The sequence below is a fragment of the Isoptericola sp. NPDC057559 genome (genome assembly GCF_042801555.1).
Taxonomy (GTDB): domain Bacteria; phylum Actinomycetota; class Actinomycetes; order Actinomycetales; family Cellulomonadaceae; genus Isoptericola.
Genome location: NZ_JBHVFQ010000029.1, coordinates 1 through 43,650 on the forward strand (window position 1 = coordinate 1; position 43,650 = coordinate 43,650).

Consider the following 43,650-nt stretch of genomic DNA (forward strand, 5'->3'; position numbering starts at 1 on the left):
CCGTGGTGCTCGCCGCGCTCGAGGCCGCGCCGGGGGCCGAGGAGGTCGTCCTGTTCGTCGGCGGCTCCGCCACGACCGACGGCGGCGCCGGGCTGCTGACGGCGCTCGGCGCGGGCCTGACCGACGCGCACGGCGCCGCGGTCGCGCCGGGCGGCGGCGGCCTGCGGGCGCTGGACCACGTCGACCTGTCGGGCCTCGACCCCCGCGCCCGGGCGCTGCGGTGGCGCATCGCGTGCGACGTGGACAACCCGCTGCTCGGACCTCGCGGCGCGGCCGCCGTCTTCGGCCCCCAGAAGGGCGCGACGGACGCCGACGTGGCCGCGCTGGAGGAGGGGCTCGCGCACCTGGCCGATGCCCTCGCCGCGGCCACCGGCCACGACGCGCGCGACCTGCCGGGTGCCGGCGCGTCCGGCGGGCTGCCCGTGGGGCTGTCGGCCGCGCTCGGGGCGGAGCTGGTGCCCGGCGGCGAGCTGGTCGCCGACGCCGTCGGGCTCGCGGAGGCGCTGGAGGGCGCCGACCTGGTGCTGACGGGCGAGGGGCGCCTCGACGAGCAGTCGCTGCACGGCAAGGTCGTCGACACGGTGGTGCGGCTCGTCGCGGGGCGGGCCGCCGTCGTCGTGGTCGCGGGCGGCGTGGAGCTCACGCCCGCGCAGGTCGCGGACGCCGGGATCGCGGCGGCGTTCTCCCTCGCGCCGGGGCCGCGCACGCTCGCCGAGCTGTCGCGGGACGCCGTGGTGGAGCTGGAGCGCACCGCCGCGCACGCGTGCCGGCTGTTCGCCGCGGGGCGCGCGGCCCGCTGACCGGTCCCCGAGGGAGCGGTCAGCGACCCCCGGCGCGCCGGCGCAGGGCGTCCGCCCAGTCGCGGTGGTAGCGCGCCACGACCGTGTCCGTGCCCGGCGCCCACCAGACCGCCACCGGGTCGCCGTCGCGGGGCGGCTCGCTCTCGTCGTCGGACGGGCGCAGGAGGTGGGAGAACGGCTGGTCGTCCGTGCCGTCGTCGGTCGGGTAGGCGACCACGCCGCTGACCAGCAGGCCCGAGCTGGTGCGTCGCTCGCGCACCATGACCGTCCCGGTGACGGACCGCGCCCCGGCCGCGAAGGCCTCCGCGGACCGCGCCTCGGTGCCCTGGCGCTGGTCGTCGCGGTAGCGCACCAGCGCGGCGACGGCGGTGACCATGAGGCCGGCGAGCATGCCCATGAACAGCCAGAGCTCGAGCGTCCCGGACGGGTTCTCGACGGTGCGCCGCACCACGTAGAGGGCGACGCTCACCACCAGCGCGGGGGCCCAGAGCCAACGGCGCAGCCACCCGGGCCGCGGGGGAGCGGGGAACTCGTCGAGCGGCGCGTCGACGTCCTCGGCCCGGTCCACCTGCTGCCAGACGACGCTCACGACTGCAGGCTCCAGCGCCACGCGTCGGCGTTGTGACGGCCCCACCGGCCGCCGAAGTTCTTGGCCGTGACCCCGGCGCCGTTGCCGCGCACCGTGCGGGCGCGGTTGGTCCACTCCTCGACGGGCGCCTCGTCGTCGGGCAGCCCGGTCGCGGACGCCACCGCGGCGAGACCGGCCACCAGGGCGGCGACCTCGATGTCGTCGGGGCGGCCGCGGACCACGCGCACCTCGCCGGTCACCGCGGGCCCTCCTCGTCGTCCTCGTCGTCGGTGAGCTCGTCGTCGACGTCGTCGTCGCCGAACTCCACGGCGGCGCCGCGCGACGTCGCCCACTCCGCGACCTCGTAGCCGCCGTCGAAGAGGCGCTGCGCGACGTCGCCGCCGGCCTCGTCGAGCAGCTCCACCACGCCGTCGAGGGTGACGGCGCCGCCCGGCGCGGGGTCGGCGACCACGAAGCCGAGGTAGAAGACCTCGGCCGGCACGGCGCCCTCGGGGGCGTCGTGCGAGTGCTCGTCGTCCTCGTCCTCGTCCGCCTCCCACACCGAGCTGGTGAGGTCGGGGTGCATGCCGAGCCCGTCGTGCAGGGCGTCGAAGACGCCGGCGTTGAGCTGGCCCACCTGGTTCTCCAGCGCGAGCACGCGCGGGTCCTCGTCGGCCTCGGCCGCGCCGAACTCGGCGCGCACGCCGACCGCGGTCTGCACGTACTCGTGCAGGGCGGCCGCCAGCGCGTCGACCGCGCGGTGCATCGGTTCGGGGTCCACCGACCCCAGCGGGGCCGGTCCGTGCGTGGCGTCCTCGTGGCTCATCGGACGATTGTCCCCCAGCAGGTCGGTCGGGTCACAGCGGGATGTTGCCGTGCTTCTTGGGCGGCAGGCTGGCGCGCTTGGTGCGCAGGGCCCGCAGCGCGCGCACCACCTGCACGCGCGTCTCCGAGGGGCGGATGACGGCGTCCACGTAGCCGCGCTCGGCCGCGTCCCACGGGTTGACGATCGCGTCCTCGTACTCGGCGACCAGCCGCGCGCGCTCCGCCTCGACGTCGCCGCCGGTCTCCGCGACCTCCTTGAGCGCCGAGCGCTGCAGGATGTTCACCGCGCCGGAGGCGCCCATCACGGCGACCTGGGCCGTGGGCCAGGCGAGGTTGACGTCGGCGCCGAGCTGCTTGGAGCCCATGACGATGTACGCGCCGCCGTACGCCTTGCGCGTGATGACGGTGACCAGCGGCACGGTGGCCTCGGCGTAGGCGTAGATGAGCTTGGCGCCGCGGCGGATGATGCCCTGGTGCTCCTGGCCGACGCCGGGCAGGAAGCCGGGCACGTCCACGAAGGTCAGCACGGGGAGGTTGAACGCGTCGCAGGTGCGTACGAACCGCGCGGCCTTCTCGGCCGCGTCGATGTCGAGCGTGCCCGCCATGGCCAGCGGCTGGTTGGCGACGATGCCCACCGACTGGCCCTCGACGTGGCCGAAGCCGATCAGCACGTTCTGCGCGAACAGCGGCTGCACCTCGAGGAACGAGTCGGGGTCGAGGACGGCCTCCACGACGGCGCGCATGTCGTAGGGCTGGTTGTCGCTGTCCGGGACGATCGTGTCGAGCGCCTCGTCCTCGGGCGTGACCTCGAGCACCGTCTCGTCCTCGGGCGGGAACGCGGGGGCGTCGCCGAGGTTGTTCTGCGGCAGGTAGCCCACGAGGTGGCGCGCGTAGTCGATCGCGTCGTCCTCGTCCGCGCCGAGGTAGTGCGCCACGCCCGACGTCGCGTTGTGCGTGCGGCCGCCGCCGAGGGTCTCGAAGTCGACGTCCTCGCCGGTCACCGTGCGGATCACGTCGGGGCCGGTGATGAACATGTTCGAGGTGCCGTCGGCCATGACGATGAAGTCCGTCAGGGCGGGGGAGTAGACGGCGCCGCCTGCGCTGGGGCCGAGGATGAGGGAGATCTGCGGGACGACGCCTGACGCCGCGACGTTGCGCCGGAACATCTCGGCGAACTGCGTCAGCGCGGCCACGCCCTCCTGGATGCGCGCGCCGCCGCCGTCGGAGATGCCGATGATCGGCACGCCCGTGCGCAGCGCGAGGTCCTGCACCTTGGCGATCTTCTGGCCGTGCACCTCGCCGAGCGACCCGCCGAAGACGGTGAAGTCCTGGCTGAAGACGCACACCTGGCGGCCGTCGATCGTGCCGTGACCGGTCACGACGCCGTCGCCGGCGACGCGCCGCTTGTCGAGGCCGAAGTTGCGGCTGCGGTGCATGGCCAGGGCGTCCAGCTCGACGAAGCTGCCCTCGTCGAGCAGCGCCTCGATGCGCTCGCGGGCGGTCTTCTTGCCGCGGGGGTGCTGCCGCGCCTTCGCCTTGTCCTCGGCGTCGGCGACGGCCTCGGCCCGGCGGCGCTCCAGGTCGGCGAGCTTGGCGGCGGTGCCGGGGCGGGGGGCGGCCTGCTCCTGGGCGGCGGTGGCGTCGTTCACCCGACCGACCCTAGTTGGTGGGTTGCCACGCATCGATGCGCGACAGGCTGCGCCCGGCCGCCAATCTTTGGAGGGACCCCACAAAGGGCCTGCGGCGGGGGGATGCGGCACGATCGGAGCGTGAGCCACGACCGCCGCCGCGCCCCCCTCGACGTCCCCGCCCTGCGCCGCGCCCTGCTCGCGCCGGCCGGGCCGCTCGCCCGCCTCGACGTGGTCGAGGTGTCCGCCTCGACCAACACCGAGCTGGTCGGTGCGGTGCGCGCCGCGCCGGGCGGGTGGCCCGCCCCCGCGGCCCTGGTGGCGGAGCACCAGGCGGCCGGCCGCGGCCGCGCCGGCCGGTCCTGGGAGACCCCGCCGCGCGCCGCCCTCACCGTCTCGGTGCTGCTGCGCCCGCGGCTCGCGGCGTCCGGCCTGGGCTGGCTGCCCCTGCTGGCGGGCCTCGCCGTCGCGCGCGCCGTCGACGCCGCCGGGGTGGAGGGCGCCGCGCTCAAGTGGCCCAACGACGTGCTGCTGCCCGCCGCCGACGTCGCCCCCGGCCTGGGCCGGTACCGCAAGGTGGCCGGGGTCCTCGCCGAGGTGGTGCCGGGCGTGCCGGACGCGCCCGGGCCCGCCGTCGTCGTGGGCGTGGGGCTGAACGTGGACCAGGCGGCCACCGAGCTGCCCGTCCCGACCGCGACGTCGCTCGCCCTCGCCGGGGCCGAGGCGGACCGCGGCGTCCTGCTCGACACGCTGGTGCGCGAGCTCGCCGGGCTCACGGCGGAGCTGGAGGCCGCCGGCGGTGACGCCGCGGCCGCCGGGCTGGCGGCGCGGTACGCGGCGGCGTCGGCCACGCTCGGCACGGCGGTGCGTGCGGAGCTCGCCGGCGGACGCGACGTCGTGGAGGGCGAGGCCGTGCGGGTCGCCGCCGACGGCGCCCTCGTCCTCGCGACGGCGGAGGGGGAGCGGACGGTGACGGCCGGCGACGTGCACCACCTGCGGGCCCAGCCGGGGCACAGGTGACGCTGACTACAGTGGGGGCGTGACGAGCGACACCACCACGGGACCCGACCGGCCGATCGACGACGAGGCGAGGCCGTCCGGGGACACGGCGGCCCGGCTGGACGAGGAGATCCTCGGCGGCCCGCGCCGCTACACCCTGTCGGACCTCGTGGAGGGCACCGGCCACTCGCAGGAGTTCATCGAGAACTACTGGCGCTGGCTCGGGCTGCCGGTCACGCACCCCGCCGAGGTCGGCTTCACCGACGCGGACATGGAGGCGCTGCGCGAGATCGGCGAGCTCGTGGACTCCGAGCGGCTCGACGAGCAGGCGCAGATGACCCTGATCCGCTCGCTGGGGCACACCACCGACCGGCTCGCCCTGTGGCAGGTGGAGGCGTTCGTCGAGCACCTGAGCCGCCGCGACGGCCTGGACGACGTGAGCGCGCGGCTCGCCGCCCTCGACCGCGTGCCCGACCTGGCGGACCGGCTCTCCCGGCAGCTGGAGCACGCGTGGCGCCGCCAGCTCGCGGCGCTCACCGGGCGCCTGGCCACGGAGTTCGGCGGCGCCCGCGGCACGCACGCCTCGCACGCCGACGAGCTGCCGCTGCCGCGCGCCGTGGGCTTCGCGGACATCGTGTCGTTCACCAAGCGGACCGCGGGCCTGGGGTCGCAGGAGCTGTCGGAGTTCGTGCAGCTCTTCGAGTCGCGGGCGCGCGACGTCATCACCGAGGCCGGCGGCCGCGTCGTGAAGACCATCGGCGACGCCGTGCTGTTCGTGGCCGACGACGTGACGACGGGCGCCGAGGTGGCCCTGGGCCTGGCGGCCCCGCACGCCACGGAGGCGGAGATCCCGGTGCGGGTCGGGTTCGTCTGGGGGCGGGTGCTGTCACGGTTCGGCGACGTGTTCGGCTCCGACGTCAACCTCGCCTCGCGCATCACCGAGCTCGCGGAGCCCGCCACCGTGCTCGTGGACCCGCACACGGCGTCCCTGCTCGCGTCCTCGTCCCGCTACGCGCTGACGGCGCAGCCCGCGCAGGAGGTGCAGGGCATCGGCGAGATCACCCCGGTGCGCCTGCAGCGCGCGTACACCGGGGCCTGAGCCCGCCGACCCCCGAGGTCAGGACGCGTCGCTGCGCACCACGCGCAGGGTGCGGTCGCCGGTGGCGAGGTCGTCGAGGGCCCGCTCGGACGCCGGGTCGGCAGGGAGCCACACCTCGATGCGCAGCTGGTCGCCGCCGCCGGGGACGAGGACCTGCGGCTCCACGCGCAGCGGCCCGGCCGTCGGGTGCGCGAGGCGCAGGACGCCGTCCCGGCCGCGGTCCGCGACGGGGCGCGCCCAGCGCTCGGTGAAGGCCGCGCCGGCCAGGACCGTCAGGGCGTCCACCAGCTCGCCGAGGGCGGGGTCGGACGGGACCGACCCGCGCTGCAGGTCGGCGACCACCCGGTCGGCGACGGCGTCCCAGTCGGGGAACACCTCGCGGGCCCGGGGGTCGGTGAGGACGGCGTGGGCCACGGTCGGCGCCCCGGGGTCGAGGAGTCCGGCGGGGGCGAGGAGCGCCCGGTAGGCCGGGGTGCACCCCAGCACGGTGCCGAAGCGGTCGAGGAGCGCGGCCGGCGCCGGGGCGAGCCGGTCGAGCACCGCGCGGGTGCCCGCCGGGACCACCTCGGCCGGGGGCCCGGCGAGGCAGACGCCGGCGCCCTGCGCGTCCTTGGAGGCGAGCAGCAGCACGCGCCGCTCGTCGTTCCCCAGACGCAGCGCGTCGGCGAGCGCGCCCACCACGGCCGGCGAGGGGCGCCGGTCGCGACCCTGCTCCAGCCGGGTCAGGTACTCGACGCTCACCCCCGCGAGCACCGCCAGCTCCGCGCGCCGCAGCCCGGGGGTGCGGCGGCGCCCGCCCGGCGGCATGCCCACGTCCCCGGGCCGCACGGCCTCGCGGTACGCGCGCAGCAGGGCGCCGAGGTCGCGGTCGATCCGGTCGCCGTCGGTCATGCGGTCAGCCTAGGTGCGCCTCGTCGCCGCAGGGTGGCCCTGCCGGGGCCAGCCTCGCGGCGGCCTCCCCGGTGCGGGCGGGGGCGCCGAGGGTGGTGGGGCGTGGGGGCCCCGCCCGGGGCCCCCGGGCCCCCAACCGGGGGGAAACGCAAAGACCGGGGGGGGGAGCGGGGCCCCCCGCCGCCGCCGGGGGCCCCGCGGGGGCCCCCCCGGGGGGGGCCCCCCGGGGGGGGGGGGGGGGCGCGGGGGGGGGGGGCCGGGCGGCCCCGGGCGGGGCCCCCACGTCCCACCTTCGGAGGAGAACGTCATGGACCTGGGTCTGCAGGGGCGCACCGTCGTCGTCACGGGGGCGTCCGGCGGGATCGGGCGGCACGTCGCCGCCCAGTTCGGCGCCGAGGGCGCCGAGGTCGTCGTCACGTACCGCGAGTCGAAGGACGACGCGGCGCGCGTGGCCGAGGAGATCGCCGGGCGGACCCTGGTGGTCCGCTACGACCAGACCGAGGAGGGCGCGGCCGAGGGGCTGCGCGACGCCGTCCTCGCGTGGTCCGGCCGGATCGACGTGCTGGTCAACGCCGCGGTGACGTGGACGCCGCCGAGCGCCGACGGCCCGCTGGGCTTCGAGGCCGTGCCGGACGCCGCGTGGCTGGAGGTGGTGCGGACCAACGTCGAGGGGGCGGTGCGCCTGACCCGCGCCGTCGCGCCGGCGATGCGCGCGCAGGGGTGGGGCCGGCTCGTCCACCTCTCGTCGACGCTGGTCACCGACGGCGAGGCCGGCACCGAGTACTACGCGACGGCGAAGTCGGCGCTGCACGGGTTCAGCCGTACCGTCGCCTTCGCGCTGGGCGCGGACGGCGACATCCTGTCCAACGTCGTGGTGCCCGCGCTGACCCGCACGGTGCGGAACACCGTGATGACCGACGCGTTCGGCCCCGCGTACGTCGCCCGGTCGGCCCTGGGTCGCCTGCTCGAGGCGCGCGAGGTGGCGAACGCCGTCGTCTACCTGGGGTCCGGCGCGAACACGGGCATCACGGGCCAGGCCGTCGCGGTGACGGGCGGGGCCTGACGGCCCACCCTCAGGCCCCGCCCGCGGTGACCACGTCCGGGTCCCGCGGGTCGGGGTCGGCCTCGATGAGCGACGGCCGGTTGTTCTGCACCGACCCGACGGCGTCGCCCACCGGCCGGGTGGCCATCGCGACCTGCGGGCCGGTGACGAGCCCCATCGCCTGCTCCGCACCGACGGCCGGGTCGAGCCACGCGTCCCACGCGCCGCGGGGGAGGATCACCGGCATGCGGTCGTGGATCCGCTCGAGGTCGGGCGACGCCGCCGTCGTCACGACCGTCGCCGACACGAGCCAGCGGTCCGGGTCGTCGTCGGCCTTCGACCGGTCGCGCCAGAACTCGTAGAGCCCGGCGAGCGCGGCGAGGCCGCCGTCGTCGGGGTGGATCCAGTAGGGCTGCTTGGGCACCTTCGCCTTCGACCCGGCCCTGGCGGGGGCGTCGGGCGGGAGCTCGAGCCTGCGCCACTCGTAGTAGCCGTCGGCGGGGAGCAGGCAGCGGCGCACGGCCAGCGGCTTCGCGAACGCGGGCTTGTCGAGAAGGGTCTCGGAGCGGGCGTTGATCATGCGCGCGCCCACCGACGGGTCCTTCGCCCACGAGGGGACGAGGCCCCAGCGCGCGAGCTGCAGCGTGCGCGTGATCTCGCCGGTGCTGCCGCCCTCGAGGCGGCGGGGGCGCTCGACGACGATCCGCACGGGGTCGGTCGGCGCCACGTTCCACGACGGCGGGAGGAGGCGGGCGTCCTCCGCGATCTCGGCGAGCGCGAGGTCGTCGGAGAGGTCCTGGGCGTCGCGGAAGGACGCGTAGCGGCCGCACATGGGTCCATCGTGACGCATCCCACCGACAGTCAGGAGGGCGGGCGCCGACAATGGCCTGGGCACGGTCGTATCGTTTCGATAGGATGGCGACCATGCCCGACGACTCCGCGAGACTTCCGCGCGCCCGCTCTCCGTTCCGTTGGGTCCTCATGCTCGGCGCCCTCGCGGCGCTGCCGGCGTTCACCGTCGACATGTACCTGCCGTCGCTGCCGCAGGTGGCGGCCGACCTCGGTTCCTCCGCCTCCTTCGCGCAGCTGTCGGTGTCCGTCATGCTCATCGGCGGCGCGCTCGGCCAGCTCACCATCGGCCCCCTGTCGGACCGGTACGGGCGCCGCGCGCCGCTCATGTGGGGCCTCGCGCTGCACGTCGTGACGTCGCTGCTGTGCGCCGTCGCCCCGAACATGACCGTCCTCGTGGGCCTGCGCCTCATGCAGGGCTTCTTCAACGCCGCCTGCGGCGTCGCGGCCATGGCCGTCGTGCGCGACCGGTTCGTCGGGGCCGAGGCCGCGCGCATCCTGTCCCGCCTCATGCTCGTCATCGGCGTCGCGCCGATGCTCGCGCCGACCTTCGGCTCCGCCATCGCGTCCGCGGCCGGCTGGCGCTGGGTCTTCGGGGCGCTCGCGCTCGCGGGCGTCGCGATGGCGGTCGTCGTGTGGCGGTTCATGCCGGAGACGCTGCCCGCCGTGCGACGCCAGACCGGCGGCACGCGCAGCGTGTTCGCGGGCTACCGCACCCTGGTCCGGGACAAGCAGTTCATGGCGCTCGCGGTCATCCCCGGGCTCGGGCAGGCGGTGCTCATGAGCTACGTGGTGGGCTCGCCGTTCATCTTCCAGGAGGGCTACGGCCTGACCCACGGGCAGTTCTCCCTGCTGTTCGCCGTCAACGGGCTCGGCCTGGTGCTGTCCGCGCAGGTGAACGCCTCCCTGGTGCGGCGCGTCGCGCCGATCCGGCTGCTGCGGGCGGCGCTGGCGATCCAGGGCGTCGTCGGCGTCGGCCTGCTCGTGGTCGCGCTGACCGGCGCGGGCGGCCTCGTCGGCCTGCTCGCCATGCTGTGGCTGGTGCTCGCCTTCCAGGGGCTGATCCCCGCCAACGCGTCGGCGATCGCCCTGTCGCGCCACGGCGAGCGCGCGGGCACGGCCGCCGCCGTCATCGGCGCGGTGCAGTCCGGCATCGCCGGTCTGGTCTCGCCGCTGGTCGGCGTGCTGGGCGGCGACGCGGTGGCCATGTCCTGGGTCATGCTCGCGGCGCTGGCCTGCGCGCTGGCGGTCCTCGCCTTCGCGACGCCCGCCTACCGCAAGGACGGCTGGGTCAAGCTGGCCTGACCGGCCGCCGACACGCCGAACAGGCGGTGGTGCACCTTCTGGGCGTTCAGGAGGTGCACCACCGCCTGTTCGGCATCCGGCCGGGGGCGCTACGCGAAGGCGAACAGCGGCCCGAACGCCACCACGACCAGTGCCGCCCATACGGCGTAGACGGGCAGGAAGCGCGTCTGCCAGCGGGTCAGCGCGCCGAACGGCTGCCGCTCGCGGACGAACCCGAGCAGCAGCCAGCCCGAGCGGCCCAGGTGCACCAGCAGCAGCAGGTTCAGCCCGAGCGCGGCCGCCTTGTTGGGGCTGACGCCGAACTCGGCGATGCGGGTGAGCATCGCGGTGAGGGCGACGGCGTCGACGGCGAGGGCCGCGACGACGAGGGCGAGCTGCAGCCCGTCGAACCACCCGGCGCGCGCGAGCGAGTCGCGCGCCGACACCGAGTAGAGCAGCAGGCACAGCACGAGCACGAGGATCGCGTCCATGAGGATGAGGAGCTCGCGGTCGGCGTCGGCGAGGTCGCCCGCCGTGAGCAGCACGACGAGCGTCACCAGCAGCATCACGAGGGTCAGCGGAGTGAAGACGCGGGTGAGCACGGGCGCGATGTTCTCCACCACGTCCTGCTTGGCCTCCACCAGCCACGCGCCCACCACGACGGCGCCGGGCACGGCGAACGGCAGGACCCAGTCCTGCATCACGGGCTCGAGGTCGACGCCCACCAGGTTGAGCGTCGCGGCCGTGAGGCCGAGCAGCACCCCGCCGCCGATCGCGAGCAGCGTCACGTACACGACCAGCTCGCCGGTGAAGCGGGCGAAGTCCATCCGCGGCTCCTCGGCCCGCCACCGGCCGCCCACGTAGGTGACGCCGACGAGCGCCCACAGCACGACCGGCGCGTGGACCGCCGCCAGCAGCACCGTGGAGCCGCCGAGGTCGTAGGGGTAGGCGTTGAGCACGAAGGCCAGGACGGCGTACGGCACCAGCAGGGCGAGCAGCACGCGCCAGGACACGCGGCGCTTCCATGCGAAGTACGCGGCCAGGAACGGCGCGGTGAGCAGCGGCAGGTTGCGCAGCACCGCGGTGTCCTCGTGGATCGCGGCGAGCCCGACCTTCGCGGCGACGCCGGCGCCGACGGCGAGCGCGAGCACGACGGCGAGCTCGCGCCACGTCGGGCCGGACGCGTCGTGCTCGGGCGTCTCGGGGACCAGCACGAGCTGCTTCCAGAGCCGCTCGGAGTGCTCGCGGGCGAACTCGCGCGAGACGGCGTCCAGGTTGCCCATGCGGCGCACGGCGACGAGGAACGCCTCGTCGTCGTCGAGCCCGGTGGCGGTGAGGTCGGTGACCTGTCCCCGCAGGTGGTCCTCCATCTCGTCGACGTCGGCGGCGGAGATGGCGCGGCGCCTCTGCACGTACGCGCGCCACTGGTCGATCTGCGCCTCCAGGCGCTCGTGCGGCCCGGCCATCAGGCCCACCCGTCGGCGAGCGCCGGGCCGGCGGCGGGTGCCTGGGCGGCCCGCCACACGTGCTGCAGCACGTCGGCGACGACGGACCACTGCTGCTGCCGCTCGGCGAGCGCCTCGTGGCCGGCGGGGGTGATCGCGTAGTGCTTGCGGCGCCGGCCGGCCTCGGACGTGCCCCAGGAGGCGACGACCAGCCCGAGCCGCTCCAGCCGGTGCAGCAGGGGGTAGAGCATCCCGTCGGTCCACTGCATGCGGCCGCCCGAGAGCTCGGTGACGCGCTTGAGGATCGCGTACCCGTACGACTCGCCCTCCGCGAGGATGCCCAGCACGAGCGGGGTGGCGGACGCGGCCACCAGGTCCTTGTCGAAGCGCACGGCGCCTCCCGATATCTAGAACTACTAGGTATTCGAAACCTAGCAGATCTAGGGGTGGCCGGACACGGCGCCGCCGGATGGTCCTCGGTGCCCCGGGCCACGGGATCGTCATCCAGCGGACGTCCAGGGTTCATCCGGGGTTGGGCGTGACGTCGAGGGGCGTCGGTGTCATCGGTCCATGACTCGCTCATTGATGCACGCCCGCATGCTCCGCGTGGCCGCAGCGGGGACCGCCGCCGTCGTCGCGCTCACGGCCGCGGGGTCCGCAGCCGTCGCCGGCGGCCACCCCGGCGGCGCCGACGACGACGGTCACGGCCGACCCGGTTCCGTCACCACCCACCTGGTGCCCACCCTCGAAGGGCGGGCCACGCTCTCCGCCGACCACCTGGCGGACGGCCCGGCGTCGGGCGCCGCGGCGTCGTCGGGCAACGGCCGGCAGGGTCCGTGGGACGGCCAGGTGGTGCCCGGCTTCTCGGCCATGGTCGACAACGGTGACGGCACGTTCTGGGCCCAGCCGGACAACGGCTTCGGCGCGAAGGGCAACTCCGCCGACTTCCTCCTGCGCAGCTACCTCGTGAAGCCCGACTGGGACACGGGTCGGTCGGGCGCGAAGGGCGGGTCGGGCACGATCGAGGTGCTCGACCACCTCTCCTACAACGACGCGAACCACCTCCTGGACTTCGACATCGTCAACGGCGGCACGAAGGAGCGGCTGCTGACCGGCGCGGACCTCGACATCGAGTCCGTGGCGCGCGCCGACGACGGCACCCTGTGGGTGGGCGAGGAGTTCGGGCCGTTCCTGCTGCACTTCGACGCCGACGGGACGCTGCTGTCGAAGCCGTTCCCGCTGCCGGGCGGGCTGAGGTCCCCGCAGAACCCGTACCTGGCCGCCGGCGAGACGCCCACCGTGCGCGCCAGCCGCGGCTTCGAGGCGATGGCGCGCTCCGGCCGCTACCTGTACCCGGTGCTCGAGGGCGCGCTGACCACGGACCCCGACCAGCGCCGCCGCGTGATCCACGAGTTCGACACCCGCCGCGGGCAGTACACGGGCCGCACCTGGGCCTACCAGGCCGACCAGGAGGCCAACGTCGTCGGCGACGCGTTCACCGTCGGCAAGGACCGGTTCTGGGTGGTCGAGCGCGACGACTTCGAGGGGCCGGCGTCGGTGACCAAGCGCGTCTACGAGATCGACCTCTCGCGCACCGAGCCCGACGGCGCCGGCGGCCGCTACGTGCGCAAGGAGCTCGTGCTGGACGCACTGCGGGTGGAGAACCCGCGCGGGATCGACGCGGGCGAGGGCTACGGCCTCGGCGAGACGTACGCCCTGCCCGTGCAGTCCTTCGAGACGGTGCTGCGCCTGCGCGACGGTCGCATCCTCATCGCCAACGACAACAACTACCCGGGCAACGCCGCCCGCAACCCGGGCACGCCCGACGACACCGAGATGGTCGTCATCGACCTGAAGAAGACGCGCACCCGGGACGACGGCGTGACCGTCATCGGGCACCGCGGCGCGTCCGGCGACCGGCCGGAGCACACCCTCGCCTCCTACGAGCAGGCGATCCTGCAGTGCGCGGACGTCATCGAGCCCGACGTCGTGCCCACGAAGGACGGCGTGCTCGTCGCCCGCCACGAGAACGAGATCGGCGGCACGACCGACGTCGCGAAGCACCCCGAGTTCGCCGACCGCCGCACCACCAGGACGGTGGACGGCACGCAGGTGACGGGCTGGTTCACCGAGGACTTCACCCTCGCGGAGCTGCGCACCCTGCGTGCCGTCGAGCGGCTGCCCCGGGTGCGCCCGGGCAACACGGCGTTCGACGGGCTGTACCAGGTGCCCACCCTCGACGAGGTGCTCGATCTCGCGCGGCACTCTCGGACCTGCGACGGCGCGCCGGTCGGCGTGGCCCCGGAGACCAAGCACCCGACCTACTTCGACTCCGTCGGGCTCTCGCTGGAGACGCCGCTCGTGGCCCAGCTGCGCGCGAACGGGCTCGACTCGAGCCGCGCGCCGGTGGTCGTGCAGTCGTTCGAGACGGGGAACCTGCGCGAGCTGGACCGGCGCACCGACGTGCGGCTCGCCCTCAACGTCTCGGCGAGCGGCGCCCCGTACGACCTGGTCGCCGCCGGCGACCCGCGCACGTACGCCGACCTGGTGACGCCGGCCGGGCTGCGCGGCGTCGCCCGGTACGCCGACATCGTGAGCCTGGAGAAGAACGTCGTCGTGCCGCGCACCGCGGCCGGCACGCTCGGGCGGCCCACCTCCGTGGTGCGGGACGCGCACCGCGCCGGGCTCGAGGCGTACTCGTGGACGTTCCGCGCCGAGAACCAGTTCCTGCCCGCCGAGCTCCGCTCCTCGGCGGACCCGAACGCGCACGGCGACCTGGCCGGCGAGCTCGACACGTTCCTGGACACCGGCCTGGACGGCGTCTTCTCCGACCAGCCCGGGCTCGCCGTCGCCGCGGTCGCGGCGCGGCGCTGACGCCCTGGACGACCGGCTCGCGGACGCGCGCGGGGCAGCGGGTGAAACCGCTGTCCCTCGCGCGTCCGTGCTGCTCAGGCCATAGGATCGCGCTGTGCGGACACTGCCGCGGCACGCGACCTCCCTCGCCTCGCACCGTGTCGTCCGCTCGATCGCCCTCGTCGTCACCGCGGTGGTGGCGTTCGGGTCGGCGACGGCGGTCGCGACGTTCCTCGACCTGCGCTCGCAGATCGGCGTGTCCGACGTCGACGGCCTCCTCGCCGAGAACGACCGCCCGCCCGCGGTCGCGACCGAGCAGGACCCCAGCGACCCGTTCGCCGGCAAGGACCTCAACATCCTGGTGATGGGCACCGACTTCCGTGACGAGGCGAACGCGAAGATCGCGGGCGCGGGGGACGAGTTCCACTCCGACACCACGCTGCTCGTGCACATCTCCGGCGACCGCAGCCGCATCGAGGCCGTCTCGATCCCGCGCGACTCGCTCGTCGACATCCCGTCGTGCAAGCTGCCCGGCGGCGGCCAGACCGCGCCGCACGCGAACGCCATGTTCAACACCGCCTTCGCCCTCGGGGGCGGCCCGGGCAAGGACGTCACCGGCGCGGCGGCCTGCAGCATCCACACGGTCGAGAAGCTCACCGGCGTGCGCATCGAGGACCACGTGGTGGTGCAGATGACCGGCGTGATCGGCGTCGTCGACGCCATCGGGGGCGTCACCATGTGCCTGCCCGAGCCGGTCAAGGGCCAGCGGGTCGACCTCGACCTGAAGGCCGGCCGCCAGACGCTCGACGGCCACACCGCGATCAACTTCCTGCGCGCCCGCAAGGGCGAGGGCATGGGGCTCGAGGTCGGCAGCGACCTCAAGCGGATCGAGCGGCAGCAGGCCTTCTTCGACGCGACGATGCGGCAGATCCTGTCGCAGAACGTCATCACCGACTCGCCCCGCCTCTACCGCATGGTGCGGGAGATCCTCGGCTCCATCTCGACCGACCCCGACCTCGCCAGCCCGACGGCGCTCGCCGGCCTCGCGTGGAGCATCCGCGACATCGACCCCGCACGGATCGTGTTCACGTCCGTGCCGGTCGTCGACTCGGTGAGCCAGCCCGGCCGCGTCGAGTGGACGTCGGGGGCCGACGAGATCTGGGCCCGCCTGCGCGCCGACGAGGCCCCGCCCGGCCTCCCGGCCAAGAAGAAGGGCACCTCGGCGTCGTCCGCCGGGACGGGGAAGGCGCGCACGGCGTCGCCGGACGGGTCGACGCCCGACGCCACCCCGGTCGACGACGACGTCGCCTCGCCCGGCGAGGGCGGGAAGGACGGACAGGGCGGCAAGGGGTCGTCCACGGGCCCGTCGTCCACGCCGTCGCCCAGCCCCTCGCTGCTGCCCGGCGTCTGCGCCTGACGGCGTCCGGCGTCCCGGGGGCTCAGTGCTGGGGGCTCAGTGCTGGGGGAGCGCCCGGCGGGCCTCGGCGCGCAGGGCGCCGGTCACGCGGTCGAGCACCTCCGAGCGCAGCTTCCACTGCTGCAGGTAGACCGGCACCTCGACGACGGCGTCGTCGGCGAGGGCGCGGACCTCGCCCCGCTCGAGGGCGTCGCCGAGCACGGCGAACCGCGCGTCCGGGCCGGGCAGCGGCCCCCACATGCCCCAGCCGAGGCCGCGGCGGACGGCGTCGAGGAACTCCGCCGTGCTCGGTACGTGGTGGCGTGGGGGGTCGGGCACCGGCGCGCCGGCCGCGGCGGCGCGGTCGCGCAGCCAGACGTCCTGCAGGTCGTCGGCACGGTCGAAGACGACCATCGGGGCGCGGTCGAGGGCCTCGGGGGTGGGGCCGTCGGGGAACCAACGCTCGACGACGGAGGGCGTGGCGACCGGGCGGTATCGCGTGATACCGAGCAGCGTGGAGCTGCAGCCCTGCACCGGCTCGCGCTGGGAGGTGACGGCCGCCATGACGACGCCCGCGGGCAGCAGGTCCACCGTGCGGTCCTGGTCCTCGCGGTAGAGGTCGAAGCAGACCCCCTCCACGCCCGCGAGGGCGGGCAGCACCCACGTGGCCAGCGAGTCGGCGTTCACGGCGAGGGGCACGGTGACGGGTCGCGGGGCGTCGGCGGGGGTGGTGCCGCCGGAGCCGCCGGAGCCGCCGGCGTCCGTGGCGCCGGGGCCCAGGGCGTGGTTCGCCTCCGCGCCCAGGAGCTCCACCTGACGGGCCAGGCGCAGCAGGGTGCGGCCGGGCTCGGTCGGGGCGACCGGGCGGGTGCGGCGCACCAGCACGGATCCTGCGGCGTTCTCCAGCGCGCGCACGCGCTGGCTGACCGCCGACGGCGTCACGTGCAGCGTGCGGGCGGCGCCCTCGAACGAGCCCTCCGTGACGACGGCTGCCAGGGCCTCGAGCTGGCGGGTGTCCCAACGCATGCCCCCACCGTAGATGAAGGAACGCTTGATCAGATGAAGAAACCGTAGCTGGACTTCATCACACCGGCTGCCTAGCGTCGTGCCGTGCTCACCGTCCTCGCCGGCCTCGGCCTCGGCCTGTCCCTCATCGTCGCCATCGGGGCGCAGAACGCCTTCGTGCTGCGCCAGGGCGTGCGCCGCGAGCACGTCGGCCTCGTCGTCGCCGTCTGCGCCGCCTCCGACGTCGTGCTCTACGCCGCGGGGACCGCCGGGCTCGGCGCGCTGGTCGTCAGCCACCCCGCCGTCGTCGAGGTGGCGCGGTGGGCGGGCGCCGTCGTGGTCCTCGGGTACGGGGCGCTCGCCGCGCGGCGGGCGTGGCGGGGAGACGAGCCGGGTCTGGCGGCCGCGTCGGACGGCGCCGTCGCGGACGCGGGCCGACGCGCGCGCCCGGTGCTGCTCACGGCGCTCGCGCTCACCTGGCTCAACCCGCACGTCTACCTCGACACGGTGGTGCTCCAGGGGTCGCTCGCCGCGTCGTACGGCGGCGCGCGCTGGGCCTTCACCGCCGGAGCCGTCGTCGCGAGCGTGCTGTGGTTCGTCGGCCTCGGCTACGGGGCGCGGCTGCTCGCCCCGGTGCTCGCGCGGCCCGGCGCGTGGCGCGTCGTCGACGGCGTCGTGGCCGCGATCATGCTGGTCGTCGCCGTGAGCCTGGTGCTCCCCGCGCTCGCGACCTAGCGCCCGTCACTTCGGCAGTCCGTCGATCTGTTCGGCACGGACTCGTGCCGAACGGATCGAGGGGGTGCCTAACAGATCGACGGTGCGTGGCGAGGTCAGCGCGCGAGGCGGTGCAGGCGGTCGACGGCGTCGCGCAGCACGTCCTCGCGCTTGACGAACGTGAACCGCACGCGTGACGCGAGCGCGTCGGCCGTCGTCGAGCCCGGCCGGCAGAAGGCCGACACCGGCACGCCGACCACGCCCGCGAGGTCGGGCAGGCGGCGGCACAGCTCGTGGCCGTCCGGCAGGCCGTACCGCTCGAGCAGCCGCGTGCCGTCCGCGACCACGAAGTACGTGCCCTGCGGGACGACGACGTCGAGGCCGGCCGCGGTCAGCCCCTCGCACAGCAGGTCCCGGCGGGCGGCGAGCGAGGACGCGAGCGCGCGGGGCGCGTCCTCGTCCGCGAGCGCCCGCGCGATGGCGGGCTGGAACGGAGCCCCCGAGGTGTAGGTGAGGAACTGCTTCACCGTGCGCACGGCGGTGACGAGCTCCGCGGGGCCGTGCACCCAGCCGACCTTCCACCCGGTGAGGCTGAACGTCTTGCCGCTGGAGGAGACGGTGAGGGTGCGCCCCGCCATGCCGGGCAGCGTGGCGATCGGCACGTGCACCGCGTCGTCGAAGGTGAGGTGCTCGTAGACCTCGTCGGTGAGCACGACGGCGTCGACCTCGCGCGCGACGGCGGCGACCTGCTCCAGCTCGGCGCGCGTCAGCACGGTGCCGGTGGGGTTGTGCGGGGTGTTGAGCACGATGAGGCGCGTGCGCGGGCCCGCCGCGGCGCGCAGGGCGGCGGCGTCGAGCCGGAAGTCGTCGGGGGTCAGGGGCACCGGGACGTGCGTCGCGCCGGCCAGCGCGATGCCGGCGGCGTGCGAGTCGTAGAACGGCTCGAGCGTGATCACCTCGTCGCCCGGGCCCGCGAGCGCGAGGATCGACGCCGCCAGCGCCTCCGTGGCGCCGGTGGTGACGAGCACCTCGGCGTCAGGGTCGACGTCGAGGCCGTAGCGGCGGCGCTGGTGCTCGGCGATCGCGTTCCGCAGCTCGGGCACGCCGTCGCCGGGGGAGTACTGGTTGCGGCCCGCGTCGATCGCGTCCTTGGCGGCCTCCCGGATGAACGCCGGGCCGTCGACGTCGGGGAACCCCTGCCCCAGGTTGATCGCGCCCGTGCGGGCGGCGAGCGCCGTCATCTCCGCGAAGATCGTCTGCGCGACGGCGCCGTCGGCGCCGATCAGCCCGGTCGCGCGGGCGACGTCGGTCCAGCGGCCGGGCGGGGGAGAGGTCGGCATGGGCCGACCCTAGCCCCGCGCCCGGCGGTGCCCGGTCCGCGGGTGCTCAGCATCTGAGACGCGCGACGCCGGGCTCCCGTCCCCAGATCGGGACGTCGGGCCTGGTCACGCCGTTCACCGGCGCCCGTCGACGCGCTCCCGACCGCCGTCGTCCACAGGCGCCGCACAGGCAGTTGCCCGGGTCCCCTACCCTGGAGCCGCTTTCGCCGCCGACGAGGGAACGACGAGAGGGAGATCAGTGTCGATCGACACCCTGGAGCCGACCGGCGCCGCTGCGATCCTCGAGCACGAGGTCCGCGAGCTCGTCCGGCGGCGCGCGCTCGACCCGGTCCGTGACCGGGCCGGGCTGGAGCGGCTCGTCGCGGAGGCCGCGGCCGACTACTCCGACCGTGCCACCCGCGGCGTCGTGCCCCCGCTGGCCGATCCGCAGGGCACCGCGCGCGCCGTCGTCGACGCCCTCGGCGGGCTCGGGCCGCTGCAGCGGTACCTCGACGACCCCGAGGTCGAGGAGATCTGGGTCAACGAGCCGGCCAAGGTGTTCGTCGCCCGGCGCGGCGTGCCGGAGCTGACGACCACGATCCTCACCGCCGTGCAGGTGCGCGACCTCGTGGAGCGGATGCTCAAGGCCTCCGGCCGCCGGCTCGACCTCAGCAGCCCGTTCGTGGACGCGTCTCTGCCGGGCGGGGAGCGACTTCACGTCGTGATCCCCGACGTCACCCGGAGCCACATGGCCGTGAACATCCGCAAGCACTTGGTGCGCGCGGACCACCTCGACCACCTGGTGCGGCTGGGCTCGCTCACGCCGCACGCCGCCGCCTTCCTCGACGCGGCCGTGCGGGCCGGGCTGAACGTCCTGGTGTCCGGCGCGACGCAGGCGGGCAAGACCACCATGCTCAACGCGCTCGCCGGGTCGATCCCGTCGGGGCAGCGGGTGATCTCGTGCGAGGAGGTCTTCGAGGTGCGGTTCGCCGCGCGCGACCACGTCGCGATGCAGTGCCGCCAGCCCAGTCTCGAGGGCACCGGCGAGATCCCGCTGCGGCGTCTCGTGAAGGAGGCGCTGCGGATGCGGCCCGACCGCATCGTCATCGGCGAGGTGCGCGAGGCGGAGAGCTTCGACATGCTCGTGGCGCTCAACGCCGGGATCCCCGGGATGTGCACCGTGCACGCGAACTCGGCCCGCGAGGCCGTCACCAAGATGTGCACGCTGCCCCTGCTGGCCGGGGAGAACGTCTCGGACCGCTTCGTGGTGCCGACCGTGGCGGCGGCGATCGACCTGGTGGTGCACCTCGACGTCGCCGCCGACGGCGCGCGGCAGGTGCGCGAGGTCGTGGCCGTCACGGGCCGGGTCGAGGGCGACCGCGTCGAGACGGCCGGGATCTTCCACCGGCGGCCGGCCGACCAGGGCGGCGACCTCGTGCGGGGCGACGGGTTCCCGCCCGGCGAGGAGCGGTTCGCGCGCGCCGGCGTGGACGTGCGGTCGTTGCTCGCGGGGGGCCGCTGATGGGGGTCGTCGTCGGGCTGCTGCTCGGCGCCGGCCTGGTGTGCGTGTGGTTGTCGTGGTGGGAGCCGGCCGAGCGGTCGCGGCGCCGGGGAGGCCGGTCCGCGGCCGTGCAGGACCTGCTGGTCCAGGCGGGGGCGCCGTCGGTGACACCGGCGGCGCTGTGGTGGCTCAGCGCGACGGCCGGCGTCGTCGTGCTGCTCGCGGGGCTGGCGCTCACCCGTTCGCCGGCGATCGCCGCGTGCTTCGCGCTGATGGCCGCGGTCGCGCCGGAGTCGCTCGTCCGGGCGCGCGCCCGGCGGCGTCGCCGGGACCTGCGCGAGGTGTGGCCCGAGGTCGTCGACCACCTCGCCTCCGGCGTCCGGGCCGGCCTGTCGCTGCCCGAGGCCGTGGCGCAGCTCGGGGAGCGTGGCCCGGCCGAGCTGCGCGAGGCGTTCGCGCGGTTCGCGGCCGACTATCGCGCCACCGGCCGCTTCGGCGAGTGCCTGGACCTGCTCAAGGCGCGGCTCGCCGACCCTGTCGCCGACCGCATCATCGAGGCACTGCGGCTCACGCGCGAGGTCGGCGGCTCGGACCTCGGGCGCCTGCTGCGGACGCTGTCGTCGTTCCTGCGCGAGGACGCCCGCACGCGCGGAGAGCTGGAGGCGCGGCAGTCCTGGACGGTCAACGGCGCGCGCCTCGCCGCCGCGGGCCCGTGGGTCGTGCTGGCGTTCCTCGCCTCGCGGCCGGAGACGGCGGAGGCGTACAACTCGGCGGCCGGCGTGGCGGTGCTGGCCGCGGGCGCCGCGACCTCGGTCGTGGCGTACTGGCTGATGCGCCGTATCGGGCGGCTGCCCGAGGAAGGGCGGGTGCTGAGGTGATCGACCGATGGTTCTCCCTCGTGGGCGCGTCCGTGGGCCTGCTCGGTGGGCTCGGCGTCCTGCTCGTCGTCGCCCGGCTCCGCGCCCGCCGCGTGACGCTCGACGAGCGCCTCGCCCCGGCGCTCCGCCCCCGCGACGCCACGTCCGGACTCCTGCGCGAGCAGCCCGCGCACACGCCGTTCCCGGCCCTGGAGCGGCTCCTGGCCCCGTGGGTCGCGGACGCCGCGCACTGGTTCGAGCGGCTCGGGTCCACGCGCGCGGACGTGCGCCGCCGCCTCGACCGCGCGGGCTGGTCGGAGAGCGTCGAGGCGTTCCGCGCCCGGCAGGTCGTCTCGGCCGCGCTCGGGCTGGCGGCCGGTCTCGTCCTCGCGCTGCTGCTCGCCGCGGCCCGCGGCTCGTCCCCGGTGCCGCTCGCGGCCCTGGTGCTGCTGTGCGGGGCGGTCGGCTTCGTCCTGTGCGACCAGTGGCTCAGCCGCGCCGTCCGGCGCCGCGAGGAGCGGATGCTGGCCGAGTTCCCGACGATCGCCGAGCTCCTCGCCCTCGCGGTCACCGCCGGCGAGGGCCCGGTGCCGGCCCTGGAGCGGGTCGCGTCGACGGCGCGCGGGGAGCTGTCCGGCGAGATCTCCGCGATGCTCGCCGACGTCCGCGCCGGCGCGCCCATCGCCGGCGCCCTCACCGCCATGGCCGACCGCACGGGCCTGCCGTCGCTCACCCGGTTCGCTGAGGGCGTCGCCGTGGCCCTGGAGCGGGGTACGCCGCTCGCGGACGTGCTGCGCGCGCAGGCCCAGGACGTGCGGGAGTCCGGCAGGCGCGCGCTCATGGAGGCAGGTGGCAGGAAGGAGGTCGCGATGCTCGTCCCGGTCGTCTTCCTCATCCTGCCGATCACCGTCGTCTTCGCGGTCTTCCCCTCTCTCGCCACCCTCCGGATCGGCCTGTGACCGTGCGCGCCGACCTCCGACCCCACCGCCGCCGCGCGGTGCCACCGAAAGGACCGACCATGCAGCACGACGAGACCGAGAACCGGCCCCACGACCGCCCGGCGGAGGACGACCCGGAGCGCGGCGACGTGCCGGGCTGGGTGCTCGTGACCCTCATGACGGCGGGCCTGGTCGTCGCGCTGTGGGCGATCGCCGGCCCGCTGCTGGAGGGCGCGTTCACCCAGGCGATCTCGAGCGTCACGGGTCGCTGACATGGCGATCGGCCGGCTCCACCACCTGGTGATCGACTGCCCCGACCCGCGGGCGCTCGCGGAGTTCTGGTCGGCCGTGCTGGGCCAGGACGTCACGTACGCGGACGACGACTTCGTCGTGGTCGCGCGCAGCGACCAGAGCTCCGGGCTCGCGTTCCAGCGTGCGCCCGACCACCGCGCGCCGGACTGGGGCGACCCGGAGCGGCCGCAGCAGATGCACCTCGACGTCATGGTCGACGACGTGGGCGACGCCCACCAGCGCGTCCTCGCCCTCGGGGCGCGCCGCCTCACCGCCGCCGCGCCGGGTGCGGGGGACGGTGACGTGTACGCCGACCCGGCCGGCCACCCGTTCTGCCTGATCCCGCGCCCCGGGTGGGCGCCGCCGGTCGCCGACGAGCACCCGTGACCCGCGCGGACAGGTCGCGGCCGACGTGGTCGCGAGCGCGGGGACCGGGGTCGGGGGTCCCGGCCACGCGCGAGGACCGAGCACCCCGGGCCGGTGCGGCGGACCCCGAGGCGGGCTCGGCCGTGGCCGAGTTCGTCATGGTCGCGGCGCTGGTGCTCGCGCTGTTCCTCGGCGTGGTGCAGGTGGCGCTCGCGATGCACGTGCGGGCGCTGTCGATCGACGCGGCCGCGGAGGGCGCACGCGTGGCGGCGCGCTCCGACCGGGACCTCGCGAGCGGCGCCACCCGGACGCGCGACCTCCTCACCGCGGCGCTCGGGAGCCGGTACGCCGAGGACGTGTCCGTGCGCAGCGCCGTCCGCGACGGTCTCGACGTCGTGGAGGTCACGGTCCAGGTACCGCTGCCGGTGGTCGGGCTGCTCGGCCCGTCGGGCGTCCTCACCCTCCGCGGTCACGCGCTGGAGGAGGCGTGAGCGCGCCCGGCCCGGGCGGGGACGGCGCGACCGGGGCGGCCCCGTCGGCCGACGGCGAGCTCGATCCCGGGCTCGATCCCGGCCTCGATCACGAGGCGGGCGCGGCGCTGGTCGAGTTCCTCGGCACGGCGGTGCTGCTGCTGGTCCCGCTGGTGTACCTGGTGCTCACCGTGGCGCAGGTGCAGGCGGGGGCGTTCGCGGCGGAGGGCGCGGCCCGGGAGGCGGGCCGCGCGATGGTCACGGCGGACTCGTCGGCCGCGGGCGCGGAGCGCGCGCGGGCGGCGGCAGGCATCGCGTTCGCCGACCAGGGCTTCGACGTCGTCGACGGGTCGGTGTCCCTGGAGTGCTCGGCGGACCCGTGCCTCACGCCGGGCGCGACGGTCGGCGTGCGCACCCGGCTGGAGGTGCCGCTGCCGTTCGTGCCCGCGGGGCTGCGGGGCTGGGTGCCGCTGGAGATCCCGGTCACCGCGACGCACGTCGCGACGGTCGACGAGTACGGGCAGGCGCGCCCGTGACCGCCCGCACGGCCCGGGCCGCCCGTGGCGCGGCCGGTCGCGACACGTCCGCCCGCGTCAGGCCCGCCCGCGGGACGGGGGAGGACGGCCGCATCATGCTGCTCACGGCGGGGATGGTGGCCCTGGCGCTGATGATCGTCGGCATGGTCGCGTCGGCCACGGCGGTCCACCTGGACCGCAAGCACCTGTTCGACCTCGCGGACGCGGTCGCCGCCGACGCCGCGGACGCCACGCCGCCCGAGCGGTTCTACGCGGGCGGCGCGCCCGCCCCCGCGGGCGAGGCGATGCTCACCCTGACCGCCGCGGACGTCGAGGGGTCGGTGCGCGCCTACCTCGCCGCGCACCCGGGGGAGGCGGCGGGCCTGGACGGGCTGCGGGTCGTGGAGGCGTCGGCCCCGGACGGCCGGACGGCGCGGGTGGGGCTGGCCGCGACGTCGCACCCGCCGCTGCTGCGCTGGTTCACGGACGCGGTCGGGGGCGGGTTCACGGTCGCGGCGACGTCGTCCGCCCGTGCCGGCTGAGTGTGGAACTTCCCACACCGTCAAAGGCGCATCTGAGATGCCGATTTAGCTAGCCTGCGGGTGTGCAGCTCACCGCGTTCACCGACCTCGGACTGCGCATCGTCATGCGCCTGGCGGTGCTCGACGCCGAGGAGACCGCGACCACGCGCGCCCTCGCCGAGGAGCTGAACGTCCCCGCGACGCACGCCGCCAAGGTCGTCACGCAGCTCGGCCGGCTCGGCGTCGTCGACGCCCGCCGCGGCCGCGCGGGCGGCCTGCGGCTCGCCCACGGCGCCCGCGCCGTGTCCGTCGGGTTCGTCGCGCGCTCGCTCGAGGGCGACGGGGAGGTCGTCGAGTGCGAGGGCGCGAACCCCTGCCCGTTGCGCGGCGGGTGCCGCCTGCGCGGGGCGCTCGCCCGCGCCCGCGAGGCGTTCTTCGCCGCACTCGACCCGGTGACGATCGCCGACGTCGCCGCCGCGCCCACCCGGGACCTGCTGCTGCAGATCGGCACCCGCCCGCCCGGCTGAGACCTCCGGCGCCGACGCCCGCGCGACGACGCCGGGCGCCCACGACGGAACCACCGAAGATCAGACAGGAGTCCCTCCATGCTCACCCCCGAGTCCGCGGCCGTCGTCCGCGCCACGCTGCCCGTGATCGGCGGCGCGATCGGCGACATCACGCCGGTCTTCTACCGCCGCATGTTCGCGGCCCGTCCGGAGCTGGAGCGCGACCTCTTCAACCGCGGCAACCAAGCCCGCGGCGACCAGCAGCGGGCCCTCGCGGGGGCGATCGCCGCCTACGCGACGCTCCTCGTGGACGACGGCCCCGACCCCCGCTCGGTGCTGGCGCGCATCGCGCACAAGCACGCGTCGCTCGGGATCCTCCCCGAGCAGTACCCGATCGTGCACGAGCACCTGTTCGCCGCCATCGTCGAGGTGCTCGGCGACGCGGTCACGCCCGAGGTCGCCGCCGCGTGGGACGAGGTCTACTGGGACATGGCGGACGCCCTCGTCGAGATCGAGCTGGGCCTGTACGGCGAGACGGGCGTGGCGCCCGGCGACGTGTGGCGCACCGTGACGGTCGGCCGGCGCACGCAGGAGTCGCCCGACACGGTGTCGCTCGAGCTGGTCGCCCCGGACGGCTCGGCGCTGCCTGCCGCGCGCCCGGGGCAGTACGTGTCCGTGGCCGTGCACCTGCCCGACGGCGCGCGCCAGATCCGGCAGTACAGCCTCACCGGCGCGGGCGCGCCCGGCGCGTGGACCATCTCGGTCAAGGCGGTCCCGGCCGGCGCGGACGCCACGGGGACGGCCCCGGCCGGCGAGGTCTCGAACCACCTGCACTCCAACGCGTTCGAGGGCGACGGGCTCGAGGTGTCCGTGCCCTTCGGCGAGCTGACGCTGATCGAGGGCGAGAACCCGCTGGTGCTCGTCTCCGCGGGCATCGGGATCACGCCGATGATCGGCTTCCTGCACCACCTGCGTCGCGCCGGCACCACGCGGCGCGTCGTGGTGCTGCACGCCGACCGCTCGCCCGCGCGCCACGCGCACCGCGCCGAGCTGCGCGCCCTCGTCGACGACATCCCCACCGCCGAGCTGCACCGCTGGTACGAGGACCTGGGCACCCGCCCCGCGCAGGAACGGCTGCGCTCGGGCTACCTCGACCTCGCGGGAGTGGACGTGCCGCACGACGCGGACGCCTACCTCTGCGGCCCGGCGCCGTTCATGACGATGGTCGGGTCCGCCCTCCTGGGCCGGGGCGTCACGGCCGACCGGATCCACCACGAGGTCTTCGGCCCCGGCCAGGAGATCGCCGCGGCCTGACCCCGCGCCCTCCCCGCGGGACCGTCCGCCTGCCCGGCCTCAGCCGTCGTCGGGCAGGCGGACGAAGAGGCCGGGGTAGTCGACGACGAACCCGTCGGCGTCCACCGTGATCTCGCGCAGGAAGTCGCTGTCGCGGGACTCGTAGACATAGCGGTCGGAGGACGGCCGGGTGTACCGCTGCGGGTCGGGCGTGACCGCGAACGTCGCGCCGTCGACGTACGCGGTGACGATGTCGGCCGCCGCCTCGACCGCCAGGCCGAGGCGGCGCACCGGCAGCGTGTTCGTGAAGGGCGAGAACGACAGGTCGACGTCGACGGCGTCGGCCAGGTCCGGCCGCTCCGCACCGTCCACCCGCCAGGTGCCCGCCGCGTCGCGGTCCAGGTCGAGCTGGCGGCCCGCGGACGACCACAGGCGCAGCCCCCGGAACTCCCATCCCGGCGTGAGCTCCATCGCGTACTCGAGCCGCTCGGGCCCCAGGTCCACGAGGGAGCGGGCGCGCAGCAGGTCCTGCCGCAGGTCCAGGTCGAGGTGCTCGACGCTGCCCGTCGCCAGGCCGCGCCACCGGTACGTCGCCATGCGGTTCGCCTCCGGTCCCTCGGGCCGTGCCTGCGGTCCGGTGTCTGCCCTGCTCCGTCCAGCATGGGTCCGGCGGCCCGACCTCGCCGGGTAGATTCGCGCGCATGACCGACGACGCCCGACCCGACGACGACCGGCCTGCCGGCAAGCTCCCCGTGCGCCTGGACCAGATGTTCGACCTCGCCCGCGCCGGCACCGACCTGCTGCTGGAGTTCGTCGACGCCGGCGTCCCGGCCGACCACGCGGACGCGCACGGCAACACGCTGCTGATGCTCGCGGCGTACCACGGGCACGCGGGACTCGTCCGCGGCCTGGCCGAGCGCGGCGCAGACGTCGACCGCGTCAACGCGCGCGGCCAGTCGCCGCTCGCGGGCGCCGTCTTCAAGGGGTCCGACGACGTGGTGGCGGCGCTGCTCGCCGCCGGCGCCGACCCGGACGCGGGGTCGCCGAGCGCCCGCGACACCGCGCAGATGTTCGGCCGCGCGCTGCCCGAGGCGCCGGCCGGCGCCTGACCTCGGCGACCGGGCCGGCGCCCCGTGCGGGGCCGGTCAGGGCCGCCGGACGTCCACGAGGAACCCGACCGCGTCGGCGTCGCGCTCCGTCGTCGAGCCGAGCTCGCGCAGCGGGTGCCTCCGTGGTGCGGCGTCGCGCGCCGCGGCGGTGACCTGCAGGACCCGTTCGACGACCGCGCGCGTCTCGGAGACCTCCGCCCAGCGGTCGCCCACGACGTGCGCCTCGATCCGCCACGGGACGCGCACGCCGGGGCTGAGCGCCCGCACCCACCGGTCCTCGGCGGGGAGGTCCGCCAGCGGCAGGCGCAGCGCGCGCCCCGTGGCGAGCTCGCCCACCACGGCGAGCGCGTCGTCCGCGACGTCTGCCTCGAGATGGTCGAGCCGGTACCAGAGGCGGTCGGGCGTCGCACGGCGGGAGGTCACGCGGCCGATGATGGCAGGAGCGCGCCGCAGGGACGGGCCGGGGCGGGCCCGGCGCTCATGGCGGGTAACCTTGAACCTCGTGGCCACCATCGACTTTCCCGCAGAGATCAAGGCGCTGCGCGCCACCCTCGAGTCCATCGAGGCCGTGAGCGACCCCACCGTCCTGCAGGCGAAGATCGCGGACCTCTCCGAGCAGGCCGCTGCCCCGGACCTGTGGGACGACCCCGACTCGGCGCAGAAGGTGACCTCCGCGCTGTCCGCCACCCAGGCGGAGCTGGACCGCGTGTCCCGCCTCGGCCGGCGCATCGACGACGTCGAGACGCTCGTCGAGCTGGGGCACGAGATGGAGGACGAGGACTCGCTCGTCGAGGCCGAGGGCGAGATCGCGGCGATCCGCAAGGACCTCGACGTCCTCGAGGTCCGCACCCTCCTCAACGGCGAGTACGACGCCCGCGAGGCCGTCGTCACGATCCGGGCGGGCGCGGGCGGCGTCGACGCCGCCGACTTCGCCGAGATGCTCCTGCGCATGTACCTGCGCTGGGCCGAGCGGCACGGGTACCCGACCAAGGTCATGGACACCTCGTACGCCGAGGAGGCGGGCCTGAAGTCGGCGACGTTCGAGGTGAACGCCCCGTACGCCTTCGGCAACCTGTCCGTCGAGGCCGGCACGCACCGCCTGGTCCGCATCTCGCCGTTCGACAACCAGGGCCGCCGCCAGACGTCGTTCGCCGCGGTCGAGGTGGTCCCGCTGATCGAGCAGACCGACTCCATCGAGATCCCCGAGTCCGAGCTGAAGATCGACGTCTTCCGCTCCTCGGGCCCCGGCGGGCAGTCGGTGAACACGACCGACTCCGCCGTGCGCATGACCCACCTCCCCACCGGCACCGTCGTGTCGATGCAGAACGAGAAGTCGCAGATCCAGAACCGTGCCGCCGCCCTGCGCGTCATGCAGTCCCGCCTGCTGCTCATCCGGCAGCAGGAGGAGGCCGCGAAGAAGAAGGAGCTCGCGGGCGACATCAAGGCCAGCTGGGGCGACCAGATGCGCTCCTACGTGCTGCAGCCGTACCAGATGGTCAAGGACCTGCGCACCGAGCACGAGTCGGGCAACACGCAGGCCGTGTTCGACGGCGCGATCGACGACTTCATCGAGGCGGGCATCCGCTGGCGCCGCTCCGGCGGCGCCGACGCGGCCTGACGTCGGCCTCCCCGGGCGGGCGCCCGGACCCAGGGCACACCGGCGTGTCCTTCCTGCCACCCTCCCTGCCGGGTGCGACTCTCGGAAATCGGGCAGCCCGGTCCTGAGGTGACGTGGGCCGGTGCTGCACGGTCCACCAGGCAGGGGAAGAGGCACGTCGTGATCCGGTTCGAGAACGTCTCGAAGGTCTACGCCCGAGGGGCGCGGCCCGCGCTCGACGACGTCTCCGTCGACGTCTCGCGCGGGGAGTTCGTGTTCCTCGTGGGCGCGTCCGGCTCGGGCAAGAGCACGTTCCTGCGACTGGTGCTGCGCGAGGAGCGCCCCACCGGCGGCAGCGTGTACGTCGCGGGCCGCGACCTGTCCCGACTGTCGAGCTGGAAGGTGCCGTCCCTCCGGCGCAGCATCGGGGTCGTCTTCCAGGACTTCCGCCTGCTGCCCAACAAGACCGTCTACGAGAACGTCGCGTTCGCGCTGCAGGTGATCGGCAAGCCGCGCCACACGATCCGCACCACCGTGCCCGAGGTGCTGGAGATGGTGGGCCTGGACGGCAAGGAGAAGCGGCTGCCGCACGAGCTGTCCGGCGGCGAGCAGCAGCGGGTGGCCATCGCGCGCGCGTTCGTCAACCGGCCGCAGATCCTGCTCGCGGACGAGCCGACGGGCAACCTCGACCCGACCACCTCGCTGGGGATCATGCGCCTGCTCGACCGGATCAACCGCACCGGCACCACGGTGGTCATGGCCACGCACGACGACGAGATCGTCAACGAGATGCGCAAGCGGGTGGTGGAGCTGTCGACGGGCTCCGTCGTGCGCGACGAGGTGGACGCCGTCTACGGCGAGCGCGAGTCGATCCTGCCGCAGGTGGGGCAGACGCCCGTGCTCGACGCCCCGGGCCGCGGCGCGCGGGCCGTCGCCGCGCGCGTGCAGGTCTCGCCCGAGCCGGCCGACCTCGAGGCCGAGCGGGCCGCCGAGGCCGCGGCGGAGCGCGCCGCCGCAGAGGAGAGCACAGAGGAGAGCGTGGCGGACCACGACGACCACCACCACGACCACGACCTGGTGCCCTCGCCCGAGCAGGCCCCGGTCCTCGTGCAGGAGCCCGATCCCGAGCCCGCGCCGCCCCCCGCGCCCGGGCACCGCCACGACGCGGGGACGCCGTCGGCCGACGAGGTGGTGCAGCAGGTGCTGCGCGAGCACGAGCGCGTGCGCGCGGGACGGGAGGCCTGAGGGTGCGGCTCCAGTTCGTCCTCACCGAGGTCCTCGGCGGCCTGCGGCGCAACCTGTCCATGGTGGTGTCCGTCGTCCTCGTGACGTTCGTGTCGCTCACCTTCGTCGGCGCGGCAGCGCTGCTGCAGTCCCAGGTGACCAAGCTCAAGGGGGACTGGTACGACCTCGTCGAGGTCTCCGTCTTCCTCTGCCCGGACGGCTCCACCGCGCCGACGTGCGCCGACGGCGAGGCGACGCCGGAGCAGGTCGACGCCCTGCAGAAGGTCATCGACACCGAGCTGTCGGACGTCGTGGCCACCACGTACTTCGAGAGCAAGGCGGACGCGTTCAAGGCGTTCACGAAGCTGTACCCGGACGGGTACCAGGGCACCCAGCTCACCGAGGACGACATGCAGGCGTCGTTCCGGCTCAAGCTGGTCGATCCCGAGCAGTACCAGGTGGTCGACGACGTCCTCGAGGGCCGCACCGGCGTCGAGGTCGTGGAGGACCAGCGCGAGGTGTTCGAGCCGCTGTTCCTCGCGCTCGGTCGAGCCTCGCTGCTGGCGGCCGGCCTGGCGGGAGTGATGCTCCTGGCCGCGGTGCTGCTGATCACCACGACCATCCGGCTGTCGGCGGTCTCCCGGCGCCGTGAGACCGGCATCATGCGGCTCGTCGGCGCGTCGAACCTGTTCGTGCAGCTGCCGTTCATGCTCGAGGGCGCGATCGCCGCGCTGGTGGGCGCCCTGCTCGCCGTGGGCGGGCTGTGGCTCGCCGTCCAGTACCTGGTGACGGACTGGTTGCAGGACTCCGTCGACTGGGTGGCGTACGTGGACGTGGGCGACGTCCTGCTCATCGCGCCGCTGCTCATCGGTATCGCCGTGCTCCTGGCGGTGGTGTCGTCCGTGGTGACGCTCAACCGGTACACGAGGGTGTGAGATCGCAGATGACGACCCTGAGCACGAACCGAGGCGTCGGACGGCGCGTGGTGGGCGGCCTCGTGGCCGCGGTGCTGGTGCTGGGCGGGGCGACGACGTCGGCCACCGTGACGGCGGGCGTGCAGGCGAGGTCCGCGGCCGCCGACGACATCGACGACCAGCGGGCCGCCGCGGAGGCGAAGCAGCGGGCGAAGGAGCGCGAGCGCGACAGCCTCCAGGAGGAGCTCGAGGACACCAACGCCAAGTTCCGCCAGGCCGTGCTCGACCTCAACGAGGTCGAGGGGCGCCTCCCGGTGGCGCAGGCGGCGCTCGACGCGGCCGAGGCCCGACTGGAGGAGGCGCGCCGCAAGGCCGCGATCCTCGCCCAGCGTCTCGCGGACGCCGAGGCGGAGGAGGCCGCCGTCTCCGGCCAGATCGACGCGGGGAAGGGCAAGGTCGAGGCCGCGCGGGCCGACGTCGTGCAGATGGCGCGGCAGGCGTACCGCAACGGCGACGACACCAGCACGCTCGGCATCGTCACCGGCGCGCAGTCGACGGAGGACTTCCTGGCGGAGTTCGCCGTCTCGTCGTCGGCGGCCCGCAGCCAGGCGCGCACCCTCTCCGACCTGCAGGACGCCGAGGCGGTGGCCCGCAACCAGCAGGCCCGGCTCGACGCGATCCGTGCGGCGATCGCCGATCTCAAGCGCGAGGCCGACGCCAACGTGGTCGCCGCCGAGAAGGCCCAGCGCGAGGCGGCGGACCGCAAGGCCGAGGTCGAGCGGCTCATCGCCAAGCAGCAGAAGCTCAAGGCGTCGATCGAGTCGCAGAAGGCGAGCGCGCTCGCGGAGCTCAAGCAGAACGAGAAGGCGCAGCAGAGCCTCGAGTCCGAGCTCAAGCAGATCATCAAGAAGCAGAAGGCCCGCGACGCCCGGCTCGAGGAGCAGCGGCGCAAGGCCGAGGAGGAGGCCCGCCGGAAGGCGGCCGCCGAGCGCAAGAGCAACAGCAACAGCGGCGGTGGCGGTGGTGGCTCCAGCTCCGGCGGCGGCGGCGGGGGCGGTGGCGGCGGAGGAGGCGGTGGTGGTGGCTCGTCGTCCTCGTCCGGGTCGTTCCTCGGCTGGCCGACGAACTACCACGTGGTGACCAGCTCGTACGGCATGCGCTTCCACCCGATCCTGCACTACTGGCGGCTGCACGCCGGCACGGACATCCGCACCTACTGCGGCACGCCGATCTACGCGGCGCAGAGCGGGTACGTCGAGAAGGCGTACTACGGCAGCGGGCCCGGCAACAACGTGCTCATCAACCACGGCACGTACAAGGGCAACAACGTCATGACCCGCTACCTGCACATGACCTACGACACCGTGGGGGTGGGGCAGTACGTCGACAAGGGGCAGGTCATCGGCTACTCCGGCTCGACGGGCACCGCGGAGGCGTGCCACCTGCACTTCGAGGTGTACGTCAACGGCAGCACCACGGACCCGATGGGCGGCTGGCTGAACTGACGGGCGTCCGCGGAGGGCGGAAAAGCCCTGGCCACCGCCCGCGGCTCCCGTATCCTGGGTCGTCGCGAGACCGCGACCTCGGGAGGAGGGAACCATGTCCAGGGCCAACGGCGGAGCCAAGAAGAAGCAGGGCGACCCGCGCACGATCGTGGCGAACAACAAGAAGGCACGCCACGACTACGTGATCGAGGACGTCGTCGAGGCGGGGATCGTCTTGTCCGGCACCGAGGTCAAGGCGCTGCGCATGGGGCGGGCGTCGCTCCTCGACGGGTACGCCGCGATCGACCACGGCGAGGCCTGGCTCGAGAACGTGCACATCCCGGAGTACTTCCAGGGCACGTGGAACAACCACGCGCCGCGGCGGAAGCGCAAGCTGCTGCTCCACCGCGAGGAGATCGACCGGCTGGGCGTCAAGTCGCGGGAGAAGGGGCACACCCTGATCCCGCTGAGCCTGTACTTCCTCGACGGGCGCGCCAAGGTCGAGATCGCCCTGGCGCGCGGCAAGAAGGAGTACGACAAGCGGCAGACGCTCCGCGAGAAGCAGGACATGCGCGAGGCGCAGCGCGCCATCCGGCACCAGGAGCTCCTGGGCTGAGCCGTCGTGCGAGCGGCCCGGGCGCGGAAATAACGGCGCGGCCGGGGCGGTTGATCCTCTAGACTGGAGGACGTCGGCGCGGGTCTCCCGTGGTCGGCAGGGTCGGCAGACCCGGTTGAAAAATGCATAGGGGCTGATCGGTTTCGACGGTGGTCGTGCTTCGTGGAGAAGCGGGCCGAGGATGCAGGCTCATCTCGTTAACGACTTGCCTGCAAACTTATAGGTGCCGATAACAAGCGCACCGACTTCGCCCTCGCCGCCTGAGCGAGTCCCGAAGTCCGTGAGCCCGGGATTGCTCTCGACCCGGTAGCTCACGTCATCTAGAGAGCCACTGCTCGCCGCCCTCGTCACCGGGGCGGCGGGGACACCTAGGTGACTGGGCCCGTCCGCACCTTGTCTGCGTGAGCGCGGGGGCCGAGAAAAGCACAGCAGACTGCGCCCGGAGAAGTCCTCGAAAGGCGCCACCGGACCCGGGTTCGATTCCCGGCAGCTCCACCCCTGCGACAGGCGGGCCACCTTCTCGGTGGCCCGCCTGTCGTGCGTCCGGGGGCGTGGCCGGCCATTGCTTCGGACCCCGTACATTTCGTTAGGGTGGCCGGATGCCGTACGCCGCCGACGTCGTCCCCGCCCCCGTGTCCCTGCAGGCCGCGGGGGAGATCCTCGCCCTGCGCGACGGCGCGGAGGTCGCGGCCCACCCCGACCTCCAGCCGGCCGCCCGGTGGTGGCGGCGGGTGAGCGAGGACGCGTTCGGGCTCGACCTCGTGCCCGCTGCCCTGGCCGACGACCCTGCCGAGGACGAGGCCGACGTCGTGTTCGACGTCGCGCCGGGGCTCGCCGCGGGCGGCTACCGGCTGACGATCGACGCCGACGGTGGCCGCGCCGCCGTGCGCGTGGCCGCCGCGGACCTCGCCGGGGCGCACGCCGCGGCGCAGACGCTCCGCCAGCTCGCCGGGCCGCAGGCGTTCCGCCGCGCCGGGAGCGCGCCGCTCGCGCTGCCCGCCGTGACGGTCGAGGACGGTCCCCGGTTCGGCTGGCGCGGGGTGCTGCTGGACGTCGCCCGCCACTTCCTGCCGAAGGCGGACGTGCTGCGCTTCGTGGACCTCGCGGCCGCACACCACCTCAACGTGCTGCAGCTGCACCTCACCGACGACCAGGGCTGGCGCATGGAGGTGGAGCGCTACCCGCGCCTCACCGAGGTCGGGTCCTGGCGGCGCGAGTCCGGCGTCGGCACCTGGCGCGCGGGCCGGTACGACGGCCGCCCCCACGGCGGGTTCTACACCCGCGACGACCTGCGCGAGATCGTCGCGTACGCGCGGGACCGCGGTGTGACCGTGGTGCCCGAGATCGGCTCGCCCGGCCACGTGCAGGCGCTGGTCACCGCGTACCCGGAGCTGGCCGCCCGCCCCGGCGCGCACGAGGTGCGCACCACCTGGGGCATCAGCGAGGACGTGATCGACCCCTCGCCCGCGGCCGTCGAGTTCTTCGCCGGCGTCCTGGACGAGGTGTGCGAGGTGTTCGACTCGCCGTTCGTCGCGCTGGGCGGCGACGAGGTGCCGGTCGTGGCGTGGCGGGAGCGCCCCGACATCGTGGCGCGCGCCGCGGACCTCGGCCTCGTCGGGCCCGACGGCGAGGGGGACGTGGCGCGGCTGCACGGCTGGTTCCTCGCGCGGCTCGCGGACCATCTGCGGTCCCGCGGCCGTCGCGCGGTCGTGTGGGACGAGGCGTTCGGCCCGGACCTGCCGCGCGACGTCGTGGTGACGTGCTGGCGTGGCCACGCGGTGGCGGCGGACGCCCTCGCGGCCGGGTACGACGTCGTGATGGCGCCCGAGCAGGAGGTCTACCTGGACCACCGCGCGGCCGGCGGCGACGACGAGCCGGTGCCGGTCGGCTTCGTCCGCACGGTCGACGACGTGCGCGCCTTCGAGCCGTTCCCGGCGGGCCTGCTCGCGGCGCGGCCGGAGCTGGCGGGCGACCTGCCCGGCGCGCTGCTCGGTGCCCAGGCGCAGGTGTGGAGCGAGCACCTCGACTCCGCGCGGCGCGTCGACTACACGGCGTTCCCGCGGCTCGTGGCGTTCGCCGAGGCCGTCTGGAACCCGGCGGCGCCGGCCTTCGACGAGCGGCTGCGCGGCGCGCACCTGGCGCGGCTGGACGCGGCGGGCGTCGAGTACCGGCCGCTCGACGGGCCGCGTCCGTGGCACCGGCGGCCCGGGGTGGTCGGCTACCCGCGTGACCTGGCGACCGAGCGTGCCGCGGCCGGGTGGGCCGGGATGGGCGGCTGGGTCGAGGGCCGCGACGGCGCCGAGCCGGACGCGTAGGCGCCGGTCGGGGCCGCCGCTCAGCGGCCCGCGACGACCGGCTCGGGAGACTGGTCGGGCGCCTCGTCCGGGGCCGCGGGGAGCGGCGCGTCGGGGTGGTGCGGACCGTCGTCGGGCCCGCCCTCGGGGCCGTGCGGCGCGCCCCCGCCGGCCTCGGCCTCGGGCCGGGACCGCCGGCGCAGCCAGCGGAACCCGAGGTAGCCGAGCCCGGCGACGACGAGCCAGGGGAGCAGGACGCCGAGCACGAGGACGATCGTCTGCAGGGTCGTGACCAGCGAGTGCCAGCCCGACGCGAGCCCGCCGAGGAAGCCGCCGCGCGACTGCACCGCGTTCACCGGCTCGGGGACGATCTGCACGTCGAGCGTGGACATCGCGACCTGGTCGGAGAGGCGCTGGCGCTGGGTCGTGAGCGCGTCGAGGTCGGCCTGGCGGGTGGTCAGCTCCTGCTCCACCTGGAGCAGCTCCTCGGTGCTCCCGGCCGTCTTCATGAGGTCGCGCAGCCGGTCGGTCGACGTGGTCAGCGCGGCGATGCGGGCGTCGAGGTCCTGCCCCTCGCCGGTGACGTCCTCGGTCTGCACGTCGACGTCCTCGACGGTGCCGAGCCGGTCCAGCGCCTCCACGGCGCCGGTCATCCGGTTCGCCGGCAGCCGCACGGTCATGGACGCGGTGCCGGGGGAGTCGTTCGTGGCGGCCGTCTCGGTGCGCCGCTCCACCCGGCCGCCGGCCTCCTCCACGAGCCGGGCGAGCTTGCTCGCCGCCGCGGCGGGCTCGTCGGCGACGACGGTGGCGCTGCCGGTCGTCACGATCTCGCGCTCCGCGGCCGCACCGGCCGGATCGGCCTCCGCGAAGCTCTCGCTCGCGCTCGTCGCCGACTCGTCCGCGGAGCCGGCCGCCCGGTCGGGCACGGACGAGGCGCCGTCGCCGGAGCCGGACGAGCAGCCTGCGACGAGGAGCAGCAGCGCGGTCGCGAGGGCGGCGACGGCGGCGGGCGCGCGTCGGCCCCTGTCCGGGCGGGGGGAGGCAGGCATGGCTCCGAGCGTAGGGCGGGGGCAGGTCGCCCCTGGTCGGGACCGCGCGATCGTGACCGGACCGTGGCGAGACCGTGATCTTCACCCGCTCGCGCCCGCCCGACGCGACGGTTCGCCCCCGGTCGGGCCCGGTCGGGCCCGGTCGGGCCCGGATGCCGTGCCGCCGGACGGCCTCCGGTGGTGGCATCCGTCACGATCCGGTAACGCGCGCGCGACGGCGCCGGAGCGGATTGACAGGAGCCTTGTTAAGACGCTGTACTAACAAACATGTCCACGCCGACGACGCGCACAGCACGACGAGGTCTGGGTGCCGGCCTGCGAGCCACCTCCAAGGTGCTCCCCGAGCACGCCCGGGCGCACAACCGCTCCCTCGTGCTCCAGCACCTGTTCCACGAGGGGCCCACGTCCCGGGCCGACCTCGCCCGCGCGACGTCGCTGACCCGCGTGACGATCTCCGACCTCGTGAACGTGCTCCTCGCCGAGGGTCTCGTCGAGGAGCTCGGCGTGCAGCCGGGCCGCCGGGTCGGCAAGCCCGCGATCCTCGTCGGGATGCGCACCGACGCCTACCAGATCGTGGCCGTCGACCTGTCGGACGACGCGGTCATGCGCGGCGCCGTCATGACGCTCACCGGCGAGGCCGTGGTGCGTCGCTCGCTTCCCGTCGCGGGCCACGTCGGCGACGAGCTCGTGGACCTCCTGACGCGCTTCGCGCGCACCCTCATCTCCGCGGCCACGCGCCCCGTCATCGGCGTGGGCGTCGGGTCGCCGGGCGTCGTCGACGACGAGGGCCGCGTCGTCGAGGCCCCGAACCGCCAGTGGTACGACCTGCCGCTCGGCGAGCTGCTCACCGACCGGCTCGCCCTGCCCGTGCACGTCGCCAACGACGCCAACTCCGCGGCGCTCGGCGAGTACACCTACGGTGGCGCCGCCGACTCGATGCTCGTCCTCACCGTCGGGCAGGGCGTGGGCGCCGGCGTGATGGTCGACGGCTCCCGCGTGCACGGCTCCGCCGACGCCGCCGGCGAGCTGGGCCACGTGACGGTCGTCGACGACGGCGAGCTGTGCGCCTGCGGGCGCCACGGCTGCCTCGAGACCGTGCTCGGCGTGCCGGCCCTGCGTCGCGCCGTCGCCGGGCTGGGCCCGGCCGAGGCGGACGAGGCGCTCGCCGGCGTCGGGCGCACGCTCGGTGCCGCCCTCGCGCCCGTCGTGGGCGCGCTGAACCTGGCCGAGGTGCTGCTCAGCGGCCCGGCCGACCTGCTCGACGGCGCGCTGCGCACCGCCGCCCTGCAGACCCTGACCGACCGCACGATGCCGGCCACCGCGGCCGGACTGCGGCTCCGGATGGCCACGCTCGACGAGGACGTCGTCCTCGCGGGTGCGGCCGTCCTGGTGCTCGCCGCCCAGCTCGGGGTCTCCTGACCTCCTGCCGGACGACCGCACCGAGGGCGCCGATCCTGGCGCCGACCTGCACAGATCGAGAGGAATCCCCAGTGAAGAGGACCCGTGTCGTCGCCACCGGCGTGGCGACGAGCCTGACCCTCGCGCTCGCGCTCGCCGCGTGCGCGCCCGCCGACGAGGAGGGTAACGGCGACAACGGCGGCACCCCCGAGGCCGGCAACATCACCCTGTGGCTCGCCGGCGCGGACACCAGCGACGAGCTGCGCAAGTACCTCGTCGACACGTTCGCCGAGGAGAACCCCGGCTCGAAGCTGACGATCGAAGAGCAGGACTGGACCGACCTGGTCACCAAGCTCACGACCGCGCTGCCCGACGCCACGAACACCCCGGACGTCGTCGAGATCGGCAACACGCAGGCTCCGACGTTCACCTACGCCGGCGCCTTCCGCGAGATCTCGCCCGAGCTGTACCAGGAGCTGGGCGGCGACAAGCTGCTCCAGTCCTTCGTCGACGCCGGGTCGATCGACGACACGAAGTACGCGCTGCCCTACTACTACGGCTCGCGCTTCATGTTCTACCGCAAGGACATCTGGTCGAAGGCCGGCCTCGAGGTCCCCAAGACGCTCGAGGAGTTCGGCGACTCCGTCAAGGAGCTGACGACCAAGAAGCGGTCCGGCTTCGCGATGGGCGGCCAGGACTGGCGCAACGGCATCTCCTGGGTCTTCGCGAACGGCGGCGAGCTCGCGGTCAAGGACGGCGACACGTGGACCTCCACGCTGTCCGACCCGAACACCGTCAAGGGCCTGGAGCAGTGGCAGGACGTGTACGAGAACGCGTCCAACCTCCCCGCCACCGCCAAGGACGAGGCGTACTGGGACTTCATCAACGACGGCACCGACGGCGAGGCCCCCTCGGGCGCGACGATCATGGCGCCGGGCTGGGCCCGCTGGTCCATCGGTGACCTGACGAAGGGCGACGACGGCAAGGAGGTCCGCGACGGCATGGCGGACGACTCCACGTTCGACATCTTCACGCTCCCGGGCGTGGACGGTGGCGTCGCCCCGGTGTTCGCCGGTGGCTCGAACCTCGCCGTGTCGGCGAAGTCGCAGCACCCGGAGCTCGCCGAGAACCTGCTGAAGATCGTCTACTCGGACGAGTACCAGACGATGCTCGCCACGAACGGCCTCGGCCCGGCCAACTCGGACTTCGACAAGCTCATGACGGTCGACGCCGACGGCAACCCGAACAAGTTCGGCGAGGCCGCGGTGGAGTCCGCCCAGGCCTCCAAGCTGACCCCGGCCGCGCCGGGCTGGGCCGCCGTCGAGGGCGCCTCCGTCTACGAGGAGATCTTCCAGAAGATCGCCGAGGGCGGCGACGTGACGGCCATCGCGAAGCAGTACGACGCGAAGCTCACGCCGATGCTCAACGGCCAGGCGGGCTGACCTTCTCAGCCCCCGCCCCCGACGGGCGGAGCGGTGCCACCGAGACCGGTGCCGCTCCGCCCGTCACCCACGACCCCGGGAAGGAGGACCGCATGACCACCTCGACGCCGCCCGCGTCCACCATCGCGATCCGCCGTCGGCGCCAGCCGGCCACCCCCTACCTCCTGCTGATCCCCGCGGTGCTGATCCTCCTGGTCGGCCTCGGTTACCCCGTGTACTGGCAGGTCGTGACCTCGCTGCAGGAATACGGGATGATGCAGCAGTTCGGCGCGCCCCCGACCTTCGCGGGCCTCGACAACTACGCGCGCATCTTCACCGACGACCGTCTCTGGACCGTCGTCTGGCGCTCGGTCCTCTTCTGCCTGGTGAACGCGTTCCTCACGGTGGCGATCGGCCTCGGCCTCGCGCTGCTGATGAAGACGGTCCACGGCGCCGTGCGCATCGTCATGCAGGTCGTGCTCCTGCTGGCCTGGGCCACGCCGCTCGTGGCCGCGGTGACCGTCTTCCGCTGGCTGTTCGACTACCGCACCGGTGTCGTCAACTGGGTGCTGGTGCAGCTCGGCCTGGAGCAGTTCCAGGGGTACGCGTGGTTCGCGCAGCCGAGCACGTTCTTCATGGTCGCGACCATGGTCATCGTGTGGATGTCCGTCCCGTTCGTGGCGATGTCCCTGTACGCCGGCCTCACGCAGGTCTCCGAGGAGGTCCTCGAGGCCGCCCGGCTCGACGGCGCCCGCCCGGCGCAGATCCTGCGCCACATCCTGCTGCCGCTGGTGCGCCCGGTGCTCGCCATCGTGCTGCTGCTGCAGATCATCTGGGACCTGCGCGTCTTCGCGCAGATCCGCCTGCTGCAGGACGCCGGGGCGCCGATCTCCGAGACGAACCTGCTGGGCAACTTCATCTACGAGCTCGGCATCGGCAGCCAGGACTTCTCGGGCGCCGCCGCCGTCTCGATCTTCGTCCTGCTGCTCACGGTGCTGCTCGCCGCGCCGTACGTCCGCAGCCTCATGAAGGAGGACGCCGCATGACCGCCGCGACCGAGACCGCCCCGCGGGTCACCGCGGCCGCGGCCCGGGAGGACCGGCCCGTCACCCGTCGGGCCCGGCCCCGCCTGAGCAAGGTCCTGCTCGGCGTCCTGGGCATCGCGGTGTCGCTGGTGTGGGCGTTCCCCGTCTACTGGATGCTGCTGTCGGCCGTCACGCCGGCCGCGCGCCTCAAGGCGAGCACGCCGAGCTTCCTGCCCACGCACTTCACGCTCGCCAACTTCTCCAGCGTCCTGACGGGCTCCGGGTTCGGCGGCGCGCTGCGGATGAGCCTGATGATCACCTGCGTGACCATCGTGCTGGTCCTCGCGTTCGCGTTCCTCGCGGCCCTGGCCATCAGCCGCTGGCGCTTCCGCGGCCGGACCAGCTTCGTGCTGGCGGTGCTGTTCATCCAGATGCTGCCGGCCGAGGGCCTGTTCATCGCGCAGTACAAGATGCTCTCGTCGGTGGGGGAGAGCACCCCGATGCTCGGCCTCAACTCCGTGCTCGGCATCTCGATCCTCTACACGGCGACCCTGGTGCCCTTCACGATCTGGATGCTGCGCGGCTTCGTCGCGGGCGTCCCCGCGGAGCTGGAGGAGGCGGCCATGGTCGACGGGCTGTCCCGCACCAAGGCCTTCCTGCGGATCACGTTCCCGCTGCTCGCGCCGGGCCTCGTCGCGTCGGGGGTGTACGCGTTCCTCCAGGCGTGGAACGAGTTCACGACGGCGCTCGTGATCCTGCCCGCCGAGAACCGGCAGACCCTGCCGATCTGGCTGCGCAGCTTCCTGTCGGCGTCGGCCAACCGGGGGATCGACTGGGGCGAGGTGATGGCGGCCTCCACCCTCATCGCCGTCCCGGTGATCGTCTTCTTCCTCTTCGTGCAGGGCCGGATGACGTCCGGCCTGGTCTCCGGGGCGGTGAAGGGCTGACGTGGACGCAACCCTGATCGCCGGGCCCACCGTCGGGCTCGACATCGGCGGCACCAAGACGCTGGCCGTCCTGCTGGACGCCGACGGCAACGCCGTGGCCCAGGCGCGCCTGGCCACCGAGCGCGGCCCGCGCGGCGTGGTGGCGGGCGCCGCCCGCGCCGCCCGGCAGGTCGCGCAGCAGTCCGGCGTCGCCGTCGCCGACCTCGTCGGCGTGGGCGTGGGCATGCCCGGCCTCGTCGACCCGGACGCCGGCACCGTCCGCCACGCCGTCAACGTCGGCGTCGACGCCACGCCGCTCGCGCTCTCGCGGCTGCTCGGCGCCGAGCTGGGGGGACTCCCCGTCGGCCTGGAGAACGACCTCAACGTCGCGGCGCTCGGCGCCGCGCACCTCGAGGCCGCCGCCACCGGCAGGCCGCCGTCGACGATCGACCTCGCCTTCCTCGCGCTCGGCACCGGGCTCGCCGCGGGGCTCGTCCTCGACGGTCGGCTGCGGCGGGGCGTCGGCGGCGCGGCGGGCGAGATCGGGCACGTGCCCGTCGACCCGGCCGGCCCGGTCTGCCCCTGCGGGCAGCGGGGGTGCCTGGAGCTCTACGCCTCCGGCACCGCCGTGGCCAGGCTGTGGCCGGCCCGGACCGGGCGCCCGGCGCCCGTCGAGCTCTTCGAGGCCGCCGAGCGCGGCGTCCCCGGGGCCGTCGAGGTCCGCGACGCGTACGCGTCGGCGGTCGCCGCGGCGGTCCGGATGCTCGTCCTGACGGTCGACGTGCCGCAGGTGGTGCTCGGCGGCGGGGTGGCCCAGCTCGGCCAGCCGCTGCTCGACGCGGTCCGCGCCGCCCTCGCCCGCGAGTCGCTGGCGTCCGGCTTCCTCTCCTCGCTGGGCCTCGCCGACCGGGTCACGCTCGCCGCGGGCCACGTGCCCGTGGGCGCCGTGGGCGCGGCGGTGGTGGGCCGGTCCGTGGCCCGCCCTCTCGCCGGGCCGGTGGCGTCGTGAGGCGCGGCACGGCCGTGCGGGCGTGGTCGAGCCTCGTCGCGGGCGGCGTCGTGCTCGCCCTGACCGGGTGCTCCGCGCTGGGCTCCGACCCGAAGGAGACGGTCGCGGACTCCGACCTCACCCTGTGGCTCGTCGGCACGGACACCACGCCCGAGCTGCGCGAGTACCTGGTGACCACGTTCGAGGACGAGCACCCCGGGGCCACGCTGACGATCGAGCAGCAGGAGTGGGGGACCCTCGTCGAGGACCTCACCCAGGCCCTCGACGACCCGGCGACCACGCCGGACGTCGTCGAGATCGGGAACACGCAGTCGCCGACGTTCACCACCTCCGGCGCGTTCCGCGAGATCTCGCCGGACCTGTACGAGGAGCTCGGCGGCACGAAGCTGCTGCAGTCCTTCGTCGACGCCGGGTCGGTCGACGGTCGGCACTACGCGCTGCCGTACTACTTCGGCTCGCGCTACGTCTTCTACCGCAAGGACGTCTGGGACGCCGCCGGGTTCGAGAAGCCGAAGACGCTCGCCGAGTTCGGCGAGCGGGTCAAGGCGCTCACGGACGACGACCACGCCGGCTTCGCGATGGGTGGCCAGGACTGGCGCAACGGCATCTCCTGGGCGTTCGCGACGGGCGGCGAGCTCGCGGTCAAGAAGGGCGACGACTGGGTCTCGACCCTGTCGGACCCCCGGACCGTCAAGGGCCTCGAGATGTGGCAGGACGTGTACCGCAACGCGTCGTACCTGCCGTCGACGGAGAAGGACGTCTCGTACTGGGACTTCCTCAACGACGGCGTGGAGGAGGCCCCGCCCGCCTCGGCCACGATCATGGCGCCCGCCTGGGCGCGGTGGTCGATCGGCGACCTCGTGCGCAACGACGAGGGCGAGCTGGTGCGCGACGGCATGAAGGACTCCTCCACGTTCGACATCTTCGCCCTGCCCGGGGTGGACGGCGGCCTGGCGCCGGTGTTCGCCGGCGGGTCCAACATCGCGATCTCCGCGACGTCGCCGCGGCCCGACCTGGCCGAGGACGTGCTGCGCGTCGTCTTCTCGGACGAGTTCCAGACCCGCCTCGCCGCGAGCGGCCTGGGCCCGGCCAACGCCGACGCGCAGGAGGCCATGAAGGGCGACAAGTTCGGCCGCACCCTGGTGCGGACGGCGGTCGCGTCGAAGCTCACCCCCGCGGCGCCCGGCTGGGCGTCGATCGAGGAGGAGGGCGTGTACGAGGACCTGTTCGGCCGGATCGCGGACGGCGGCGACGTCGAGGCGCTGGCGCGGGAGTTCGACGCCCGCCTCACGCCGATGCTCAACGCGCCCGCCGCGCAGCCGGAGGACTGAGGGGAGCCCGGCGACGGCCGGGCTCCCGCCATGATGTGATGCCGTGGGCGCCCTCGGGCGCCCACGGACGCGAGGACGGCCCGCCCGCCGGGCCGCACGAGAGACTGGAGCCCCGCATGGAAGTCGTGATCGCCCCCGCCGAGGAGCTGGCCGTGCTGGCGGCCGACGCGATCGAGACCCTGCTGCGCCGCGACCCGGCCACGGTGCTGGGGCTGGCGACCGGGTCGAGCCCGTTGAAGGTGTACGACGAGCTGGCGCGCCGCCACCGCGAGGAGGGG

General features: G+C 74.7%; 43 protein-coding genes, 1 other RNA gene and 2 pseudogenes. 33 read left to right on the forward strand and 13 right to left on the reverse strand.

Translation table 11 applies throughout. The features are described 5' to 3' along the window. On the forward strand, window positions 1–800 hold an 800-nt coding region (locus ACFU5J_RS18995), incomplete at its 5' end, for a glycerate kinase (protein ID WP_430579759.1). Window positions 801–819: 19 nt separating this feature from the next. On the opposite strand, the gene ACFU5J_RS19000 is transcribed toward ACFU5J_RS18995, so the two are convergent. From ACFU5J_RS19000 to ACFU5J_RS19015, 4 genes are read right to left on the reverse strand one after another with little or no spacing between them, the layout of a single operon-like run. Beyond that, window positions 820–1,389 (reverse strand): hypothetical protein, encoded by a 570-nt coding sequence (locus ACFU5J_RS19000; protein WP_430579760.1) that lies wholly within the window; start codon window positions 1,387–1,389, stop codon window positions 820–822. Continuing rightward, entirely contained in the window at window positions 1,386–1,628 is a 243-nt protein-coding gene (locus ACFU5J_RS19005) for an acyl-CoA carboxylase epsilon subunit (protein WP_430574942.1), read from the reverse strand. The genes ACFU5J_RS19000 and ACFU5J_RS19005 overlap by 4 nt, the downstream gene beginning before the upstream one ends. After that, window positions 1,625–2,194, reverse strand: a complete 570-nt coding sequence (locus ACFU5J_RS19010; protein ID WP_430579761.1) for a hypothetical protein — start codon at window positions 2,192–2,194, stop codon at window positions 1,625–1,627. Before ACFU5J_RS19010 ends, ACFU5J_RS19005 begins: the two co-directional genes overlap by 4 nt. A 31-nt stretch (window positions 2,195–2,225) precedes the next feature. Further along, window positions 2,226–3,842 carry an acyl-CoA carboxylase subunit beta gene (locus ACFU5J_RS19015; RefSeq protein WP_430574944.1) on the reverse strand — a complete coding sequence of 539 codons (1,617 nt, stop codon included), beginning with the start codon at window positions 3,840–3,842 and terminating at the stop codon, window positions 2,226–2,228. A 120-nt stretch (window positions 3,843–3,962) separates the two neighbouring features. On the opposite strand from ACFU5J_RS19015, the gene ACFU5J_RS19020 reads away from it, so the two are divergent. Together ACFU5J_RS19020 and ACFU5J_RS19025 are read left to right on the forward strand one after the other, a co-directional pair. After that, window positions 3,963–4,841, forward strand: a complete 879-nt coding sequence (locus tag ACFU5J_RS19020) for a biotin--[acetyl-CoA-carboxylase] ligase (RefSeq protein WP_430579762.1) — start codon at window positions 3,963–3,965, stop codon at window positions 4,839–4,841. Between the two features lie 19 nt (window positions 4,842–4,860). Continuing rightward, window positions 4,861–5,919: an adenylate/guanylate cyclase domain-containing protein gene (locus ACFU5J_RS19025; protein ID WP_430574946.1), complete on the forward strand. Its 1,059-nt coding sequence runs from the start codon at window positions 4,861–4,863 to the stop codon at window positions 5,917–5,919. A gap of 18 nt (window positions 5,920–5,937) precedes the next feature. Here ACFU5J_RS19025 and ACFU5J_RS19030 read toward each other — a convergent pair whose 3' ends face one another. Next, window positions 5,938–6,810: a helix-turn-helix transcriptional regulator gene (locus ACFU5J_RS19030; RefSeq protein ID WP_430579763.1), complete on the reverse strand. Its 873-nt coding sequence runs from the start codon at window positions 6,808–6,810 to the stop codon at window positions 5,938–5,940. 307 nt (window positions 6,811–7,117) lie between these two features. Here ACFU5J_RS19030 and ACFU5J_RS19035 point away from each other — a divergent pair, with 307 nt between their 5' ends. Next, the gene (locus ACFU5J_RS19035) at window positions 7,118–7,873 is read left to right on the forward strand and encodes an SDR family NAD(P)-dependent oxidoreductase (RefSeq protein ID WP_430579764.1); all 756 of its coding nucleotides are present in this window, start codon (window positions 7,118–7,120) and stop codon (window positions 7,871–7,873) included. 10 nt (window positions 7,874–7,883) lie between these two features. Here the strand turns inward: ACFU5J_RS19035 and ACFU5J_RS19040 are convergent, their stop codons facing one another. Further along, on the reverse strand, window positions 7,884–8,684 hold the full coding sequence (locus tag ACFU5J_RS19040; RefSeq protein ID WP_430579765.1) for an SOS response-associated peptidase: 801 nt from the start codon (window positions 8,682–8,684) through the stop codon (window positions 7,884–7,886). A 92-nt stretch (window positions 8,685–8,776) separates the two neighbouring features. On the opposite strand from ACFU5J_RS19040, the gene ACFU5J_RS19045 reads away from it, so the two are divergent. After that, a complete protein-coding gene (locus ACFU5J_RS19045) occupies window positions 8,777–10,006 on the forward strand; it encodes a multidrug effflux MFS transporter (RefSeq protein ID WP_430574950.1) in 1,230 nt (409 codons plus the stop codon). An 89-nt stretch (window positions 10,007–10,095) separates the two neighbouring features. Here the strand turns inward: ACFU5J_RS19045 and ACFU5J_RS19050 are convergent, their stop codons facing one another. Together ACFU5J_RS19050 and ACFU5J_RS19055 are read right to left on the reverse strand one after the other, a co-directional pair. After that, complete coding sequence (locus ACFU5J_RS19050; RefSeq protein ID WP_430579766.1) at window positions 10,096–11,451, reverse strand: permease prefix domain 1-containing protein; 1,356 nt, start codon at window positions 11,449–11,451, stop codon at window positions 10,096–10,098. Then, window positions 11,451–11,822 carry a PadR family transcriptional regulator gene (locus tag ACFU5J_RS19055; RefSeq protein WP_430574952.1) on the reverse strand — a complete coding sequence of 124 codons (372 nt, stop codon included), beginning with the start codon at window positions 11,820–11,822 and terminating at the stop codon, window positions 11,451–11,453. The genes ACFU5J_RS19050 and ACFU5J_RS19055 overlap by 1 nt, the downstream gene beginning before the upstream one ends. Window positions 11,823–12,000: 178 nt before the next feature. Between ACFU5J_RS19055 and ACFU5J_RS19060 the strand changes: the two genes are divergently transcribed. Together ACFU5J_RS19060 and ACFU5J_RS19065 are read left to right on the forward strand one after the other, a co-directional pair. After that, window positions 12,001–14,304: an esterase-like activity of phytase family protein gene (locus ACFU5J_RS19060; protein WP_430579767.1), complete on the forward strand. Its 2,304-nt coding sequence runs from the start codon at window positions 12,001–12,003 to the stop codon at window positions 14,302–14,304. A gap of 94 nt (window positions 14,305–14,398) precedes the next feature. Further along, entirely contained in the window at window positions 14,399–15,700 is a 1,302-nt protein-coding gene (locus ACFU5J_RS19065; RefSeq protein WP_430579768.1) for an LCP family protein, read from the forward strand. Window positions 15,701–15,736: 36 nt separating this feature from the next. Here ACFU5J_RS19065 and ACFU5J_RS19070 read toward each other — a convergent pair whose 3' ends face one another. Then, complete coding sequence (locus ACFU5J_RS19070; RefSeq protein WP_430579769.1) at window positions 15,737–16,705, reverse strand: LysR family transcriptional regulator ArgP; 969 nt, start codon at window positions 16,703–16,705, stop codon at window positions 15,737–15,739. An 84-nt stretch (window positions 16,706–16,789) separates the two neighbouring features. Between ACFU5J_RS19070 and ACFU5J_RS19075 the strand changes: the two genes are divergently transcribed. After that, on the forward strand, window positions 16,790–17,419 hold the full coding sequence (locus tag ACFU5J_RS19075) for a LysE/ArgO family amino acid transporter (protein ID WP_430574956.1): 630 nt from the start codon (window positions 16,790–16,792) through the stop codon (window positions 17,417–17,419). Window positions 17,420–17,514: 95 nt separating this feature from the next. On the opposite strand, the gene ACFU5J_RS19080 is transcribed toward ACFU5J_RS19075, so the two are convergent. Next, window positions 17,515–18,738, reverse strand: coding sequence for a pyridoxal phosphate-dependent aminotransferase (locus ACFU5J_RS19080; RefSeq protein WP_430579770.1), 1,224 nt, complete (start codon window positions 18,736–18,738; stop codon window positions 17,515–17,517). Between the two features lie 238 nt (window positions 18,739–18,976). On the opposite strand from ACFU5J_RS19080, the gene ACFU5J_RS19085 reads away from it, so the two are divergent. The 10 genes from ACFU5J_RS19085 to ACFU5J_RS19130 all read left to right on the forward strand — a co-directional run bounded on the left by ACFU5J_RS19085 (window position 18,977) and on the right by ACFU5J_RS19130 (window position 25,996). Then, complete coding sequence (locus ACFU5J_RS19085) at window positions 18,977–20,239, forward strand: CpaF family protein (protein ID WP_430579771.1); 1,263 nt, start codon at window positions 18,977–18,979, stop codon at window positions 20,237–20,239. Next, window positions 20,239–21,096: a type II secretion system F family protein gene (locus tag ACFU5J_RS19090; protein ID WP_430579772.1), complete on the forward strand. Its 858-nt coding sequence runs from the start codon at window positions 20,239–20,241 to the stop codon at window positions 21,094–21,096. Before ACFU5J_RS19085 ends, ACFU5J_RS19090 begins: the two co-directional genes overlap by 1 nt. Beyond that, on the forward strand, window positions 21,093–22,034 hold the full coding sequence (locus tag ACFU5J_RS19095) for a type II secretion system F family protein (RefSeq protein WP_430579773.1): 942 nt from the start codon (window positions 21,093–21,095) through the stop codon (window positions 22,032–22,034). Before ACFU5J_RS19090 ends, ACFU5J_RS19095 begins: the two co-directional genes overlap by 4 nt. A gap of 59 nt (window positions 22,035–22,093) precedes the next feature. Next, entirely contained in the window at window positions 22,094–22,285 is a 192-nt protein-coding gene (locus tag ACFU5J_RS19100) for a hypothetical protein (protein ID WP_430579774.1), read from the forward strand. 1 nt (window position 22,286) lies between these two features. Beyond that, complete coding sequence (locus tag ACFU5J_RS19105; RefSeq protein ID WP_430579775.1) at window positions 22,287–22,691, forward strand: VOC family protein; 405 nt, start codon at window positions 22,287–22,289, stop codon at window positions 22,689–22,691. 122 nt (window positions 22,692–22,813) lie between these two features. After that, entirely contained in the window at window positions 22,814–23,161 is a 348-nt protein-coding gene (locus ACFU5J_RS19110) for a TadE/TadG family type IV pilus assembly protein (RefSeq protein WP_430574971.1), read from the forward strand. Continuing rightward, entirely contained in the window at window positions 23,158–23,676 is a 519-nt protein-coding gene (locus ACFU5J_RS19115; protein ID WP_430579776.1) for a pilus assembly protein, read from the forward strand. Before ACFU5J_RS19110 ends, ACFU5J_RS19115 begins: the two co-directional genes overlap by 4 nt. Further along, a complete protein-coding gene (locus ACFU5J_RS19120) occupies window positions 23,673–24,197 on the forward strand; it encodes a hypothetical protein (protein WP_430579777.1) in 525 nt (174 codons plus the stop codon). Before ACFU5J_RS19115 ends, ACFU5J_RS19120 begins: the two co-directional genes overlap by 4 nt. 62 nt (window positions 24,198–24,259) lie before the next feature. Continuing rightward, on the forward strand, window positions 24,260–24,703 hold the full coding sequence (locus tag ACFU5J_RS19125) for an RrF2 family transcriptional regulator (RefSeq protein WP_430579778.1): 444 nt from the start codon (window positions 24,260–24,262) through the stop codon (window positions 24,701–24,703). Between the two features lie 78 nt (window positions 24,704–24,781). Beyond that, entirely contained in the window at window positions 24,782–25,996 is a 1,215-nt protein-coding gene (locus ACFU5J_RS19130) for a globin domain-containing protein (protein WP_430579779.1), read from the forward strand. Window positions 25,997–26,035: 39 nt separating this feature from the next. Here the strand turns inward: ACFU5J_RS19130 and ACFU5J_RS19135 are convergent, their stop codons facing one another. Beyond that, complete coding sequence (locus ACFU5J_RS19135; RefSeq protein ID WP_430579780.1) at window positions 26,036–26,572, reverse strand: putative glycolipid-binding domain-containing protein; 537 nt, start codon at window positions 26,570–26,572, stop codon at window positions 26,036–26,038. A gap of 104 nt (window positions 26,573–26,676) precedes the next feature. Here ACFU5J_RS19135 and ACFU5J_RS19140 point away from each other — a divergent pair, with 104 nt between their 5' ends. After that, on the forward strand, window positions 26,677–27,084 hold the full coding sequence (locus ACFU5J_RS19140) for an ankyrin repeat domain-containing protein (protein WP_430579781.1): 408 nt from the start codon (window positions 26,677–26,679) through the stop codon (window positions 27,082–27,084). 36 nt (window positions 27,085–27,120) lie between these two features. On the opposite strand, the gene ACFU5J_RS19145 is transcribed toward ACFU5J_RS19140, so the two are convergent. Continuing rightward, complete coding sequence (locus tag ACFU5J_RS19145) at window positions 27,121–27,507, reverse strand: hypothetical protein (protein ID WP_430579782.1); 387 nt, start codon at window positions 27,505–27,507, stop codon at window positions 27,121–27,123. A 79-nt stretch (window positions 27,508–27,586) separates the two neighbouring features. Between ACFU5J_RS19145 and prfB the strand changes: the two genes are divergently transcribed. The 7 genes and pseudogenes from prfB to ACFU5J_RS19180 all read left to right on the forward strand — a co-directional run bounded on the left by prfB (window position 27,587) and on the right by ACFU5J_RS19180 (window position 35,234). Next, window positions 27,587–28,702 carry a peptide chain release factor 2 gene (gene prfB, locus ACFU5J_RS19150; protein ID WP_430574979.1) on the forward strand — a complete coding sequence of 372 codons (1,116 nt, stop codon included), beginning with the start codon at window positions 27,587–27,589 and terminating at the stop codon, window positions 28,700–28,702. 159 nt (window positions 28,703–28,861) lie between these two features. Then, window positions 28,862–29,539: pseudogene (ftsE, locus tag ACFU5J_RS19155) on the forward strand (cell division ATP-binding protein FtsE); the annotation flags it as partial. A gap of 389 nt (window positions 29,540–29,928) precedes the next feature. Beyond that, window positions 29,929–30,840 carry a permease-like cell division protein FtsX gene (ftsX, locus tag ACFU5J_RS19160; protein ID WP_430574980.1) on the forward strand — a complete coding sequence of 304 codons (912 nt, stop codon included), beginning with the start codon at window positions 29,929–29,931 and terminating at the stop codon, window positions 30,838–30,840. Window positions 30,841–30,848: 8 nt separating this feature from the next. Next, complete coding sequence (locus ACFU5J_RS19165) at window positions 30,849–32,324, forward strand: peptidoglycan DD-metalloendopeptidase family protein (RefSeq protein WP_430579783.1); 1,476 nt, start codon at window positions 30,849–30,851, stop codon at window positions 32,322–32,324. 94 nt (window positions 32,325–32,418) lie between these two features. After that, window positions 32,419–32,919 (forward strand): SsrA-binding protein SmpB, encoded by a 501-nt coding sequence (smpB, locus tag ACFU5J_RS19170; RefSeq protein ID WP_380243402.1) that lies wholly within the window; start codon window positions 32,419–32,421, stop codon window positions 32,917–32,919. Window positions 32,920–33,048: 129 nt separating this feature from the next. Beyond that, window positions 33,049–33,417: a transfer-messenger RNA gene (gene ssrA, locus ACFU5J_RS19175) on the forward strand. 101 nt (window positions 33,418–33,518) lie between these two features. After that, window positions 33,519–35,234 carry a beta-N-acetylhexosaminidase gene (locus ACFU5J_RS19180; RefSeq protein WP_430579784.1) on the forward strand — a complete coding sequence of 572 codons (1,716 nt, stop codon included), beginning with the start codon at window positions 33,519–33,521 and terminating at the stop codon, window positions 35,232–35,234. A gap of 20 nt (window positions 35,235–35,254) precedes the next feature. Here ACFU5J_RS19180 and ACFU5J_RS19185 read toward each other — a convergent pair whose 3' ends face one another. Continuing rightward, window positions 35,255–36,262, reverse strand: a complete 1,008-nt coding sequence (locus ACFU5J_RS19185; protein WP_430579785.1) for a DUF4349 domain-containing protein — start codon at window positions 36,260–36,262, stop codon at window positions 35,255–35,257. A gap of 267 nt (window positions 36,263–36,529) precedes the next feature. Between ACFU5J_RS19185 and ACFU5J_RS19190 the strand changes: the two genes are divergently transcribed. The 7 genes and pseudogenes from ACFU5J_RS19190 to ACFU5J_RS19220 all read left to right on the forward strand — a co-directional run. After that, window positions 36,530–37,681 carry an ROK family protein gene (locus ACFU5J_RS19190; protein WP_430579786.1) on the forward strand — a complete coding sequence of 384 codons (1,152 nt, stop codon included), beginning with the start codon at window positions 36,530–36,532 and terminating at the stop codon, window positions 37,679–37,681. 71 nt (window positions 37,682–37,752) lie between these two features. Then, a complete protein-coding gene (locus ACFU5J_RS19195; RefSeq protein WP_430574985.1) occupies window positions 37,753–39,102 on the forward strand; it encodes an extracellular solute-binding protein in 1,350 nt (449 codons plus the stop codon). A gap of 92 nt (window positions 39,103–39,194) precedes the next feature. Next, entirely contained in the window at window positions 39,195–40,127 is a 933-nt protein-coding gene (locus ACFU5J_RS19200; protein WP_430574986.1) for a carbohydrate ABC transporter permease, read from the forward strand. Continuing rightward, complete coding sequence (locus ACFU5J_RS19205) at window positions 40,124–41,053, forward strand: carbohydrate ABC transporter permease (RefSeq protein WP_430574987.1); 930 nt, start codon at window positions 40,124–40,126, stop codon at window positions 41,051–41,053. Before ACFU5J_RS19200 ends, ACFU5J_RS19205 begins: the two co-directional genes overlap by 4 nt. 1 nt (window position 41,054) lies before the next feature. Continuing rightward, window positions 41,055–42,041 (forward strand): ROK family protein, encoded by a 987-nt coding sequence (locus ACFU5J_RS19210; protein WP_430574988.1) that lies wholly within the window; start codon window positions 41,055–41,057, stop codon window positions 42,039–42,041. Then, window positions 42,038–43,372, forward strand: a complete 1,335-nt coding sequence (locus ACFU5J_RS19215; protein WP_430579787.1) for an extracellular solute-binding protein — start codon at window positions 42,038–42,040, stop codon at window positions 43,370–43,372. Before ACFU5J_RS19210 ends, ACFU5J_RS19215 begins: the two co-directional genes overlap by 4 nt. A 116-nt stretch (window positions 43,373–43,488) precedes the next feature. After that, window positions 43,489–43,650, forward strand: a pseudogene (locus ACFU5J_RS19220) (glucosamine-6-phosphate deaminase); the annotation flags it as partial.

Bases quoted from the DNA above. Each gene is read 5' to 3' on its own strand.
- ACFU5J_RS19190 (WP_430579786.1), top strand. From the start codon at position 36,530: ATGTCCACGCCGACGACGCGCACAGCACGACGAGGTCTGGGTGCCGGC.
- ACFU5J_RS19130 (WP_430579779.1), top strand. From the start codon at position 24,782: ATGCTCACCCCCGAGTCCGCGGCCGTCGTCCGCGCCACGCTGCCCGTG.
- ACFU5J_RS19070 (WP_430579769.1), bottom strand. From the start codon at position 16,705: ATGCGTTGGGACACCCGCCAGCTCGAGGCCCTGGCAGCCGTCGTCACG.
- ACFU5J_RS19010 (WP_430579761.1), bottom strand. From the start codon at position 2,194: ATGAGCCACGAGGACGCCACGCACGGACCGGCCCCGCTGGGGTCGGTG.
- ACFU5J_RS19200 (WP_430574986.1), top strand. From the start codon at position 39,195: ATGACCACCTCGACGCCGCCCGCGTCCACCATCGCGATCCGCCGTCGG.
- ACFU5J_RS19060 (WP_430579767.1), top strand. From the start codon at position 12,001: ATGACTCGCTCATTGATGCACGCCCGCATGCTCCGCGTGGCCGCAGCG.
- ACFU5J_RS19105 (WP_430579775.1), top strand. From the start codon at position 22,287: ATGGCGATCGGCCGGCTCCACCACCTGGTGATCGACTGCCCCGACCCG.
- ACFU5J_RS19140 (WP_430579781.1), top strand. From the start codon at position 26,677: ATGACCGACGACGCCCGACCCGACGACGACCGGCCTGCCGGCAAGCTC.
- ACFU5J_RS19165 (WP_430579783.1), top strand. From the start codon at position 30,849: ATGACGACCCTGAGCACGAACCGAGGCGTCGGACGGCGCGTGGTGGGC.
- ACFU5J_RS19040 (WP_430579765.1), bottom strand. From the start codon at position 8,684: ATGTGCGGCCGCTACGCGTCCTTCCGCGACGCCCAGGACCTCTCCGAC.
- ACFU5J_RS19135 (WP_430579780.1), bottom strand. From the start codon at position 26,572: ATGGCGACGTACCGGTGGCGCGGCCTGGCGACGGGCAGCGTCGAGCAC.
- ACFU5J_RS19030 (WP_430579763.1), bottom strand. From the start codon at position 6,810: ATGACCGACGGCGACCGGATCGACCGCGACCTCGGCGCCCTGCTGCGC.
- ACFU5J_RS19205 (WP_430574987.1), top strand. From the start codon at position 40,124: ATGACCGCCGCGACCGAGACCGCCCCGCGGGTCACCGCGGCCGCGGCC.
- ACFU5J_RS19090 (WP_430579772.1), top strand. From the start codon at position 20,239: ATGGGGGTCGTCGTCGGGCTGCTGCTCGGCGCCGGCCTGGTGTGCGTG.
- ACFU5J_RS19045 (WP_430574950.1), top strand. From the start codon at position 8,777: ATGCCCGACGACTCCGCGAGACTTCCGCGCGCCCGCTCTCCGTTCCGT.
- ACFU5J_RS19050 (WP_430579766.1), bottom strand. From the start codon at position 11,451: ATGGCCGGGCCGCACGAGCGCCTGGAGGCGCAGATCGACCAGTGGCGC.
- ACFU5J_RS19080 (WP_430579770.1), bottom strand. From the start codon at position 18,738: ATGCCGACCTCTCCCCCGCCCGGCCGCTGGACCGACGTCGCCCGCGCG.
- ACFU5J_RS19035 (WP_430579764.1), top strand. From the start codon at position 7,118: ATGGACCTGGGTCTGCAGGGGCGCACCGTCGTCGTCACGGGGGCGTCC.
- ACFU5J_RS19185 (WP_430579785.1), bottom strand. From the start codon at position 36,262: ATGCCTGCCTCCCCCCGCCCGGACAGGGGCCGACGCGCGCCCGCCGCC.
- smpB (WP_380243402.1), top strand. From the start codon at position 32,419: ATGTCCAGGGCCAACGGCGGAGCCAAGAAGAAGCAGGGCGACCCGCGC.
- ACFU5J_RS19100 (WP_430579774.1), top strand. From the start codon at position 22,094: ATGCAGCACGACGAGACCGAGAACCGGCCCCACGACCGCCCGGCGGAG.
- ACFU5J_RS19180 (WP_430579784.1), top strand. From the start codon at position 33,519: ATGCCGTACGCCGCCGACGTCGTCCCCGCCCCCGTGTCCCTGCAGGCC.